Source organism: Glycomyces sp. MUSA5-2, from assembly GCF_037034145.1.
Taxonomy (GTDB): domain Bacteria; phylum Actinomycetota; class Actinomycetes; order Mycobacteriales; family Micromonosporaceae; genus Glycomyces; species Glycomyces artemisiae.
In genome coordinates this window covers 114,099-170,091 of record NZ_JBAGKG010000001.1, presented here as the reverse complement: position 1 = coordinate 170,091, position 55,993 = coordinate 114,099, and the positions used below count along the sequence as shown (strand labels likewise).

Genomic DNA, 55,993 nt, shown 5'->3' with positions numbered 1-55,993 from the left:
GTGGCATATCAGGCTGCATCGCGGGATTGTATTAAGTCGCGTCCCGCCGCGCGGAGCAGACCACTGAAGTCTGCGGCCTGAAGGTCGAAGATCGGGGAGGTATCGCCGAGCTTGCTGTCCCTCATTTGGAAGCCAGGGACCCTCAGCGTTCGATGGCGGGGCCGTGCTCGGGTGGGAGGGCCTGGACGAGGCGGGCGAAGTCGTTGCGGTCGGTGCCGGTGGGGCTGACGCGGTGGCGTTCGCCGTCGGGGAGTTCGCGGAAGACGCGGCGGCCGTCGAAGTAGACGCGTTCGCCTTCGGCGCCTGGGGTTCCCTTGCTGCCGGGGCCGATCGCGGCGAAGACCGTGAGCACGCCCGTGTCGGGCTGGAACAGGTACCGGGGGCGGAAGAACGAGCGCAGGCCGCCGCCGATGAGCGCCAGGCCCGTCAGGCCGATCGGTACGAGCACGGGGATGAACGGCGTGAACAGCGTGACCGCCGCGCACGCGAGGAGGACGAACCCGAGGACGGTCGTCAGCACGGACGCCTTGCGGGAGTAGCGGACTCGGATGAACCTGGAACCTTCGGCGGACGGCATCGCGTCTCCTGGGGGAAGGGGGCGGGGGCGTTTTCAGAATAGCGAGCGCGGGCCCGCCTCAGTGCCAGTTCTCCACAGCGAACACGAACCACACGGCGGCGGTGCCCGCGGTGAGCGAGGCGAGCGCCCCTGCCTCCATGGCCTCGTCGCGGTCGTAGCCGAGCAACTGCCGCTCGCCCGAGGGTACGGCGGTCAGGTAGCCGCACGCGTCGATCTGCCACGGCGACGCGAGCGGCCGCGTCTTGCGCTTCACCCCCGGCACCCGCTCCGGCTGCTCGCGCCGTGGCCCCGGCTCGACCTGCGGCCACTCCCTGACGAGGCTGCCGCGCTTGTAGACGGCCGTCTTCTGCGCGTACTGGAGCACCTTGTACCCCAGAGGAATCCACTCGGCGAGGCCGTATCCGCCGGGCTCCACCCGCTCGGTGAACGCGTACGTGGACCGGTCGCCGCCGAAGACGATGTACTGCACCGCGGCCTGCGTTGTGTCGAACGGGTCGAGGCGGGCGGTCTCCGCAGGCGGATAGGGGTAGTGGGCCATGCGCCGAGTCTGCCAGCCGCCGTCAACACCCCTGGGGTGGGAACTTCCTTCCCACGAAAAGCCTTCTCTGGAAGGGACCGCGGTGCGGCCGTAGCGTCGAGGCATGACCAGTGACAACACCACCGCCGACCACGGCACCGCCAATCTCGGGCACGCCACCGTCAACCGCATCGGCTACGGCGCGATGCAGCTCGCCGGGCCCGGCGTGTTCGGGCCGCCTGCTGATCCCGAGAACGCGAGGGCCGTGCTGCGGCACGCCGTCGCGTCCGGGGTCGACCACATCGACACCGCGCAGATCTACGGGCCCGACGTCGTCAACGACCTCATCCGCGAAGCGCTGCACCCGTACCCGGAGGGCCTGGTCCTCGCCACGAAGGTCGGCGGGGCCCGCGACGCGCAGGGCGGCTGGCTCCCGGCCGGGGAGCCGGTCTCGCTGAAAGCGCAGGTGGAGGAGAACCTGCGGTCGCTGCGCGTGGAGCGCCTCGACCTGGTGAACCTGCGCCGGTTCGAGCGCGACTTCCCCGACGCCGCGGAGCCCGCGCTCGCCGACCAGCTCGGGGCGCTGGTCGAGCTGCGCGAGGAGGGCAAGATCGACATGATCGGGATCTCCAACGCCCGCTTGGAGACCGTGCGCGAGGCGATCGACCTCGCGGGGGTCGTGTGCGTGCAGAACGCCTACAGCATCCTCGACCGCACCGACGACGCCATTGTGGACTTGGCGCGGGAGCGGGGCGTGGCGTTCGTGCCGTTCTTCCCGCTCGGCTCGGCGTTCCTCGCCGGGGGCGGGCCCGCGCGCATCGCCGCGGACGAGCACATCGGCGCCGTCGCCGCCAAGCACGGCGTGGCGCCCTCGCAGATCGCGCTCGCGTGGCTGCTCGCCCGGTACGAGCGGATGCTGCTCATCCCGGGGACGGCGTCGATCGCGCACCTCGAAGAGAACCTCGCGGTCGGCGCGATCGAGCTCGACGCCGAGGACCTGGCGCGGCTCGACAAGGTCCAGCCCTAGGAGGCCGGGACCGCCGTCTCGGCGACGAGGGCGCGCAGGGCATCGAGCTTCTCGGCGTCGGGGCCTCCCGGCGGCGCGGAGCAGACGATGATCCTGACGTTCGAGCCGGTGACCATGAGGGTGTCGCAGTCGATCGTGAGGTCGCCGACGACCGGGTGGTGGACCGTCTTCACCATCGCGCTGTGGGGCGCGGCGCTGCCCTCGTCCCACAGCGCGGCGAACCGCGGGCTGCGGGCCCGCACGGAGGCCACGAGCGTCTGGAACGCCGGGTCGTCGCCGAGGTCGCTCGCCGAGAGCCGCAGGTCCGCGACGAGCGCGCGCTCGAACACCTCGCCGCCGCCGTGCGGGGTCGCGATCAGGGACGACGCGCCTTCGATGAAGGTCCGCTCGACCAGGTTCGACCCGACGGCCTCGGCAGGGGACGGCAGGTCGAACAGGGCGCAGAGCAGGCGGTTCGCGTACAGCAGCGTCCAGTCCGCGGTGAAGACCGCGAGCGGCTGGCCGGTGATGCGCGAGACGATGCGCCGCGCGGCGTCGGGGACCTCGACGGACACGGTGCCCGGCCCGGGAGGCAGGTGGTTGGCGGCGCGGAACAGCAGCTCGGTCTCGCTGTCTGAGAGCCGCAGGGCCCGCGCGAGGGCGGTGACGACCTGCGCGGACGGGGTCCGGAAGCGGCCCTGTTCGAGCCTGACGATGTAGTCGGCGCTCACCCCCGCGAGCGCGGCGAGCTCTTCGCGGCGCAGGCCCTTGGCGCGGCGCCTGCCGCCCGCGGCCATCCCGGCGTCCTTCGGGTCCATGCGCTCCCGCCAGGTGCGGAGCAGGCTCCCGAGCGTCTGGATCTCAGAGGACGACATGCATCGATTCTAGGCCGCGCGCATCGGCGGTCAGTAGTTCTGCCATTCGGATTCGACGAGGTCGAGGATGACCGGGTGCATGAGGGTCGACGGGGGCATGTCCATGCGGTCGCGGTCGGGCTGGAACACCTGGGCGGCGTCGAGCAGTTCGGGGGTGAGGGACTGGAACGGTCCGACGGAGGTGTCCAGGCCCAGTTCGGGGGCGGCGCCGTCGGCCTGGACGAGGTGGAAGCCCCAGTCGCCGAAGGAGGGGACCGAGACCCAGTAGGGGGTCGGCTCGTACCCGGCGGATTCGAGGGTGGAGGCGATGGTCCAGTAGGTCTTGGGGGCGAAGTACGGGGAGCCGCCCTGGACGACCATGCGGCCGTCGTCGGCGAGGTGGTCGCCCGCGAGGCCGTAGAACTCGGTCGAGTAGAGCTTCGCGGTCTCGGTGGCGTCCGGGTCGGGCATGTCCACGACGATCGTGTCCCAGACCCCCGTCTGCTGGCGCAGCCAGGTGAACGCGTCCTCGTTGATCACCGTGACCTTCGGGTCGTCCAGCGAGTCTTCATTGAGCGCCACCAGGTCGCCGAAGTCCTGCGCCAGGTCGGTGACCGCGCCGTCGAGGTCCACGAGCGTGACGGTCTCGACGTCGTCGTACTTCAGGATCTCGCGCACGGCGAGGCCGTCGCCGCCGCCGAGGACGAGGACGTTCGCGTGCGGGCCGTTCATGGCCGGGTGGACGAGGGCCTCGTGGTACCGGTATTCGTCCACTGAGGAGAATTGCAGGTCACCGTTGAGGTACAGCCGCAGGTCCTGCTCGCCGAACGGCGACGCCGACTCGGTCATGACGATCTGCTGGTACTGCGAGTCCTCCGAGTACACGATCGGCGCCGCGTAGAGCGCCTGGCGCGCATCGGTCTCGAACTTGTCGGTGTACGCGAACGCGGCCACCAGGAGCAGGGCCGTCAGCCCCGCGACCAGGCCGAGGAGCTGCTTCGCCAGCTTCGACAGGTCGCCGCGGAACAGGACGAAGATCAGCAGCACGCCCGCGACGGCGTTCACCGCGCCCACGATGAGCGCGCCCTGGATCTGCCCGAAGAACGGCAGCAGCACGAACGGGAACGCGAGCCCGCCGATGAGCCCGCCCAGGTAGTCCGCCGCGTTCAGGTCCGCCACGGCGGCGCCCGCGGCCTGCTCGCGGATGCGTTGCAGCAGTTCCATGAGCAGCGGGATCTCCGCGCCGATCAGCAGCCCGATCGCCGCCGCGACCGCCACCAGCGGCAGCGAGTACAGGTCGGTCCACGCGAACGCCGCGTACAGCAGCATCACGCTGAACCCGCCCAGCAGAGCCAGCACCAGCTCCACCGCCGCGAACGCCAGCGCCGGCCACCGCCGCAGCGGCTTCGCCGCCAGAGCTCCCAGGCCCATCGCGAACACCATGATCGCCAGGACGATCGACGCCTGCTTCGCGGTGTTCCCGACCAGGTAGGCGCCCAAGGTGATGAGCGCCAGCTCGTACACGAGGCCGCACGCCGAGACCGCGAACGCGGTCGCGAGCAGCCCGAAGCGCGCCAGGCGGACCCGGCGCGCGCTCAGCGTCTTGTCGGCCGTCCGAGGGGTGCCGGACAGCGCCATTAACAACCCGCCATCAAGACGCCGCCATCACGACAGTGCCATCGCGATGACCCCGCCGAGCGCGAGGTGCATCGCCGCGTTCACGAACACCGCCGGGTGCAGCTCGTCCTCGGTGAGCGTCTCGCCGAGCTTCCCGGGCGTGAGCCAGTCGAGGATCAGGAACGCGATCGCCATGGCGCCCAAGCCGATCACGCCGTACACGAACGTGGAGACCACGCCGCGGAGCACGCCGCCCTCGGAAGCCCAGATCGCGCCGACGACGATCAGGCCCACGCCGATGACGTTGGAGGCCAGCAGGATCGCGGCGTTCTTGTTGCGCTCGGTCCAGATCTGCTCGCCGAGCTTCCCGGAGGTGAGCCAGTCGGTGACGAGGTAGCCGAGCACCATGAGCGCGATGCCCACGACGCTGTAGGCGACGGCGCCGACAAGGGGGCCGAGGACGTCGCGGCTGAGCTCTTCGATCATTGGAGGCCGTGCCTTTCAGGAGTGCTTCGGTACATGTGCGTTACTTGCCGGAACCGGGGCCGCCGCCGCGGAACGGCGACGGGGGCGAGGACGACCAGCCCCACAGGATGAACACCGACGAGTAGTGGTTGTACCCGGACCGGTAGTCGTGCAGCAGGATCTTCGAGCCGCCGCGGTACGGGGAGACGGCCACGATGTGCTTGGAGTACTGGAGGTAGTAGACGCCGCCCGACGAGCGCTCCTCGCGCGCCTCGGCGTCGTCGTCGATCTGGTCGGCGACCGTGGCGGGCGACAGGCTCGACGTGTACGCCTTGCCGCCGCCTTCGTCGAGGTTCGAGGCCCGGTCGTAGTGGTCGCGGATCGTGGCGGTGGGGTTGTTGAAGTTGGAGTTCATCAGGAACACCCCGCCGCAGCACAGCGCCAGCACGACGACGATCGCGGTCCAGTGCTTCCAGTTCAGGCCGCGGGAGGCGGGGGTGTGCGGCTGCTGTTCGGTCATCGGCGGTCCTCAGCGGTCTCTCGGGGTTCGGGGTCAGCTTACGGCGGCGACGCTGCTGACGGTGGTCACGACCTCGCCGTACTGCGGGTACGTGTGGACCGTGCGCCACGTCAGCGGCTCGGTCCCCACGACCTCCAGCGCGGTGAGCGCGTCGGGGTCGCCGCCGAACAGGCCCACGAGCAGGTCCGGTTCGGCGGTGCGCTGCACGGCCCGGTCGCGCAGGGCCCGCACGCGGGCGCGCAGCTGCGGGACGGTGAGGGTCTCGACGGTGCACTCGTAGCGGTGCCGCCAGGCGCCGACGCGCTGGCTGAACGTCTCGGGCAGGTCGGGGCCCAGGTTGGTCCGGTAGGCGAGGGTCTCGGCGAGGAGGCCGTCGGGGGTGGCGACGACCGCCTGGTGGCTGGCGCCGAGGAGGCGCAGCGACAGCCTCAGGGGCCCGGCGTCCCGGTCCATGCGGTCGAGGACCGGCATGGGCGGGGCGTCGGGGCGGAAGGTGAGCGAGGCGGCCGAGACGTCGGCGAACGGCACCTCGATGTGCGCTATCAGTGGGTGCTCCGGTGGATGGGGATCGGCGAGCGGACGGGCGTTACGCCTCGTCGCTCTGGTGGTAGATCGTGATCTGGTTGCGGTCCAGGGTGAGGCCCTTGGCGAGCTCCCACTTGGCGCCGTCGCCGAACGACTCGAACGAGAGCTTCTGCCCGTCGGGCCCGGCGTAGTCGTGGTACTTGACCGACCCGGTCGGCGCGAGCCCGGTGGTGGCCTCGGAGGTGTACCGCGCGGTGCCCTTCTCGTCGGACCGGTACGAGACGCCCTCGTGACTGAGTTCACGCGGCCCCGGCTTGAGGTCGGTGTCGGTGATCTCCTCCCACAGGACGACCTCCAGGTCGGGGTCGGCCTCCACCGACAGCCAGCGCTTCACGCCGGTCCCGGTGTCGAGGAAGTGCTCCGACCAGCGGTAGTCGCCCTCGGAGAGGCGCAGCGAGCCGCGGACGGCGAGGGTCTTGCCGTACAGCTCGACGAGGTCGGCGGCCTTGAGGCGGCGGGGGTCGCCGCGGAGGACGTCGGTGTCGGCGTCGGCGAACGGGTCGACCGGCCCGCGGGCGGCGACGGGTTCGTCCTTGCGGGTGTTCCTGCGCCAGAGCCACCATCCGAGGGCGGCCAGGGCGATGATGATGAGGACGACCCAGATCATGGTGCTGCCTTCGCGTTTCGGGGGGTGCTTCGGTGGCGGGATGGTTCCTTCGATCACTCTACCGTCGCGTCGGCAACACCGGTGTCACCCGTGCGCCATGTGGGGAACCTACGATCTAGCCTGGAAGCGGCTCACAACGATGTGGGTCTGACGTGATTCGGACTGGAGTGTCGAGACGTGTTGGCGTTCATCGGAGACGAAGAGTTCCGCGAAACCCTCCCCGACCGGGAGGAACTGCTGACCGAGGCGGCCCGACTGGCCGGATCCGACGAATCGCTCGCCCGGCTGGTCGAGCTGTACTGGAGCCTCGTCTCCGACGACGACCTCGTCGGCCGCTCCGCCCAGCAGCTGCTGGAGACCACCGCGCACCACCGCCGCATGGCCGAGGTCCGCGCGCCCGGGCAGGTGTGCCTGGAGATCGACTGCCCCGACGACGCCGAGGGCCCCGACGCGGCCTCCTCGACGCGCGTCGACCTCGTCTGCGACGACTCCCCGTTCCTGGTGGACTCGCTGACGGGCCTGTTCAACCGGCACGGCATCGACATCGCCGTGTTCGTGCACCCGATCGTCCCGGTCCGCCGCGACACCGACGGGAACCTCCAGGAGGCCCCCGCCGCGGGCGGGCACGCCGAGTCGTGGATGCACATCGAGGTCCAGCGGCTCTCCGACGCCGAGGACATCGAGCGGCTCGAAGCCGAGATCGAAGTGGTCCTCTCCGACGTCGCCGCGTGCGTCGCCGACTGGCAGGCCATGCGCGCCAAGGCACTCGACATCGCCGCCGATCTCGAAGGCGCCGCCTCCGGCGCTGCGGGCTCGAACCCGCTCCCCGTGCCGCCCAAGGACATCGACGACACCGTGGAGCTGCTGCGGTGGCTCGCGGACGACAAGTTCACGTTCCTGGGGTTCCGGCAGTACAAGCTCGCCGGCGCAGGCGACGACCAGGCCCTCGCCCCGCTCGCCGAGACCGGCCTGGGCCTGCTGCGCAAGGCCCCCGCCTCGCCGCGGCCGCTGTCGTCGTTCAACGCCGACGCGCGCGCCCAGATCGGCACGAAGCGGCTCCTGGTCATCACCAAGTCGAACGCCCGCTCCACCGTCCACCGCACGTCCTTCATGGACTACATCGGCGTGAAGACCTTCGACGCCGACGGCGTGCCCGACGGCGAGCTGCGCTTCCTCGGCCTGTTCACCTCCGCCGCGTACCTCTCGTCGGTGACCGACCTGCCCGTCGTCAAGCGGAAGGTCCAGGACGTGCTGGAGCGCTCGGGCGTGACCCTCTCCTCCCACTCCGGGAAGGACCTCGTCACCGCCCTGGAGACCTACCCGCGCGACGAGCTGTTCCAGGCCCGCACCGACGACCTGTACTCGACGTCGATGGGCGTGCTGCGCCTGGCCGGGCGCCGCCGCCTGCGCCTGTTCGCGCGCCGCGACGTCTACGGCCGCTTCTACTCCTGCCTCGTCTACCTGCCGCGCGACCGGTACAACACCGAGAACCGGCAGAAGATCGAGGCGATCCTGCGCCGCCGCCTCCACGGCAAGGCCGTCGACTACGACGCCCGCGTCACCGAGTCGGTGCTCGCGCGCCTCCACTTCGTCGTCCGCATCGACCCGTTCGCCGAGCACCCCCCGGTCGACGTCGAGTCGATCCAGGCCGAGCTCGCCGACGCCACCCGCTCCTGGGACGCCGACCTCGCCCTCCAGCTCGACCACCACGTCGGCGAGGGCCAGGCCCGCACCCTCTACAAGCAGTACGCGAACGCGTACCCGCCCGCGTACAAGGCCGAGCACTCGCCCATCGACGCCGCCAAGGACATCGCGAAGCTCGAACTGCTCCGCGAGGCCGGCGACATGGAGCTCCAGCTGTTCCGCCGCGGCGGCGACGACGCCGACGTCCACTTCAAGCTGTACGCCTTCGACCAGCCCGTCGGCCTGTCCGAGGCCCTCCCGGTGCTCCGCGACCTCGGCGTGCGCGTCGCCGAAGAGCGGCCGTACCACATCAAGCGCGCCGACGGCACCATCCACCTCCACGACTTCGGCCTGGAGCTGCCCGGCAACGCCGCCGAATCGGTGCCGCAGCTGCGCATCCGCTTCGAGAACGCGTTCCGCGCCGCCTGGGCCGGAGAAGCCGAGTCCGACCGGCTCAACGAGCTCGTCATCCACGCCGGGCTCACCTGGCGGCAGGTCGTGGTGCTGCGCGCGCTCGCGAAGTACCTGCGCCAGTGCGGGTTCGTGTTCTCGCAGGAGTTCATCGCCGCGACGCTCGGCGCGCACCCGGAGATCGCCGCGAACCTGGTGCGGCTCTTCGAGGCCCGCTTCGACCCGCGCGTGGGCGCCGACCGCGACGCCGCCGTCGCCCGCATCGACGAGGCGCTCGCCGAGGGCCTCGCCGGGGTCCCCTCGCTCGACGCCGACCGGATCCTGCGCGCGTTCCTGACGCTCATCCGCTCGACGCTGCGCACCTCGTACTTCCAGCGCGGCCACGCGGGACGCCCGAAGGAGTACGTGGCGTTCAAGTTCGACGCGCGCGCGATCGACTTCCTGCCCAAGCCGCGGCCGATGGTCGAGGTGTTCGTGTACTCCCCGAACTTCGAGGGCGTCCACATGCGGTACGGCAAAGTGGCGCGCGGCGGCCTGCGCTGGTCGGACCGGCGCGAGGACTTCCGCACCGAGATCCTCGGGCTCGTGAAGGCCCAGGAGGTCAAGAACACCGTCATCACGCCCGTGGGCGCCAAGGGCGGGTTCGTCCTCAAGAAGGAGTCGTTCCCCGACCGGGCCGCGTTCCAGGCCGAAGGCGTCGCCCGGTACCGCGAGTTCATCTCGGCGCTGCTCGACATCACCGACAACCGCGACGCCGACAACACGGTCGTGCCGCCGCCGAACGTCGTCCGCCACGACCCCGACGACCCGTACCTGGTCGTCGCCGCCGACAAGGGCACCGCGACGTTCTCCGACATCGCGAACTCCGTGGCCGCCGAGTACGGGTTCTGGCTCGGCGACGCGTTCGCCTCCGGCGGGTCCGTCGGCTACGACCACAAGAAGATGGGCATCACCGCAAGGGGCGCTTGGGAATCGGTCAAACGCCACTTCCGCGCCGAGGGCCTCGACACGCAGACGCAGGACTTCACCGTCGTCGGCATCGGCGACATGGCCGGGGACGTGTTCGGCAACGGGATGCTGCTCTCCGAGCACATCCGGCTCGTCGCCGCGTTCAACCACATGCACATCTTCATCGACCCCAACCCGGTCGCCGCCGCCTCGTACGCGGAGCGGCGCCGCCTGTTCGACCTGCCCCGCTCCACGTGGGCCGACTACGACAAGTCGCTCATCTCGGCGGGCGGCGGCGTGTGGGAGCGGGCCGCGAAGTCCATCCCCGTCTCCGACGAGGTGCGGGCCGCGCTCGGCATCGACGCCGACGTCAAGGACATGACCCCGCCCGAGCTCATCCGCGCGATCCTCACCGCGCCCGTCGACCTGCTGTGGAACGGCGGCATCGGCACCTACGTGAAGTCCTCCCTCCAGTCCGACGCGGACGCGGGGGACAAGTCGAACGACCCGGTGCGCGTCAACGGCGAGGACCTGCGCTGCCGCGTCGTCGGCGAAGGCGGGAACCTCGGGTTCACGCAGCTCGGGCGCATCGAGTACTCCCAGTCCGGCGGCCCCGAGGGCACCGGCGGGCGCATGAACACCGACTTCATCGACAACTCCGCGGGCGTCGACACCTCCGACCACGAGGTCAACATCAAGATCCTGCTCCGGTCCGCGACCTTGACGGGCCGGATCGACCCGGCGAGCCGCGACCGGCTGTTCATGGACATGTCCGACGCGGTCGCCGACGCCGTGCTCGCCGACAACTACGGCCAGAACATGGCCCTCGCCAACGCGATCCGCCTCAACCGGCGGCTCCTGCCCGTCCACTCCAGACTCATGAAGCACCTGGAGAAGACCGTCGGCCTCGACCGCGAGATCGAGGGCCTCCCCAGCGACAAGCAGCTCAAGGAGCGCGCCGCCGCCGGGTCCGGGCTCACCGAGCCCGAGCTCTCGGTCCTGCTGTCGTACGTGAAGATCTGGGCCAAGCGCGCCGTCCTCGACTCCGACCTGCCGACCGAGGACTGGACCGCGCCGGTCCTGCGCGAGTACTTCCCCGCGCCGCTGCGCGAGCGGTACGCCGACCTCATGGCCGAGCACCCGCTGCACCGCGAGATCGTCACCACCGCGGTCGTCGGCGAGGCCGTCAACCGCGGCGGCACCACGTTCTTCTTCCGCATCGCCGACGAGACCGGCGCCGACGTCGTCGACGTCCTCCGCGCGTACGTCATCATCCGCGACGCGTTCGGCCTGCCCGACCTGTGGCGCCGCATCGAAGCGCTCGACAACCAGGTCCCGCAGGAGGCCCAGGTCGCGGCCATGCTCGTCATCCGGCGGCTCCTCGACCGCGGCGTGCGCTGGCTCGTGCAGCACCGGCGCGGGCACCTCGACGTGACCGCCGAGACCGAGCGGCTCCGCCCCGGGCTCGCCGTGCTCCAGCCGCTGCTCCCGGTGCTGCTCACCGACTCCGAGGCCGTCGGGTTCGAGGAGTTCGTGGACCAGCTCGAAGACCAGGGGATGCCCGCCGAGATCGCGCGCGACGCCTCGGCGCCGATCTTCGGGTTCGGGCTCGTCGACGTCGTCGAGTGCGCGCGCCTGTTGGAGACGGACCTGGAGACGACCGCGAAGGTCTACTACGGGATCGCCGCGCGCGTGCACCTCGACGAGATCCTCAACCAGATCTCGGCGCTGCCGCGCACGAACCGGTGGCAGACCCTCGCCCGGTCGGCGCTGCGCTACGACCTGTACGGCGCCATGGCGGGCCTGACCGCGAGCGTCCTCCAGGCGAAGCCCGGGACCGACCCGGCCGAGGCCGTGGACTCGTGGGCCGAGCGCAACGCCGCCGCGATCGCGTCCGTGCACGAGGCCACCGAGGAGGCCGAGCGCTCCGACGAGAAGCTCGCGGTCCTGTCGGTGTCGCTCAGGCAGATCCGCGGCCTCGTGGAGACCGACGGCGATTGACCGCTCACACGCGCCGGTGGCGTGTGGGGACCCCGTGGATAATGTGGGCTCGGAGGAGAAGGAAGTACGAATGCCGAAGAGCCACACCCCCGGGGTGCCCAAACTGCTGCGCGTCCTCAACGACCAGGCCGCGCTGAAGCTGCTGCTGGAGGACGGGCCGCAGACCCGCGCCCAGCTCGCCGAGCGCACCTCCATGTCGAAGGTCACCGCCTCGCAGATGATGGAGCGCCTCCAGACCCGCGGCCTCGTCGAGGTCGTCGGCTCCAAATCGGGCGGGCGCGGGCCGAACGCCTCGCTGTACGCGGCCGTGCCCACGTTCACTTACGTTGTGGGCGTTGAGGTCGGGCCCGTGACGACGAAGGGCGCCTGCGCGGACTTCACGGGCCGCATCGTGGGGCGCGCGGAGATCGACGTGGAGGGGTCGACGGATCCGGTCGCGGTGGTGCGCCGGGTCGTGACCGACTCGGTCGCGGACGCGGGGATCGAGATGGGCAAGGTCGGGCGGATCACGCTCGGCACGCCCGGCGTCATCGACCCCGCGAGCGGCGACATCGGCTTCTCGTGGAACCTCCCGGCCTGGCACCGCGGCCTGCGGACGGCGCTGAACGAGGAGTTCGCGCCCGCCGTTGCGATCGAGAACGACGTGAACCTGGCGACGATCGCCGAGCAGCGCTCCGGTGGCGCGGGCGGCGCCTCGGACTTCGTGTACGCGTGGTTCGGCGGCGGTCTGGGTCTCGGCGTCATCTTGAACGGCGGGCTCTACCGCGGCGCCTCGGGCGCGGCGGGCGAGATCGGCTTCCTGCCTGTGCCGGGCGGCGACCTGCCCACGGGCGGCGTCGTGACCCGGCTGTCGAAGGGCTCGTACCAGCGGGTCATCGGCGGCGACGCGGTCCTCGACATCGGCGCGAAGCACGGCTTCGACGCGGCTGAGCCGGAAGACGTCCTGACGGCGGCGCTCGCGGCCGGGCCGGAGGGGGCGTCGTGCCTCGACGAGATCGCGCGCGGGATCGCGCTCGGCATCGTCGCGGTGTGCGTGCTGCTTGACCCGACGGTGGTCGTGCTCGGCGGCCCGGTCGGCTACGCGGGCGGCCTCGAACTCGCCGGAAGGGTTGCGGCCCAGACTTCCCAGCTTGCCCCGGTCACGCCGAGCGTCGTCGCCGGGACCGTGGTCGAGGAGCCGATCATGCGCGGCGCGATCCTCCACGGCCTGGATGCGGTGCGCGAGAGCCTCTTCGACTGAGTCGACCGAATCGCGGGCACCCGCAGAGCCGAGGACTCGCGAATCACGGGCCCCCGGTTCAAGACCCTGACATGCAGGTACGACAAACGCCGCCCACGATGCAATGCGTCGTGGGCGGCGTCTCATTGTGACGCTTGCTAAGCGGCGTCGCGGCGTTGGAAGGACCAGGTCGCGAGCGCGGCGAACAGCAGGACGATGCCGCCGAGGAGGGCCCCGGCGTCGCTCCAGGTGATGACCATGACGTCGGGGGTCATGTCGTTGAAACCGGTGTATCCGCCGACCAACTCGATCCGACCGGTGATCCACGCGCCCACCCACGTGTACAGCGACAGGCGTTCGGGGAAGTCCATCGACAGGTTCATCGACACCATGTTCACGATCAGCTCCCCGATGATCAGGTAGCCCGCGATGACGCCGCCCGCGATGGCCGTGTGCCGCCCGAGCATCGCCAGCGACGCGCCGAGGAGGGTCATGCCCAGGGCGAGCACGCCCGTGCGCAGCACCAGCTCCAGCGTGTCCTCCCACCACACGCCGTTGAGCGCGCCGACCTCGCCGCGCAGCGAGGCCACCAGCACCAGCAGGCCGAACGCGAGCGCCGCCAGGACGACCACCCCCGCCGCGCACGCCGTCAGCGCCGCGCCGAGCTTGGCGCCCCACAGCCGCATCCGGTTCGGGTGCCACACCATCAGGTTCGACATGCCGCCGCTCGACCACTCGGCGCCGATCGCCGACGACCCGAGGAGCATCATGACCAGGCCGGCCACGATCATGACGCCGACGATGATGAACGGCCCCTCATCTGCGAAGTTGAACGTGTACGTCCAGAGGAAGTCCTCGGCCCACCAGCCGCCCACGGCGTGCTCGCAGGCCTCTTTGTGGCTCATGCCCTGGTACTCCGGGTCGGTCTCGACCCAGCCGTACATCTCGTTGTCCTCGAAGTAGTTCTCGTCCTCGACGCAGTCCAGGTAGTCGGGGTTCTGCTCGTTCATCTCGTCGGCCTGCGCCTGCGCCTCCGCGAGGGCCGCCTCGTCGGGGCCCTCCGTCGAGATGGACGCCAGGATCACCGCGAGGCCCACCACGCCGGCGAGCAGGAGGATCCCGAACACCAGGGTCAGGCGCCGGCGCGCGATGCGCCGCAGCTCCGCTTTGAACAGGTTCACCGCTGCGCCTCCTCGGCTTCGGTTCCGGCTTGGGGCCCGGCATCGGGCGTCACCGCGACCGGCACCTCGATCGGCGCCGCCGTCTGCGGCACCTCCACGGACTGCCCGACCTGGACGGTCTGTCCCGGCTGCGGGGCGGTCCCCGTCAGCTCCAGGAACACCGACTCCAGGTTCTTCGTCTGCGTCACCAGCTCCGACAGGTAGATCCCCGCGTCGGCGAGCGTCCGCGTCACCCACGCCGCCTCCGGCGCGCCCGTCACGACCAGGCGGTCGCGCTCCACGACCGCGCCGACCTCCGGCTTCGCGTTCACCAGCGCATCAGCGGCCTCCGGCAGCGACGCCGCGTCCGGGAACCGCACGCTCAGCGACGCCCCCGAGTGGCCCGCGATGATCTCGGCCACCGAGCCGTCGACGATCCGGCGCCCGCGGGACACGATCGTCATCGAGTCGCACAGCTGCTGCACCTCCGACAGGAGGTGCGAGGACACCACGACCGTGACGCCCTGCTCGTGCGCGAGCCACTGGAGCAGCTCGCGCATGTGGTGGATGCCCGCCGGGTCCAGGCCGTTCGCGGGCTCGTCGAGGATCAGCAGCTCGGGCTGCTTCAGCAGCGCCTGCGCGACCGCGAGGCGCTGGCGCATGCCCAGCGAGTAGCCCTTGACGGCCGACTTCGCGGCGTCGCGCAGGCCGGTCTGCTCCAGGACCGCTTCGACGCGCTCCTTCGGGACCCCGGCGCTCTCGGCGAGGAGCTGGAGCGTCAGCCGCCCCGAGAAGTGCTTGAAGAACTGCGGGGACTCCACGACCGCGCCGATGCGCCCCACGACCTGCGGCAGGTGGTGCGGCACCTCCTGGCCGAAGATCCGCATGGTCCCGCCGTCGACGCGGATGAGGCCCAGGAGGGCCCGCAGCGTCGTCGTCTTCCCGGATCCGTTGGGGCCCAGGAAACCGTGCACCTGGCCCGCGGCGACCTCAAGGTCGAGGCCGTCCAACGCGTTGTGCGGCTGGCGGAAGCTCCGTCGATACGTCTTCCGCAGCCCCGATATCTCGATGATGGGGGGCATGAACTCGTTTCCAGTCGGGGGTCGGCGCCGCCGCGGGCGCGGCGGCGTGCAAGGCACGTACAAGAGACGCCGCCGGAGGCCGTGCCGTTGCACGGCCGCCGGAACGCCGCGGGTCCGCCCGGTCGATGTGAGGGCTCGCCCGTGTGTCCTACTCCCACCTCAAGGCCCGCCTGTGCCCGGCCGTCGGGGGCGCGTGGTTTCATTGACCCGTGGCTCAGTCTGAACGCGTCCTCGACCTGTCCGGCGTCACCGTGCGACGCGGCGGCAACCAGCTCCTCGACGGCGTCGACTGGCAAGTCGACGCCGACCAGCGGTGGGTCGTCCTCGGCCCCAACGGTGCGGGGAAGACGACGCTGCTCAACCTAGCGGCAGCCCGCAACCACCCCACCTCCGGCGTCGTCCAGATCCTCGGCGAGCGCCTCGGCCGCGTCGACGTGTTCGAGCTGCGCCCGCGCATCGGCCTCACCACGACGCAGGTCGCCGACGCGATCCCGCGCGACGAGAAGGCGTTCGACGTGGTCCGCACCGCCGCCTGGGGCATGATGGGCCGCTGGCGCGAGGAGTACGACCCGCAGGACGACGAGCGCGCCGCCTCGCTCATGCGCTGGCTCGGCGTCGCCCAGCTCAGCGACCGCCTGTTCGGGACGCTGTCGGAGGGCGAGCGCAAGCGCGTCCTCATCGCCCGTGCGCTCATGACCGACCCCGAGCTGCTCCTCCTCGACGAACCCGCCGCCGGACTCGACCTCGGCGCCCGTGAAGCGCTCGTCGCCACGCTCGCGGGACTCGCCCGCGACGAGGCCGCCCCCGCGCTCGTCCTCGTCACCCACCACGTCGAGGAGATCCCCCCGGGCTTCACCCACGCCCTGGTCCTCTCCAACGGCGGCGTCATTGCGGCGGGCCCGATCGCCGAGGCCCTCACCTCCGAGACCCTCTCCAAAGCCTTCGGTCTCCCCCTGACCCTCACCGCCAACGGCAACCGCTTCACCGCCACCGCCGCCTAATTCACGCCCTCACGGGAATCCGGCCGGTCTCGTCCTGTCGGACCCCCGTGCCAGGGTTTTGACCGGGGGCCCGCGGTTCGCCGGTCCTCGGCTCCGCCCCTGCCCGCCGACCGTTCTCACACGCGCAGCGTTCGCCGCCACGCACCCGGCTCGGCTACGCTGAGCCGGTGAGATTCCGGTGGTGGCGTGCGACGGTCCTGACGGCCGTCGCCGTTTTGGCGCTCGTGTACCTCGCCGGACTGACCCGCCTCGGCGAAGCCGAAGCGGAGCAGCTCCACGCGGTGCCCGTGCTCGCCGCCGACCCCACCGCCGAGCTCGCCGCCATGCGCACGAGCGCACCCGTCGGCGGCGACGACCCGCAGGCCGCGCTCGACGCCGCGCTCGCCGACCCCGCGACCGCCGCCGAGCTCGTCGCGGCCGTCCCCACCGCCGACTCCGGCGAACTCGGCGCCGCGCTCGCCGCCCTCTACGACGCGGGCGGCGGCCTCGACCCGCTCGAAGTGAACGACTTCTTCACCGGCCTCGGCGAGGAGCAGACCGCGTGGCTCGCGGTCCTCTACCCCTCCGCGATCGCCGAGATGCCCGGCGCGCCCTTCCACGCCCGCATGGCCGCCAACCAGATCGTCCTCGAAGCGACCACCGCCGCCTCCACCGCGTACGCCAGCCCCGACCGCCCCTGGACCGGCGACGCCGAGCGCCCGCCCCGCGAGGAGCTCCAGCGCCTCATCGGCTCCGGCCGCCAATTCCTCTACCTCGACCCGTACAACAACGCGGGCGACGGCTCCTGGATCGAGGTCGTCGGCGACCTCGACACCGCCGCGAACGTCGCGGTCCTCGTCCCCGGCGGCTCCGCGGTCCTCTCCAGCGAGAACTTCGACCTCTACTACCACCGCGCGAAGTCCTTCGTGGACGCCTCCGACGGGGAGCTCGCGATCGTCGTGTGGGCCGCCGCGTCCTGGCCCTCCGGGTGGGTCGAGGAGTCCTGGGCGTCCTGGTCGCAGGTCGCCGCCGAGAGCCTCGCGTCCTTCACGTTCGACCTGCGCAACCAGATCGGCGACCGCCCCCTGACCCTCATGGGCCACTCCTACGGCGGCGCCGTCATCGGCTACGCCGAGACCTACGACCTCGAAGCCGACCAGGTCCTCCACATCGCCTCCGCGGGCATGGGCAACGACGTGTACAGCCCCGAGGACTACACCGAGCCGTGCCGCACCCGCTACTCCATCACCGCGCCCGGCGACCCGATCTCCTACGTGCAGGGCATGCCGTACGTCCCGCTCCTGGGCCACGGCGCCGACCCCGACGACTTCCCCGGCGTGAAGACCCTCGCCACCGGCAGCCTCTCCGACGCCCCCGGCGCGGTCGACGACTACGGCCGGAGCCTCGCCGAGCAGGGCATCGCCGGGAAGACCATCGAAGGCGTCCACTCCCACTCCGAGGTCTTCTACCCCGAAGGAGACGCCTGGAACAACATCCTCCAGGTCCTCCTCGGCGGCGACCCGCAGCTCTCCGACGAGCAGCCCGTGCCGAACGACGCCTGCTCCTAGGGCGCCGGAGCGCGAGACGCGGAAACGGGCGCGGCCGCCGGCCGCGCCCGTTCCCCACTTCCGTCTTCTAGTCGCGTTCGAGCAGCAGCCCCAGGTGCTTCTTCACGACCGGCAGCACCTCGTCCACGGTCACGTCCCGGCCCAGCTCCCGCGAGAGGCTCGTGACGTCCGCGTCGGTGATCGCGCACGGCGCGATCCGGTCCCAGTAGCTCATGTCCGGGTTGCAGTTGAGCGCGAAGCCGTGCATCGTCGTCGCCCAGCGGACCCGCACGCCGATCGCGCAGATCTTCCGCTCCGGGCCGCGCTCGTCCTCCGGCAGCCACACGCCCGTGCGGTCCCGCAGGCGCCCGCGCGCCGACGACACGCCCATCTCGTGGCACACCGCCGAGATCATGTCCTCGACCCGGCGCACGTAGCCGACCACGTCGACCTTGTTGCGCATCTTCATGATCGGGTACCCGACGATCTGGCCCGGCCCGTGCCAGGTGATCTGGCCGCCGCGGTCGGTCGTGACCACGGGCGTCCCGTCCTGCGGCAGCGCCCACGTCTCGGTGCGCCGCCCCGCCGTGTACACGCTCGGGTGCTGGAGCAGCAGCACGGTGTCGCCGATCTCGTCGTCGATCCGCCGCTGCTGGAGCTCCTTCTGGTAGTCCCACGCCTCCTGGTAGTCCATGAGGCCGCGCTGCTCCACCGTGATGCCTTCAACGGTGCTGATCGTGCTGGTCCCGGCGGTGTCGACGCCGTCGGCTCCCACTGATGCGGTCATCATCCGACCCTAGTCCTCCGCGCGCCCCGGCGGCCAGCTTCAGCCGCGTGCGTCACGGTTGTTCCAGGCGTGCGTCGTGCCCGTTATGGGCAGGTCCTCGTTTATGATGCCGTTACTTAATTGCCGACTAGTTGCGGCCCACGGCCGCCCCGGTGACCCGGCGTGAGCTGTCACACTACTATTCCTAAGGTATTTAAAGCCCAATCCGCTCGCCCCGCGCCAGTCGAGGGTTCCACACGACCACAGGGATACGAATGGAAGCAACGCCGAAGGCTCCGATGGTCTCCATCGAAGGAGTGAACAAGCACTTCGGAAACCTCCACGCGCTCAAGGACATCGACCTGACCGTGGACGACGGCGAGGTCGTGGTCCTCATCGGACCCTCCGGTTCCGGCAAGTCCACGCTGTGCCGGACCATCAACCGCCTCGAAACCGTCGACGCCGGCTCGATCACCGTGAACGGCAAGCCCCTCCCCGCCGAGGGCCGCGCGCTCGCCAACCTGCGCGCCGACGTCGGCATGGTGTTCCAGCACTTCAACCTCTTCGCGCACCTCACGGTCCTCCAGAACATCACCCTCGGGCCGATCAAGGTGCGCCGCACGCCGAAGGCCAAGGCCGAGGAGCGCGCCCGCCAGCTCCTGGAGCGGGTGGGCCTGGCCGACAAGGCCGACTCCTTCCCCTCGCAGCTCTCCGGCGGCCAGCAGCAGCGCGTGGCCATCGCCCGCGGCCTGGCCATGGACCCCAAGCTCATGATGTTCGACGAGCCGACCTCCGCGCTCGACCCCGAGATGATCAACGAGGTCCTCGACGTCATGCAGGACCTCGCCCGCGAGGGCATGACCATGGTCGTGGTGACCCACGAGATGGGCTTCGCCCGCCGCGCCGCCAACCGCGTCGTGTTCATGGCCGACGGCCAGATCGTGGAGGTCGCGCCGCCCGACGAGTTCTTCGACGACCCGAAGACCGCTCGGGCGCAGGACTTCCTCGCCAAGGTCATGTCCCACTGAGCCGCACCCGAACACCACACTGTCAGCCCCACCCATAAGGAAGGAAACAGCCATGCGCGCATTCCGCAAGGCCGCCGCCGCGATTGCGGCCGCCGGCCTGCTGTCCCTGGCCGCCTGCTCCGGCGAGGCCAGCCAGGACGCCGAGGAGCAGGAGTCCCTGGAGGAGTCAGTCGGCTCGTACTCCCTGGAGCAGGCCGCGGAGATCCCCGCCGGCTACATCCAGGACATCCAGGACAAGGGCGTGCTCACCGTCGGCGTCAAGTTCGACCAGCCGCTCATCGGCCAGAAGAACACCGCCACCGGCAAGATCGAGGGCTTCGACGCAGAGATGGCGCGCCTCCTCGCCACCTACATCTTCGGCGAGGTCGTCGAAGAGGGCGACGACGCGAACCTGGTCTTCGTCGAGACCACCTCGCAGAACCGCGAGACGTACATCAACGACGGCACCGTCGACGCGGTCATCGCCTCGTACTCCATGTACCCCGACCGCCTGACCCAGTTCGAGTTCGCCGGCCCGTACTTCCAGACCGGCCAGAACGTCATGGTCGCCGCCGACAACACGGACATCAACTCGGTGGCCGACCTCGCCGGCAAGAACGTGTGCATCGCCGAGGGCTCCGGCTCGATCGCGAACCTGGAGGCCGAGAACCCCGACGCCGTCATCACGCCGCTCGCCGACTACGCCGCCTGCGCCGAGGCCCTGGAGAACGGCCAGACCGACGCCGTCAGCACCGACGAGACCATCCTCTACGGCTTCACCGTCGACAAGCCCGACGCCTTCCGCGTCCTCGACTCGTCGAACATCTTCACCGACGAGCCCTACGGTGTGGCCATGCCGCTCGGCGAGACCGACGCGCGCAGCTTCGTCAACGACATGATCGACGAGATCCTGGCCAACGGCGACTGGCAGAAGGCGTTCGACCTGACCTTCGGCGCCGCCGGCATGCCGGTCCCGGACCCGCTGCCGGCCCCGAACCGGTACTAGGTCCCTTCGCAACCGTTCGGTGAGGCGGCGGCGGCCGCGCAGTCGGCCGCCGCCGCCCGCCTTATGGAGGAGTCCGCTTGTTCGACAATTTCGACCTGATGATCGAGGCCCTCGGTGCCGGTATGTGGACCACCGTGTGGGTCACCCTCACCAGCTACGCCATCGCGCTCGTCATCGGCATGGTCCTCGTGGTCATGCACGTCAGCCCCGCCTTCCCCGCCCGCTGGGCCGCCAACGCCTACACGCAGCTGTTCCGCAACGTGCCGCTGCTCGCCGTCCTGTTCATCATGTACTTCGGCCTGCCCAAGGTCGGCATCGTGGCGGACAACTGGGTCTGGGCCCTGCTCGGCCTCGGCATGTACACCGGCGCGTTCGTCGGCGAGACCATGCGCTCGGGCATCAACTCGATCCCGCTCGGCCAGGCCGAGGCCGCCCGCTCGCTGGGGCTCACCTTCGGGCAGTCCCTGAGCTCGGTGATCCTGCCGCAGTCCGTGCGCGCGGTCATCCCGCCGCTCGGCTCGCTCCTGATCGCCCTGGTCAAGAACAGCGCGCTGGTGCTCGCCATCGGCGTCCCCGAACTCACCGCCCGGTCGCGGCGGCTCATCGAGGACACCCAGAGCCGCTTCGACCTCTGGGGGGTCATCATCTGCGTGACGGTCGGCTACCTGCTGATCGCCTTCGTCCTCAGCTACCTCGTGCGGATCGCTGAGAAGCGCACCGCTTTCGTCCGGTGAGAGGGGCCGAATCGTGAACAGCAAGAACGAGACCACCGTCCTGTTCGACGCGCTCGGCCCCAAGGGGCGGCGCAACGCGAACATCGCCGCGATCGCCTCGGCGGTCGTCATCCTCGGCGTGCTCGGCTGGGTCGCCTACGTGCTCTACGGCGAGGGCTTCTTCGAGTCCTCCCGCTGGGTCAACCCGCTCGACGCGCTCGTGGTGGAGACCACCTGGATCCCGGCGATCGTCAACACGCTCGTGGCGTTCGCCCTGGGCTCGCTGGTCGCCCTCGTGCTCGGTGTCTTCATCGGCTTCGGCCGGATCTCCCGGTTCCTGCCGACGCGCGCGGCCTCCACGGTCTACGTGCAGTTCTTCCGGTCGCTGCCGCTGGTGCTCCTGATCTGGGTCTCCTTCACCATCGACGGGCACTTCGGGTTCACCACCGACACGCTCGGATGGAGCGGCGAGGCCCGGCGCCTGACCTTCCTGGTCCTGGGCCTCGGCATCTACAACGCCGCGATCCTCGCCGAGATCCTCCGCGCCGGCGTCAACGCACTGCCCCCGGGCCAGGCGATGGCGGGCCAGGCGATCGGCCTGCGCCACGGGCAGGTGCAGCGCCTCATCGTGCTGCCCCAGGTGCTGCGGAACATGCTCCCGGCGGTCCTCGCGCAGCTGGTGATCCTCCTCAAGGACACCTCGCTGGGCTACGTGATCACCTACCCCGAGCTGCTGCACTCGGCGAACATCATCGGCCGCGACTACAGCAACTCCTTCCTCCAGGCGCTCATCATCGCGGCGCTCATCTACTTCGCGATGGCGTACGCGCTCTCGAAGATGGTGGTCTTCGCCGAGCGACGCATGCGCAAGAAGACCGCGGCCCCCAAGGCCGCCGCGCAGCTGGAATCGGTGGTCGCCGGCGGCACCGCCGGCACCGTCGTCTGACACCCCGTACGAACGACCTGAGAGGGCCCCGTCTGCTCCGGCAGGCGGGGCCCTTCCGTATGAGCGACAGTCGTTTTCGCGGCCTGCTAGGCTCCCTCTTGAAATCAACAACCATTTTCAATTGGTGGGGGACCGGAACGATGAAACTCGCCTTCGTCGGCAAGGGCGGCTCGGGCAAGACCACGATGGCCTCGCTGTTCGCGCGGCGCGCCGCCGCGCTGGGCCACCCGGTGATGGCCATTGACGCCGACATCAACCAGCACCTGGCCGCGGCGCTCGGACTCGACGCCGAGGCCGCCGCGATGGGCCCGGTGCTGGGGGAGCACCTGGCCGACATCAAGGACTACCTGCGCGGGACCAACCCGCTCGTGCCCTCGGCCGACCTCATGCTCAAGACCACGCCGCCGGGGCCCGGCTCGCGCCTGGTCACCGTGCGCGAGTCGAACCCGCTGTTCGACGAGCTGTTCACCGCGCACGACGGCATCCGCTTCGCCGCCACCGGCGGCTTCGTCGAGGACGACCTCGGCGTGTCCTGCTACCACTCGAAGGTCGGCGCGGTCGAGCTGCTGCTCAACCACCTCGTGGACCGCACCGACGAGTTCGTCGTGGTCGACATGGTCGCGGGCGCCGAGGCCTTCGCCTCGGGAATGTTCACCCGCTTCGACCACACGTTCCTGGTGTGCGAGCCGACGCTGCGCTCCGTGGGCGTCTACAAGCAGTACCTGGGCTACGCCGAGGACTACGATGTGCGGATCTCGGTGATCGGCAACAAGATCGACGATCGGGAAGATGTGGCGTTCCTGCGCGAGCACGTCGGGGACGCGCTCCTGGGCTGGTGCGCGCGCTCGAAGTACGTCAAGGCCGCCGAGCGCGGCAGTGTCGGCCCTGTCGCCGACCTCGAACCGGAGAACCTCGCCGTCGTGGACGCCGCGCGCGAGCGGGCCGCGGCCGCGGGCAAGGACTGGGCGAAGTTCACCCGCCAGGCCCACGAGTTCCACCGCAAGGCCGCCCTCGCCTGGGGCAACGACCGCGCCGGAGTGGACCTCGCCGACCAGATCGTCCCGGACTTCGTCCTCGGCGAGCACCTCCTGAACGCGCCCGTCCACTAGGGCCGCCCTTGGCCGCGCCCGGGCCCCTTCTGGACGCCCGGGGGCGCCGGACCCGTCTGCGTCGAGTACCCGACAGCGGAAGGGCACGTGCGACAGCACAATGAACCGATTCCGAACCGAGAGGAGTACGCATGTCCCTTGACGTCTCTGAAGACCTGCTCAGCAAGGCCGAAGCGGGGGAGGTGACCGACGCGGAGTTCCTGGACTGCATCAAGCAGTCCCTGCCGTTCGCGTGGGACCTCTTCGCGAAGGTCGCCGACGACCTGAAGAACGGGGTCGTCTCGTCCTCCGGGTCGACCCAGTTCGCGGACAACACCACGCCGCCGCCGGACGAGCAGGCCCGCGGCCAGCTCCTGCGGGCCCTCGCCTCGGACTCGATGCGGGCCGCGCTGGAGCGCCACCACGGCGTCAAGTTCGCCTTCCAGAACTGCCACCGCATCGCGGCGTTCCCGGTCTCCGAGGTCGACTCGGACACCTACCGCAAGTTCACCTCGCCGCGCGGGCAGCTGCTCAACCAGTCGCCCGAGCTGAAGGACTGCTAGCGGCGCACCGCCGACGACGTACCGCACCACCGAAGGGCCGCAAGGACAACGGCGTCCGGGCGGCCCTTCGGGCTACGCGGCCCCGCCCTCGGGTCCGTCCTCGGGCTGCGGGCCGTAGTGCCCGGGGCGCCGCGTGATGAGGAAGTCCCGCACCAGCTCCTCGCCCTGCTTCACCAGGGGCCGCAGGATCTTCAGCCGCGACAGCGCCACGACGCGGGCGGCCAGCGGCGCGGTGCGCCGCGCCAGCTCCTTCGACTTCTCCTGGCCGGGGGAGTTGTCGTACACCCAGTGCAGGACCACCACCATCTGGTGCAGCCACAGCATCTCGGGGAGAATGTCGGCCATGTCCTTGGGCACCTTGGTCTTCGAGCCCTCCAGGACCTCCCGGTAGAGCGCGATGTCCCGGTCGCGGCTCTCGCCGGAGTCCTCCGAGAACGGGCTCAGCGGGCTCGACGGGTCGGCCGCGTTGCGGAAGAACTGGCCCGCGAACGCGTGGTAGGGCCCGGCGATGTCGAGCCACGCCAAGAGCGCCGCCTCGATCCGCTCCGCGAGCGTCTCCTTGCCCTCCAGCATCGTCGGCGTCAGCTCGGCGTGCCGGTTCGTGGCCTGCTCGTAGAAGCCCTGGATCAGGTGCTCCTTGGACTTGAAGTAGTAGTACGCGTTCCCCACGGAAACCCCGGCCTCGGCCGCGATCGCCCGCATCGTCGTCTTGTCGTAGCCGCGCTCGGCGAACATGTCGAGGGCGGTGTCGATGATGCGCTGCCGCGTCCGCTCGCCCTTGCTGGAGGGGCGGGCGGACGCGTCGGCCTGATCGGGTTCGGAAGCAGAGGCGCTCACAAAGGCGATCCTACTTCTCGGTCAGCGGGTCATCGCTCCGGCGAGGTAGCCGTGGACTTCGTCGAGGTCGGCGTCGTCGATGCGGCCGCGGGGCTCGCTGAGAGCCACCGGGGGAAGCGAAAGGATCAGGGGGAAAGCCAAGTGGCCGCCTTTCACCGGGATGCTCGCGGCCATGTCAGGCGTGGCGAGCAGCGGGGCGACGAGCACTCGGTTCATGGCGGTGTTGAACAGGTCGGAGCTGAGGACCACGACCGGCCCCATCTGGTCGTTGTCGAGCCGGTCGCGGATCTCTCCCGGCCGCATCAGCCGTTGTCCCCGTAGATGACTCGGTCGACATCCGCCTGGTACTTCGCCATGTACTCGGGGTCGTAGTGGGGCCCGGTGCCGTCCGGGCCCGCGAACTTGGCGAGGCTGGCGGCGTACGCAGCCTTCTCAAGTGCGGGGCGCGCGAACGAGGCGAGGGTCGTCCCGTCCCGCTCGGCGGCGTCCTTCAACTGCTTGTACGCATGATCTGAGACATTCACCGTGATCGTTTTCATGAGTGCAACCATATCAGGAATCGTATGTTCCGGCCCCGAATCGCGCGGAGCGCGACACGCCCGTGCCTGTAGTCTTCTTTGCGTGACTGTTGCGGTGCGTGTGATCCCCTGCCTGGACGTGGACGCGGGGCGGGTCGTCAAGGGCGTCAACTTCGAGAACCTGCGCGACGCGGGCGACCCGGTCGAGCTGGCTGCCGCCTACGACGCGGCCGGGGCCGACGAGCTGACGTTCCTCGACGTGACCGCGTCCTCCGACGACCGCGGCACGATGATGGACGTCGTCGCGCGCACCGCCGAGCAGGTCTTCATCCCGCTCACCGTCGGCGGCGGGGTCCGCACCCCCGACGACGTCGACCGGCTCCTGCGCGCGGGCGCCGACAAGGTCGGCGTCAACACCGCGGCCATCGCCCGGCCCGAGGTCATCGCCGAGATCGCCGACCGCTTCGGGAACCAGGTGCTCGTGCTCTCGGCGGACGTCGCCTCCGGCGCGGACACGGATTCGGGCTGGGAGGTCACCACGCACGGCGGGCGGCGGCGCACCGGCATCGACGCGGTCGAGTGGTGCGCGCGGGCCGCGGGGCTCGGCGCGGGGGAGATCCTCCTCAACTCGATCGACGCCGACGGCACCAAGGCCGGGTTCGACCTGCCGCTCATCGCGGCCGTCCGCGCCGCGGTCGACGTGCCCCTCATCGCCTCCGGCGGCGCGGGCGCCGCCGCCCACTTCCCGCCCGCGGTCGCCGCGGGCGCCGACGCGGTCCTCGCCGCCTCGATCTTCCACTTCGGCGACGTCGCCATCGGCGAGGTCAAGCAGGAGCTGAAGGCCGCCGGGCACCCGGTGCGATAGGCCACGACTCCGGTAGGGGTTGGCGACTGTCGGACGCGCGAGGCATCATTGCCACCGGACGCTTGCCGCCCGGCTAGCGACCGCCTCGCAACACCACGCTGGCGCACCCACCTGACCGGAGACCCAATGACGCTGCCCACCGGCGCCGCCACCGCACCCGACGACCTAGCCGCCGGCGCGGACGAGCGCATCCTCGCCCGCGGCCTCAAGAACATCGGCGACATGATCCGGCTCGCCCCCAAGCCCTTCGCCGTCGGCGCGGCCGGGGCCATGATCAACACCGGCATGACCCTCCTGCTGTCCTACGTCGTGGGCTGGGTCGTCGCCGGGATCGCCGTCCCCGCCTACGAGAACGGCGAAGTCGCCCTCGGCACCGTCCTCCTCGGCGTCGCCGCGCTCCTCGGCACCTCCATCGTCCGCTTCTCCTCCATGTGCGCCAGGCGCATCGGCGCGGGCGTCATGCAGTTCGGCGTCCAGGCCATCTGGCGCCGCCAGATCACCCGCCGCTACCTCGCCCTCCCCGTCTCCTGGCACCAGAAGCACCCCACCGGCACGCTCCTGTCCAACGCGAACGCCGACGTCGAGGCCGCCACCCGCCCCCTCGCGCCCCTCCCCTTCGCGTGCGGCACCCTCTTCATGGTCGTCATCGCGATGATCGCGTTCTTCACCATCGACTGGGCCGTCGCGCTCGTCGCCCTCGGCATGTTCCCCGCCCTGTTCGCCCTCAACGCCGTCTTCGCCACCAAGATGGCCCCCCGCGCCAAGCGCGCCCAGGAGCTGCGCGCCGAAGTCTCCGCGGTCGGCCACGAGTCCTTCGACGGCGCCCTCGTCGTCAAGGCCATGGGTCGCGAAGCCGCCGAGACCGAGCGCTTCAGCGGCTCCGCCACCGAGCTGCGCGACGCCATGATCGGCGTCGGGCGCCTGCGCGCCGCCTTCGAGCCCGCCATCTCCGGGCTCCCCGAGATCGCCGTGCTCATCGCGCTCCTCGTCGGCCTCGCCCGCTTCGAAGCCGGCGCGATCGACCTCGAACAGCTCGTCACGGTCTCCTTCATGTTCTCCGTGCTCGCCTTCCCCGTCCGCGCCATCGGCTGGGTCCTCGGCGACCTCCCCGGGTCCGTCGTCGGCCGCGCCCGCGTCGACCACGTCCTCTCCGCCACCGGCGACATGGCCTACGGCGACAAGGAGCTCCCCGAGTCCGGCGCCCCCGCCCGGCTCGAACTCGACGCCGTCGCCTACGCCTACCCCGACGGCCACGAAGCGCTTCGCGAAGTCACCTTCACCGTCGAGCCCGGCACCACCGTCGCCCTCGTCGGCGCCACCGGCTCCGGCAAGTCCACCCTCGCCCACCTCGCCGCCCGCCTCGTCGACCCCACCCGCGGGACCGTCCGCGTCGACGGCGAGGACCTCCGCGGCCTCACCCACGCGAGCCTCGCCCGCACCACCGCGCTCGTCCAGCAGATCCCCTTCGTCTTCGACGACACGATCCGCGCCAACATCGGCCTCGGCCGCCCCGGCCTCGACACCGGGCCCGACGCCGACGAGCGCCTCTGGGCCGCCCTCGCCGCCGCCGGGGCCGAGAAGTTCATCGCGAACCTCGACGACGGCCTCGACACCGAGGTCGGCGAGCGCGGCACCAGCCTCTCCGGCGGCCAGCGCCAGCGCCTCACCCTCGCCCGCGCCCTCGCCGGCGAGCCGCGCCTGCTCGTCCTCGACGACGCCACCAGCGCCGTCGACCCGAAGGTCGAGTCGCAGATCCTCGCCGGGCTCAAGGACTCCGCCGAGGCCGTCAGCGTCCTCGTCGTCGCCTACCGGCGCGCGACCATCGCGCTCGCCGACGAGGTCGTCTTCCTCGAAGGCGGCCGCATCACCGCCCGCGGCCCGCACGCCGAGCTGCTGCGCACCCACCAGCCCTACGCCGACCTCGTCACCGCCTACGAGCGGGCCGAGGCCGAACGCGAATTCGATGAGGAGAGTGCGGCGTGACCGCCGAGGACCAGACCCAGACCGGCCCGTGGGAGACCGTCAAGCGCGGCCTCCAGCTCTCCCCCGAGCTGCGGCGCGGCATCGGCTTCACCGTGTTCCTCGCCGCCGTCACCGCGCTCGGGCGCCTCGTCGTGCCCGTGGGCGCGCAGAAGATCCTCGACGAGGGCCTCCTCGGCTCCGGCGGGCCCGACCTGCCGTACGTGTTCGCCGTCGCCGCCCTCGGCACCGCCGCGCTCCTGGTGACCACCGCCGCGAACTACGTCATGAACCGGCGCCTGTTCGTCGTCTCCGAGCACGCGCTCGCCGCCTTGCGGCGCAAGACGTTCCGGCACATCCACGACCTGTCGATGCTGCACCAGCAGTCCGAGCGCCGCGGCGCGCTCACCGCGCGGGTGACGACCGACATCGACCAGATCAGCCAGTTCCTCCAGCAGGGCGGCATGGTCCTGGTGACCTCGACGGCGCAGATCATCGTCGCCACCGTGGTCATGGTGTTCTACTCGTGGCAGCTCGCGATCGCCGTGTGGATCGTGTTCATCCCCGTCACGTGGCTCATCAAGTGGCTCCAGAAGCACCTCGCGTCGGCGTACACGAGCGTGCGGCGCTCGGTGTCGAAGATGCTGTCGGCCGTGGCCGAGTCGGTGGTCGGCGCGGGCACGGTGCGCGCGTACGGGGTCGGGGCGCGCACGAGCGAGCGCCTCGACGAGTCGATCGAGGAGCACCGGCGCGACCAGACCCGCGCGATCAGCCGCTCCGCCCTCTCCTTCGGCGCGGGCGAGCTCGTGTACCTCGGCGTCAACGCGGTCGTGGTGGTCCTCGGCGCGTTCCTCGTCGCGGGCGGGCAGATGACCGTCGGGGAGCTGACGGCGTTCCTGTTCCTGGTCGTGCTGTTCACGCAGCCGGTGGTCATCGGCACCGAGACGCTCAACGAGGCGCAGAACGCGGTCTCGGGCTGGCGGCGGGTCCTCGACATCATCGACACCGAGCCCGACGTGGCCGACCCGGTCGACGGCGTCGCGCTTCCCGAAGGGCCCCTCGGGGTCCGCTTCGAGGGCGTGCGGTTCGCGTACCCGGGCGGCGCGGAGGTCCTGCACGGCATCGACGTGGAGATCCGCGCGCATTCGAAGGTCGCGGTGGTCGGCGAGACCGGCTCGGGCAAGACCACGTTCGCGAAGCTCCTGACGCGGCTCATGGACCCGACCTCCGGGCGGGTCCTCCTCGGCGGCGCGGATCTGACGGGCGTCACGTTCGCGTCCCTGCGCGGCCGGGTGACGATGGTCCCGCAGGAGGGCTTCCTGTTCAACGGCACGCTCGCCCGCAACGTGCGCTTCGCCCGCCCCGAGCTCACCGACGCGGAGATCTACGTGGCGTTCGCCGAACTCGGGCTCACCGAGTGGGTCGAGACGCTCCCCGCGGGCCTCGACACCGAGCTGGGCGAGGGCGGCGCGAACCTCTCGGTGGGGGAGCGCCAGCTCGTGTCCCTGGTGCGCGCGTACGTGACCGACCCTGACCTGCTCGTCCTCGACGAGGCCACGAGCGCGGTCGACCCGGCGACGGAGCTGCGCCTCTCGGCGGCCCTCGACGCCGTCACCCGCGGCCGCACCACCGTCATCATCGCCCACCGCCTCTCGACCGCCGAGACCTCCGACGAGGTCCTCGTCTTCGACGCCGGAAACCTCGTCCAGCACGGCCCCCACGCCGAGCTCGCCGCCGAGGCCGGCTCGGTCTACGCGGGACTCCACGGCTCGTGGGTGGAGCAGACCCGCTCCAACTGACGCACGGCGCACTGCGGGCCCGCTCGGAAACCGAGCGGGCCCGCATTCATCTCAAGGGCGCCGTCGCGTCAGGCGGCGCGGCCGAGGCGGCCGCGCGGCATCCGCCAGTTCCGCGCGAGCGTGGACTCCCGCAGGTTCCGGGCCTCCCCGAAGTAGTCGCAGAACTTCATCACCAGCGGGTCCCACGCGAGCGGGTCCACGTACGCGGTGCCCGGCACCAGCAGCGATTCATCCACATGGGACCGCAGGATCTCGGCCTCGAAGGCCGAGCAGCCCTTCCCGAACGGGTGGACCGCGGTGATCCGGCATTCGAGCTGGATCGGGCACTCCGCGACCCGCGGCGCCCCGACCAGCTCGCCCGCCTGCGCGGTGAGCCCGGCCGCCCCGAACTTGTCGGCCTCGAACCGGTACCCCTTGGCGGCCTTCGCCTCCGGGACCGGGTCGGTCGCGGTCAGGTCCGCCAGCCGGTCCACCGCGTCCGCGAGTCCGCTCGGCACCAGGTTGATCGTGCACTCCCGCACCGCCCGCATGTTCCTTGCGGTCTGCGACCGGTCGCCCATCCCGAGCATCGCGGACTGCCCCAGCCACCACGCCGACGACATCGGCGCGACGTTCGGCCGCCCCTCCTCGTCCCGGGTGCCCAGGAGCACCACGGCGCTCCCGTAGTAGTGGACCTTCAACGGCGTGTTCACATGCATGCCCCAATGGAACCCGCCCCGACGGACCCCTGCTGGCCGGAAAACGACGCGGCGTCAGTCGACGGTGAGGACGATCTTGCCGGTCGTGCGGCCGGTCTGGAGCGACTCGTGGGCCTTGGCGACCTCCTCCAGGGAGTAGGTCTCGGAAACGGTGGGGCGGAGCTTGCCCTCGTTGACGAGGGCCGAGAGGGCGCGCATGCCGCTCCAGTCGGGTTCCACCAGGACGAAGCCGGTGTTGAGGCGGGCCCGCTCGGAGTCGGGCAGGTCGCCGGGGATCACGGACATGAGGTGGCCGCCGTCCTTGAGGACCGAGGCGGACTTCGCGGCGTACTCGCCGCCGATCGGGTCCACGACGATGTCGATGTCGGACAAGGTCTCGGCGAAATCGACCGCGCGATAGTCAATCGCTTCATCGATCCCGATCGAGCGCAGGAACCCGTGCTTCGCCTCGCTCGCCGTGCCGATCACGTACGCGCCGCGGGCCTTCGCGATCTGCACCGCGAGGTGGCCGACGCCGCCCGCGGCGGCGTGGACCAGGACGCGCTGGCCTTCGCGCACGCCCGCGTTGTCGACGAGCGCCTGGTACGCCGTGAGGCCCGTGAGCGGGACCGCCGCGGCCTCCACGTGCGTCAGCGACTCGGGCTTGAAGTCGAAGTGGCGGGCCGGGGCGGTCACGTACTGCCCGTAGCCGCCCGCCTGGTGCGGGAAGCGCGGCATCCCGTAGACCTCGTCGCCGGGCGCGTACAGCCGCACGCCCGCGCCGACGGCCTCCACGGTCCCGGAGACGTCCCATCCGAGGATGAACGGCGGCTTCAGGCCGGTGAGGCCGCCGGATTCGCGGGACTTCCAGTCGGTCGGGTTGACGCCCGCCGCATGGACTCGCACGAGGACCTCGGTGGGGCCCGGTTCGGGGCGCTCGACCTCGGCGAGGTGCAGCACCTCGGGTCCGCCCAGTTCGTCCTGGACCACCGCTCGCATTACCGCCATGTTCGGTTCCTCTCCATCGGTGTACGCGTCCCATTCTGTGCCGCAAGGCGATCGCCGGAAAGTGGCCCGAGGGCCATGATGTGAAACAATCGGGCCATGACAGCTGCGCACCGCGTCGCGGTCCTCGCGCTCGACCACGTGATGGCGTTCGAGCTCGGCGTCCCCGACCGGATCTTCAAGGCCGCGGTCCGCGACGACCTCACGCACCGCTACGACGTGCGGGTCTGCTCCCTCGACGGCGGCCCCGTCAGGGCCTCCGGCGGGTTCACGGTCACAGTGGACCACGGCCCGGAGGCGCTCGCGTGGGCCGACACGGTCGTGGTCGCCACGATCCAGCCCGACGGGCCCGTGTGCGACGTGCGCGAGCTCCCCGAGGGCCTCGCCGAGGCGTTCGCGACGATCCGGCCCGAGGCGCGCATCGTCTCGTTCTGCTCGGCGGCGTTCGTGCTCGCCGAGCTCGGCCTTCTCGACGGGAAGACCGCGACCACGCACTGGGTCCTCACCGACCGGTTGCAGCGCCGCTTCCCGAAGATCCGCGTCGACCCCGACGTGCTGTTCGTCGACGAAGGCCGCATCCTCACCTCCGCCGGGGCGGGCGCGGCCGTCGACCTGTGCCTGCACCTGGTGCGCCTCGACTACGGCGCGCGCGTGGCGAACGCGGTCGCCCGCCGCTGCGTGGTCCCGCCGTGGCGCGAGGGCGGGCAGGCGCAGTTCATCGAGCGGCCCGTCCCCGAGGAGCGGGACGCGGGCACGGCCGGGGCCCGGGCGTGGGCGCTCGCCCACCTGGACCGGCCCATCGGCATCGACGACCTCGCCGCGCAGGCCGCGATGAGCCGCCGCTCGTTCACGCGCCGGTTCCGCGACGAGACCGGCGAGAGCCCGCTGCACTGGCTCAACCGCCAGCGCGTCGAGCACGCCCGGCACCTCCTGGAGGCCACCGACCTGACGGTGGACCAGATCGCGCGGCGCTCGGGGCTGGGCACGGGCGTGTCGCTGCGCCAGCACCTGCGCGCCGTCCTCGGCGTCTCGCCCTCGGCCTACCGCCGCACGTTCCGGGAGAACGCCGCTACGGGATGAGCAGGAGCTTCGCGGTGGTCTTGCGGGCCTGGAGCAGCTCGTGCGCCTCGGGGGCCTCTTCGAGGCGGAAGGTCTCGCCGACGCGGACGAGAAGGTTGTCGTCCTCGATCATCTGGAAGACGTCGGCGGCGCGGGCGAGGTACTCCTCGTGGGTGCGCGTGAAGTCGCCGAGGGTCGGGCGGGTGAGGACGAGCGACCCGCCTTTGTGGAGACGCTGCGGGTCGACGGGCGGGACGGGGCCGCTGGCCTGGCCGAACAGGGCCATGACGCCGCGGGGCCGGAGCGCTTCGAGGCCCTCGTCGAAGGTGGTCTTGCCGACGCCGTCGTAGACGGCGGCGACGCCCTCGCCGCCGGTGAGCTCGCGGGCCTTGGCGCCGAAGCCCTCGTAGCGCAGCACGTGGTCGGTGCCGTTCTGGCGGGCCAGTTCGGCCTTCGCGTCGGTGGAGACGGTGCCGATGACCTTGCCGCCCTTGTACTTCACCATCTGCGTCAGGAGCAGGCCGACGCCGCCCGCGGCGGCGTGGACGATGACCGTGTCGCCCTCCTGCACGTCGTAGACGCTGTTGCACAGGTAGTGCGCGGTGAGGCCCTGGAGCATGACGGCCGCGGCGGTCTCGACCGCCACTTTCTCCGGGACGGGCACGAACTCGTTCGCGTCGGCGACGACGAGGTCGGCGTAGGACCCGGGGACGCTCTTCCAGGCGACCTCGTCGCCGACGGCGAAGCCGGTGACGCCCTCGCCGAGCGCGGCGACGTAGCCGCCGCCTTCGAGGCCCGGCGTGAACGGCAGCGGCAGCCCGTAGGCGCCGGTGCGGTGGTACACGTCGATGAAGTTGACGCCGGCCGCGGCGACCCTGACGGCGATCTGGCCGGGCCGCGGGCCCGGGTCCTCGCCGTCCAGGACCGTCATCACGCCCGGCCCGCCGGTCCGCTCGACCACGATCGCCTTCATGAGGTTTCCTTCCGCCGCAGGTTCTCCAATAACTTAGCGGCTCCCTGTCCTATTCCTCCGGTCCGGTCCGGCGTCCGCCGACCCCGTACTTCATGCGGGCGCGGCCCCACGGGTTCTTCGCGGCGGTGCGGGTGTCGACCTCCTCGCCGACGATGCGGCGGATCGCGTCGCGGAAGCCCTTCTGGCGCATGTGGTGGCGCAGGACGTTCGCGGCCGGGTCGGTCGTCAGCTCCTTCATGAGCGAGACGCACAGCGCGAGCATGACGATCGCGAACGGCAGCGCCACGATGATCGTCGCGTTCTTGAGCCCCTCCAGGCCGCCCGAGAGGAGCAGCACGGCCGCGACCGCGCCGATCGTGGAGCCCCAGAACACGACGAGCGGCTTCTTCGGCGCGAGCGAGCCGCGGCTCGACAGCGACCCGAGGACGAGCGACGCCGAGTCGGCGCCGGTCACGAAGTAGATCGCGACGAGGACCATCGACAGGCCCGACATGAGGCTGTACAGCGGCAGGGAGTCGAGGAGCGCGAACAGCGCGTACTCCTCGCCCTTGCCGAGCGAGTCGCTGTAGTCGGTCCCGTTGCCCTGCTTCCACAGCGCGGTGCCGCCGAGGATCGCGAACCACACCGTCGAGGCGGTCGAGGGGATGAGCAGCACCCCGACGATGAACTGGCGGATCGTGCGGCCCCGCGAGATGCGCGCGATGAAGGTGCCGACGAACGGCGCCCACGACAGCCACCACGCCCAGTAGAAGATCGTCCACGCGGCCATCCAGTCCGCGCCGCCGAACGCGCCGGTGACGCTGGAGAGGTTCGTCAGGCTCGCCAGGTACCCGCCGACCGCGTTCGGCCACGCGTCGAGGATGAACAGGGTCGGGCCCGCGAAGAACACGAACACGATGAGGAACAGCGCCATGACCATGTTCGTCGTCGACAGCCACTTGACGCCGCGGTGCACGCCCGAGAACGCCGAGGCGACGAACGCCGCCGTCAGCGCCACGATCACGATGATCTCCAGGAACTTCGAGTCCTCCACGCCCGCGACGATCCCCAGCCCCACCGCGACCTGGAGCGCGCCCAGGCCCAGGCTCGCGGCGGTCCCGAACACGGTCGCGAACACCGCGAGGAGGTCCACGGTGCGGCCCACTGCCGGGCCCCACCGCCTGCCGCCCGTCAGCGGCTCGAACGCGTCGCTCATGTTGTTGCCGCGGCCCTTGCGGAACGTCGAGTAGCCCAGCGCCAGCCCGGCCACGGCGTAGATCGCCCACGGGTGCAGGCCCCAGTGGAAGAACGAGTAGACCAGCGCGCCCTCTTGGAGCTGGTCGGTGTAGAACGGGTTGTCGGGGTTGAGCTGGAGCGGCGGCGGCGGGTCCACGTAGTGCGACAGCGGCTCGGCCACGCCGTAGAACATGAGGCCGATGCCCATCCCGGCGGCGAACATCATGGAGATCCACGGGAGCGTCCCGAACTCGGGCTCCTCGTCGGAGGACGCCGCGAGCTTGATGTTCCCGTACCGGCTCGCCGCGATGTAGATCGCCAGCACCACGAAGATGTTCGCGGCGATGATGAACAGCCACCCGAAGTTCGAGATGACCCAGTTCAGCGCCGCCGTCGAGCCGTCCTCGAACTGCTTCGGGAAGACCGCGCCGACCACGATCACCGCGAGCGTCACGATCGCGCCCGTCCAGAACACCGGCTTGTCCACCGGGAGCGTCGCCTGCCGCTCCTCGTCCTCGATCGGGCGCTCCGGCGGCGGCGCCTCCTCCGGCTCGACGTGCTCGGGATCGGTCGGCGTGTCGCTCGCGGACATGGCGCGCTCCTCTCGGATCGGACGGGGACTCAAGCCACCATAAGGGACCAATCAGTCCGATCCGGCCGAATCGCCTGCGCCGGGGGTTCAGTCCCGCCGGTACACCAGCAGCGCCACCGACCCGAGCGGCCGCGCCTCCACCAGTCGCAGCGGCCGCGCCGGGGACTGCGGGAAATGCGCCGGGTACGTGAACCGCGCCGCCCCCCGCTCGCCGAGCAGGAACGGCGCCACCGCCACGTGCAGCTCGTCCACCACGTCCGCCGACAGGAACGCCGTGTGCACCGTCCCTCCGCCCTCCACCAGCAGCCGCGCCACCCCGCGCGAGGCGAGGTCCGCGAGCGCCGCGCGCAGGTCCACCTCCCGGTCCCCGGTCGCCACCGCCTCGGCCGCCTCCGGGCCCACCGCGAACACCGCGGCCCCCGCCGCCGACGTGTACACCACCACCGGGTCCCCGGCCGCGAACAGCCGCGCCCCCGGGTCCAGCTCCCCCGAAGGCGAGAACACGACCCGCAGCGGCGACTCCCGCCGCCCCGCCGCGGCCCGCGCCGCCCGCCGCTGCGGCGAGCGCACCAGCAGCCGCGGGTCGTCCGCGCGCACCGTCCCGGCCCCGACCGCGATCGCGTCCACCTCCGCGCGCACCGCGTCGACCCGGTCGAAGTCCTCGGCGTTCGACAGGATGAGCCGCTCGGGCGAGTCGTCGTCGAGGAACCCGTCGAGGCTCACGGCGGCCGAAAGGATGACATACGGGCGCTCCATGCCCCCGAGAATCCCACGATTCACTCCCCGACGGGCCCGGGTGGCACCGCGCGCCGCGGTGCGATCACAATCGATAACCGTGGAAGGTCGAGAAGCGGCCCTGGAGGGCCTGGCGTTCAACGCCGAGGGGCTCGTGCCCGCGATCGCGCAGCAGCACGACACGGGCGAAGTCCTCATGCTCGCGTGGATGGACGCGGAGGCGCTGCGGCGCACCCTCGCCACCGGCAAGGCCACGTACTGGTCGCGCAGCCGCGGCGAGTACTGGGTCAAGGGCGAGACCTCCGGGCACCACCAGGCGGTCCTCTCCGTCGCCGCCGACTGCGACGGCGACACGGTCCTCCTCCAGGTCGACCAGACCGGCCCGGCCTGCCACACCGGCACCCGCACCTGCTTCACCGGGAGGGAGATCGCATGAGCGACGCGCCCGAGACCCCCGAGGCCGAGACCCCTGACGCGCCCGACCGCGCCGCCGAGCGCACCCGCGTGATCCTCGCCGGCATCGTCGCCGCCGCCCTCGGGGCCCTCGCCGCCTCCCGCGGCTGGACCTCCACCGCCGACACCGGGCACGCCGGGATCACCGCCACCACCGTCCAGTCCGGGACCGATCTCGCCTCGTGGGCGCTGCCGTGCGCGCTCGCGGGCGGCGCCGCGTTCCTCGCGATGCTCGCCACCGGGAACCGCGCCCGCCGCGTCCTCGGCGCCGTCGCCGCGCTCGCCGGGCTCGCCGCCGCGCTCGGCGGCATCCTGCACCTGACGTCCGGCGCGTGGCCGATCACGCTCGCCGCCGCGGCCCTGGCCCTCGCCGCCGCGGGCGCGTGGACCACCGCCCGGGCGGGCGGCTGGCCCGCGACCGACCGGTACGAGACCGCCGGGGACGGCTCCGGAGACCAGGCCATAGCAGAGGACCCCGTGTCGCTGTGGAACGCCCTCGACTCGGGCCGGGACCCCTCGTCGCCTAATATCACGGCATCGGCGCCGCAGAAAGGACCGCGTAGATGAACGTGCTGGAGCAGATCATCACCGAAGTCCGCGCCGATCTCGAACGGCGCGAGGCCGAGACCCCCATCGAGGCGATCCGCGAGCGCGCCGAGGCCGCGCGGGCCCCGCTCGACGGGTACGCGGCCCTCAAGACCGGCGGCGTGAGCGTCATCGCCGAAGTGAAGCGGGCCTCGCCCTCGAAGGGCGCGCTCGCCGACATCCCCGACCCGGCCGTCCTGGCCGCCGAGTACGCCGCGGGCGGCGCCTCGGTCATCTCCGTGCTCACCGAGCAGTCCTACTTCAAGGGCAGCCTCGACGACCTCGACGCGGTGCGCGCGAAGGTCCAGATCCCGGTGCTGCGCAAGGACTTCGTGGTCTCCCCCTACCAGGTCCTGGAGGCCCGCGCGCACGGCGCGGACCTGGTCCTGCTCATCGTGGCCGCACTCGACCAGGACACGCTCGTGTCCCTGCACGAGCGGATCACCGGGCTCGGCATGACCGCGCTCGTCGAGGTCCACACCGAGTACGAGGCCGACCGGGCGATGCGCGCGGGCGCCAAAGTCATTGGCGTGAACGCGCGCGACCTGACTACGCTCGAAGTGGACCGCTCGGTGTTCGAGCGGATCGCGCCGGGCCTGCCCCGGGACGTCGTGAAGGTCGCCGAGTCCGGCGTCCGCGGCACCCGGGACCTCATCCGCTACGCGAGCGCCGGCGCCGACGCCGTGCTCGTCGGCGAGGGGGTCGTCAAGCAGAAGAGCCCGCGCGACGCCGTCCGCGAGCTGGTCACCGCCGGCTCGCACCCGGCGACGCCCAGACCCATCTAGTAAGCGAAGGGGAGAACCTTGCCCAATCCAGATCCCGGCGGCCACTGGGGCGAATTCGGCGGGCGGTTCGTCCCCGAAGCGCTCATCGCCGCGCTCGACGAGCTCGAAGCGGCCCACGCCTCCGCGATGGCCGACCCCGCGTTCCTCGCGGAACTCGACAGGCTCGGCCGCGAGTACGGCAACCTGCCGTCCCCGCTGTACCTCGCCGAGCGGCTCTCCGAAGAGGCGGGCGTGGAGGTCTGGCTCAAGCGCGAGGACCTCAACCACACCGGCGCGCACAAGATCCGCAACGTGCTCGGCCAGGCGCTCCTGACCAAGCGCATGGGCAAGACCCGGATCATCGCCGAGACCGGCGCGGGCCAGCACGGCGTCGCCTCCGCGACCGCCGCCGCCTACTTCGGCCTCGAATGCACCGTGTACATGGGGGAGGAGGACACCCGCCGCCAGGCCCTGAACGTGGCCCGGATGCGGCTCCTCGGCGCGGAGGTCGTGCCCGTCACGACCGGGTCGCGGACCCTCAAGGACGCCATGAACGAGGCCCTGCGCGAATGGGTCGCCACCGTCGACGGCACCCACTACCTGATCGGCTCGGTCGGCGGCCCGCACCCGTTCCCGATGCTCGTGCGCGACTACTGCCGCGGCATCGGCGACGAGGCCCGCGCCCAGTTCCTGGAGCGCACCGGGGCCCTTCCCGACGTCGTCGCCGCGTGCGTCGGCGGCGGCTCGAACGCGATGGGGATCTTCACCGCGTTCCTCGACGACGATGTGAAGCTGTACGGCTTCGAGGCCGGCGGCGACGGCTACGACACCGGCCGCCACGCCGCGACGATCACCGCCGGGCAGATCGGCGTCCTCCACGGCGCCCGCACGTTCGTCCTCCAGAACGAGGACGGCCAGACCATCGAGTCGCACTCGATCTCCGCGGGCCTCGACTACCCGGGCGTCGGCCCCGAGCACGCGCACCTGGCCGCCACGGGCCGCGCGCACTACGAGCCCGTCGACGACGCCGAGGCCATGGCCGCCTTGGAGAAGCTCGCCCGCACCGAGGGCATCATCTGCGCGATCGAGTCCGCGCACGGCCTCGCCGGGGCGCTGCGCCTCGCGAAGGGCCTGGAGCCGGGCGCCCGCGTCCTGGTGAACCTCTCGGGCCGCGGCGACAAGGACATGGGCAACGTCGTCGAGTACTACGGCTACGACGGTGCCTCTCAAGAGCAGGGAGCACAGTAGATGCGCGCCGCCGAAGCGTTCGCGAAGTCGAAGGCCGAGGGCCGCGCCGCGCTCGTCGGCTACCTCCCGGCCGGGTTCCCGACCCTCGCCGACTCCATCAAGGCCGTCGAGATCATGATCGACCACGGCGCCGACATCATCGAGCTGGGCCTGCCCTACTCCGACCCGGTCATGGACGGCCCCGCGATCCAGCGGGCCGCCGACCAGGCGCTCGCGCAGGGCTTCCGCACCAGGCAGGTCTTCGAGGTCACCGAGGCCGTCTCCGGGCGCGTCCCGATCCTCGTCATGACCTACTGGAACCTCGTGGAGCGCTACGGGGTCGACCGGTTCGCGCGCGACTTCAAGGCCGCGGGCGGGGCCGGGCTCATCACGCCCGACCTCATCCCCGACGAGGCCCAGGAGTGGATCGCCGCGTCCGACGAGCACGACCTCGACCGGGTCTTCCTCGTCGCGCCCTCCTCCACCGAGGAGCGCATCGCGTCCACGGTGGAGGCCTGCCGCGGCTTCGTGTACGCGCAGTCGGTCATGGGCGTCACCGGCGCCCGCGCCGCGACCTCCGCTGCCGCACCGGAGCTGGTGCGCCGCACCCGCGCCCACACCGACCTGCCGATCGGCGTGGGCCTCGGGGTCCGCTCGGGCGACCAGGCCGCCGAGATCGCGTCCTACGGGGACGCCGTCATCGTCGGCTCCGCGATCGTCAACTGCTACCTCGACGCCGACGACATCCCCGCAGGCCACCAGCGCCTCGCGGACCTCACCGCGGACCTCGCCGAAGGCGTCCGCCGCTAGACCCGACCGGCCCCGCAGGCACCCGCCTGCGGGGCCGCTCTATGCCCGCGTCCGGCTCCGCCGCCCTCACCCGTTAGGTTTATGCCCGTGGACCTTGCTTCTATCCCGAGCCCGTCCGAGTCGGTCTGGCACCTCGGCCCCGTCCCCATCCGGGCCTACGCGCTCTGCCTCATCGCGGGCATCGTCGTCGCCTGCTGGATCGCCGAGGCGCGCATGCGCCGCCGCGGCGCCCCCGAGTGGGCCGTCCTCGACCTCGCCGTGTGGGCGGTGCCGTTCGGCATCGTCGGCGGCCGCCTCTACCACGTCTTCACCAGCCCCGACGCCTACTTCGGGCCCGAAGGCGACCCGTGGAAGATCCTCGCGGTCTGGGAGGGCGGCCTCGGCATCCCCGGCGCGATCCTCCTCGGCGGCGTCGGCGTGTGGCTCGGCTGCCGCCAGCTCAAGCTCCCGTTCACCATGGTCGCCGACGCCATCATCGTCGGCATCCCCGTCGCCCAGGCGATCGGCCGCCTCGGCAACTGGTTCAACCAGGAGCTGTACGGCAGGCCCCTCGACGCCTGGTGGGCCGTGCAGATCGACCTGAGCCACCGCGTCGACGGGTACGAGAACTACTCGACGTTCCACCCCACGTTCCTCTACGAACTCCTCTGGAACCTCGGCGTGGCCCTCGTCGTGTGGCTCGCCGACCGCCGCTTCAAGTTCGGCGCCGGGCGCGCCGTCGCCCTCTACGTCGCCCTCTACGGCATCGGCCGCTTCTGGATCGAGGGCCTGCGCATCGACCCCGCCGAAGCCATGTTCGGGCTGCGCCTGAACCAGTGGATGAGCATCATCGTGGTCGTCGCCGCCGTCGCCTACCTGCTCATCGCCCGCGGCACCCGCCAGGTCTTCGTCTACGAAGGCGCCGAGCGCATCGCCGTCGCCTGGAACTCCGAGGCCGCGAAGGAGGCCGGGTACGTCGACGGCGCCCTCCCCAAGGGCGTCCTGCTCGCCCCGCCCGCCGGCGCCGACGACGCCGGGACCCCCGAAGCCGACGAAACCGAGGACACTCGACCCGAGGAGGACGGCGTCGCCGACGAGCCGTCCGACGAACCCCAGGCCGAAGCGGGCAAGACCCGCGACGACGGCTGACCGACACCGCTTCCCCCCGGGCAGGTCCAGATGCACAACCGTAGAGCCGTAGTCGTCGGCGCCGGCGTCGCCGGGCTCGCCAGCGCGATCGTGCTGTCGAAGCTCGGCTGGCGGGTGGCGCTGCTGGAGCGGCGCGAGCGCCTCAAGGGCGACGACCTCGGGATGATCCTGTGGGCCTCGGGCGTGCGTGCCCTGCGCGCGCTCGGGGTCGACGCGACCCTCGACGCCGCCGGGACCCCCGTGGACCGCTTCGAGATCCGCAACGAGGACCGCCTGTCCTCGTCGTTCGCCGGGGCCATGCTCGGCGCCGACGACGGCACCCCGTCCGTCATGGTCCACAACGCGATGCTCTACGAGGCGCTCGTGTCGCGCCTCGGCGACTCCGTCGAGGTCCACCCCGCGGTCCAGGTCGACCGGATCGACATGGTCGACCCCGCCGCGGGGGACAAGGCCCGCCGCTGGGACGCCGACCTCGTCGTCGCCGCCGACGGCATCGACTCCCCGACCCGCCCCCTCATCGCCCCCGGGTCGCCCACAGTGGACGCCGGAGTGGTGGTCTTCCGCGGCACCATCCCCGCCCATCGGGCTCCCGAGCGGGGCGCCGAGGCCGTCGAGATCTACGGCCCCGACCGCCGCCGCTTCGGCTACGGCGACCTCGGCCACGCCGGGGCCTGCTGGTGGGCCACGGTCCCCGGCGGGATGCGCCCGGAGTCCCCGCAGATCCAGCACGAGCTGATCAACCGGTGGTTCGCCGACTGGCCCTCGCCGGTCGGCAAGTACATCGCCGCCACCCGGCCCTCGGAGCTGACGCAGCAGTCCGTCCGCTACGTCTGGCCCGTGCCGTCCCGGCTCCACCAGAGCGCCGGGAACGGCGGCCTCGTCCTCATGGGCGACGCCGCGCACGGCGTCGCGCCCGTCCTCGCCCAGGGCGGCAGCCTCGCCCTCGAAGACGCCGTGACCCTCGGCTGGGCGCTGCGCCGCACCCCCGAGTCGATCCCCGACGCGCTCGCCTCCTACGACCGGGCCCGCCTGCCGCGCATCAAGCGCGTCGCGCGGCTCTCCCGCCGGGTCCACACGATCGCCTCGGGCGGGCGCGGCGTCACCCGCGGGCTCCTGCGCGCCGTCCCCGACTCGTGGGTGCAGAGCCAGGCCGCGTCCCTCGCCGACTGGCAGCCGCCCCGCTGAGCCGATAGGTTGGTGCCCATGGAGATCCGCGACGCCCGCCCCGAAGACTGGCCCGCCGTGTGGGCCTTCGCCCGGCCCGTGATCGAGTCCGGCGAGCACTTCGTGTGGGAGCCGGGCACCCCCGAGGACCGCCTGCGCGCCTACTGGATCGAGAAGGAGCCGCCCGCGAGCGCGCTCGTCGCCGAAGTGGACGGCCGCGTCGCCGGGATCGCCGAGATCCACCCGAACCAGCCCGGCCGCGGCGCGCACATCGCCAACGCGGGCTTCATGGTCGACCCGGCAGTGCGCGGCCGGGGCCTCGGCCGCGCCCTCGGCGAGGCCGCCCTGGCCCGCGCGAAGGCCGACGGGTTCGCCGCGATGCAGTTCAACGCCGTCGTCGCCACGAACACCGCCGCCGTCGAGCTGTGGCACTCCCTCGGGTTCCGCACGCTCGCGCTGCTGCCCGCGACGTTCCGGCACCCGTCGAAGGGCCTGGTCGACATGCACCTCATGTTCCGCGAGCTGTGACCGTCGCGGCCTCCGAGTAGCATCGCTCTCACCATGAACGAACTGCGCGAGTCGATTCGCTCCCTGGGAATCGCCGACCCCGAGACCGCGGTCGCCGTCCACGCCCTCACCGGGGCCGACCCCGTCCTGCTCCAGTCCCCGGCGCCGCTCCCGCAGCGCTTCGAGCAGGTCGACGGCTGGCTCATGCAGGGCTTCCTCTCGCCCGACACGCCGCACTTCGCGGCCGTCGACGGCGCCCCCGCCGCCGCGCTCGGGGAGGCCCCCGACGAGGCCGAGGACGCCGTCCTCTCACTCGTCGTGGTCCGCCCCCGCACCCTGTACGACCTGCGGACCGGCACCCGGCTGAGCGAGGCCGACCTGACCGCGCTCCTGCCGCGCCTCGAAGCGGCCGGGCTCATCGCCCCCGCCGCGAACCCCCTCGAACCGGACAATCCCTTCTGGACGTTCACGGACCGCTTGGCGCGCTTCCACTACGCGGTCCTTCGCCCGCACCTGGACCGGTGGCGCCGGGGCCGCATCGCGGAGCCGCTGTGGCGCCGCAACCGCGCCCGCTTCGACCGGTACGTCGGCCGCCCCGAGTTCCTGAACCTCACCCGCGAATGGGCCCGCGAGGTCACCGGCGCCGCGACGGCGACGCGCATCACCGTCCCCGACCCGCGGTTCCGCCAGATGCGGACCCTGGAGCTCGTCACCTGGGACGAGAAGGGCGAGGCGCTCGCGCTCGGGACCGTCCGGTGGCGGTTCCGCATGGTCGAACGCCAGCTCAAGCGCCTGCGCTACGTCAAGCGGCTCCTCGGCGACCCGCCCGTGCACCTGTACTGCGTGGCCTCGCGCTTCGAACCGGTCATCGCCGGGGACGAGGACCCGGGGCTGAGCGTCGTCACGTCCCCGGCGCTCCTCGCGACCGCCGGTGACGAGGTGTCCGAATCTGCACCTGACGGTGACTTACACCCCATTTCCCGGCTGGTGGGCGCGGAAACGCGGCGGGTAGGCTGAAGCAATTCTTCCCCGTACCCGGAATCATGAGGAGTGACGATGGCGGCAAGCGTGGACGCGGTAGTGGCGGGAGCCGGTGGGTTCATCGGCGGGCACCTGGTGGCGAGCCTCCTCGCCGAGGGCAAGACCGTCCGGGCCGTCGACGTGAAGCCCCTCGACGAGTGGTACCAGGTCCACGGCGAGACCGAGAACCTCCAGCGCGACCTCGCCGACCTCGCGAACTGCCGCGAGGCCGTCGGCGACGGCGCCGCCGAGGTCTACAACCTCGCGTGCAACATGGGCGGCATGGGCTTCATCGAGAACAACAAGGCCCTGTGCATGCTCTCGGTCCTGCCCTCGACGCACATGCTCATGGCGTCCAAGGACGCCGAGGTCGGGCGCTTCTTCTACTCCTCCTCCGCGTGCGTGTACGCCGGGTACAAGCAGACCGAGGCGAACATCGCGCCCCTGAAGGAGGAGGACGCCTACCCCGCGGACGCCGAGGACGGCTACGGCTGGGAGAAGCTGTTCTCCGAGCGCATGTGCCGCCACTTCCGCGAGGACTTCGGCCTCCAGACCCGCATCGCCCGCTACCACAACATCTACGGCCCCGAGGGCACGTGGGACGGCGGCCGCGAGAAGGCCCCCGCCGCGACCTGCCGGAAGATCGCCGTCGCGGCGCTCACCGGGCAGAAGGAAGTGGAGATCTGGGGCGACGGCGAGCAGACCCGCTCGTTCACGTACATCGACGACTGCGTCCACGGCACGAAGATGTTCACCCGCGGCGACGTCACCGAGCCGCTCAACCTCGGCTCCTCCGAGCTGACCACGATCAACAACCTGTACTACCTGGTCGCCGACATCGCCGGGATCGACATCGAGCTCAAGCACATCGACGGCCCCCTGGGCGTGCGCGGCCGCAACTCGGACAACACGCTCATCCAGAAGTACTACGGCTGGGAGCCCTCGATCTCCCTGCGCGAGGGCATGGCGAAGACCTACGCGTGGGTCTACGACCAGGTCAAGGCCAAGCTCGCCGCGTAATGGCAGCTGAGAAGGCACAGCCGAGGCTCCGCCGCGTCGACGTCCTCGGCGTCGGCGTCTCCACCGTCGACCAGGCCATGGCCCTCGACGAGGTCACCCGCTGGGTCGACGAGGGCGAGCGCCACTACGTGTGCGTCACCGGCGTCCACGGCGTCATGGAGTCCCAGCGGGACCCCGAGCTCCTCGCCATCCACAACGCCTCCGGGCTGACCACGCCCGACGGCATGCCGATGGTGTGGGCCGGGCACAAGGCCGGGGCCGACTGGATGGACCGCGTCTACGGGCCGGACCTGATGCTCAACGTCCTCGCCCGCGCCGCCGAGCGCGGCTGGTCCTCGTTCCTCTACGGCGGCAAGGACGGCGTCCCCGAGCTCCTCGCCGAGAAGCTCGCCGAGCGCATCCCCGGCGTCAAGTTCGCCGGGATGTACTCGCCGCCGTTCCGCCCCCTCACCGAGGAGGAGGACGAGGCGATCGTCAAGCGCATCAACGACTCCGGCGCCCAGCTCGTGTGGGTGGGCCTGTCCACCCCGAAGCAGGAGCGCTGGATGGCCGCCCACCGCGACCGCCTCAACGCCCCCGCCCTCTTCGGCGTCGGCGCCGCCTTCGACTTCCACGCCGGCCTCGTCCCGCAGGCCCCTCCGTGGATGCAGCGCAACGGCCTCGAATGGTTCTACCGGCTCACCAAGGAGCCGAAGCGCCTGTGGCGCAGGTACTTCCAGAACAACCCGGCCTACCTGCGCCAGATCCGCAAGCGCCCGCCGTTCCTGCGCGACTAGACGACACCTGATCGCCGTCCGGCCCGTCGAGGGCCGGGCGGCGATGTCGTATGGCGGCCATGTCGTACCCCCGTGTCAGGGTTTTGACCGGGGCCCAACGCACTCGGCGCCATGAGAGCTGCCCGCATTCAGGACGCCGCCGACACTGTCGTACCCCCGAGGCAGGGTTGAAACCGGGGGGCCCAGCGATGTCCGAATTGCCGGGACCCTCCGTTCACATTTCTCACCCGCCTGCTCGCCTGACCCTCCCGCACGGTCGGCGCTAGGCTGTGCCGCATGGTCGACAACATGCCGAAAGAGAGCGCCAAGGCGCCCCGCCACCCCCGCATCGCCGTCGTGTGGTCCGTCCTGTCGGCCGAGATCGAGCGCTTCGCCGCCGGGACCGGCGCGACCATGCGCATCCTCGACGTCGGCGGCGGCTCCGGCGGCTTCGCCGTGCCGCTCGCCGAGCTCGGCCACGACGTCACCGTCGTCGAGCCCAGCGCCAACGCCCTCGCCTCCCTGCGCCAGCGGGCCGCCGACGCGGGCGTCACCGACCGGCTCATCGCCGTCCAGGCCGACGCCGACGAGCTCCCCGACGTCGCCGAGCCCGCCTCCGCCGACCTCGTCCTGTGCCACAACGTCCTGGAGATGGTCGACTACCCCGACACCGCGCTCGACGCCCTCGCGAAGGTCTGCGCCCCCGGCGGCGCCGTCTCCGTACTCGTCGCCAACCGCATCGCCGCCGTCCTCGGCAAGGCCCTCTCCGGCCAGTTCGGGACCGCCCTCGACCTCCTCACCGACGTCGACGGCGTCGCCGAGGGCCGCGACACCCTCAAGCGCCGCTTCGAGACCGCCACGCTCACCGCGCTCGTCGGCGGCTCCGGGCTCGTCACCGAGCAGGTCCACGGTGTCGGCGTCGTCGGCGACCTCGTCCAGGTCCCCGAGAACGCCACCGGCGAGGCCCTGCGCGAGTTCGAGCTCGCCACCGCCGCCCGCGTCCCCTTCCGCGACATGGCCACCCGCATCCACCTGCTCGCCCGCAAGCCCATGCGCTGACCGGAGCCGCCGGGTCCTGCGCCTACGCTCAGCGACGTAGAGGCGATTACGCCGCCGGGACCACGCCGCCGCGGCACCGGGACCGTAGCCTTGAGCCTGTGACCACCACCAACGCGACCCGGCCCCGCCTCCCGGCCCCCGTCTTCGACATCGGCCTGGCGGTCCTCCTCGCGCTCCTCGCCTCCGGCGGGACCGTCGGCGCCAACGACGGCCACCGGCCCGAGCCCGTCGCGTTCGCGCTCATCTGGGCCATGGCCGCGTTCCTCGCGGTCCGCCGCCTCTCGCCCGAGGCCGCCCTCGCGGGCACCGTCGCGGGCCTCTCGGTCTACCTGTACCTCGACCTGCCGCAGGGTCCGGTGTTCATGCTCCCGGCCATCGCCGTGTTCTTCTACGCGTTCACCAGGTCCGTACGCGCCCTCTCGATCGCGCTCGGCGTCCTCTACGTCTACACGGTCGCCTTCCACCAGGCCGTCGAACCCGGCCGCAGCCTGTGGTTCATCGCCACCATCGCGCTCCTGTGGCTCGCGATCCCTGCCGTCGGCGGCCGCATCGCCCGCGAGGCCCGCCGCGCCCGGGCCCGCGAGCGCGAGGCCGAACGCGAGCGCTACCGCGCCGACGAGCGCGTCGAGATGGCCCGCGAGATCCACGACGTCGTCGGCCACTCCCTCGCCGTCGTCTCCATGAACGCCGGGGTCGCCCTCCACACCGCCGAGAAGCACGCGGGCACCCCCGAAGGCGTCGTCGAGAACCTCCGCGCCATCCGCGAGGCCTCCAACCTCGCCCTCCAGGACCTCCGCGCGACCCTCGCGCCCCTGCGCCGCGGCCAGGCTCCCGAACTGCGGCCCACCGGCGCGATCAGCGACATCGCCGCGCTCGTCGACGGCGTGCGCAAAGGCGGCCTGCCCGTCGAGTACCAGCTCACCGGCGACCCCGCCGCCGTCCCCGTGAACGTCGCCGCCACCGCCTACCGCGTCGTCCAGGAGTCCCTCACCAACGTCATCCGCCACTCCGGCGCGACGAAAGCCGTTGTCCAGATCGCCTGCGACCCCGAGGCCCTGCGCGTCCACATCCTCGACGACGGCCGCGGCGGCCCCCTCCACCCCGACCGGATGGGCCAGGGCGTCACCGGCATGATGGAGCGCGTCCAGGCCGGCGGCGGCGCGTTCACCGCCGCGCCGCGGCCGAGCGGCGGCTTCGCCGTGAAAGCCCACATCCCTTACGACCGTAAGGAAGCGCGATGATCGAACTCGTGATCGCCGACGACCAGAGCCTCATCAGGATGGCCCTGCGCAACCTCTACAAGGACGAGGACGACATCCACGTCGCCGCCGAGGCCGAGGACGGCCGCGAAGCCTGGGAGGTCATCCGCCGCATCAAGCCCGACGTCGCCCTCCTCGACATCCGCATGCCCGGCCTCGACGGCCTCGAAGTACTGCGCCGCATCGGGAAGGACCCGTCGCTGTCCGGCACCCGCGTCGTCATGATCACGACCTTCGAGATCGACGAGTACATCTTCGAGGCCCTCGCGGGCGGCGCCGCCGGGTTCATCATGAAGGACGCCCCGCCCGAGGACCTCCTGCGCGCCGTGCGCCTCGCCGCCGCCGGGGACTCCCTCCTCAGCCCCGACGTCACCCGCAAGGTGATCGACGCCTACGCCGAGCGCGGCACCGGCGGCGCCCGCCCCCACCCCAACCTCGGCGACCTCACCGAACGCGAGCAGGAGATCCTCCGCTGGGTCGCCACCGGCCTGCCCAACGACGAGATCGGCGAGCGCCTGTTCATCAGCCCCGCCACCGTCCGCACCCACGTGGGCAAGCTCCTCGCGAAGCTCGGCGCCCGCGACCGCGCCGGCCTCGTCGCCATCGCCTACCGCTCGGGCCTCGACATCCCCGAGACCTAGGGCCTGTCCTAGACGGTCCCCGCCCGTTCTCGTCCGCTCGCGCCGCCATTCCGGTATACCGGACCCGCTTGTGGCCGAAACGACACGAAACCGGCTAGCCTCTTGCCATGCCTTCGAGCCCGTACCTGGCGGACACCCGACCCGCCTACGGCACCGGCACCCTCGCCGATGTCATGCCCACCGCCCTTGCGGCCCTTGGGGTTCCGCAGCCAGCGGGCAGCGCCGCGGCCCTCCTGCGCGGCGGCGGCACCGGCGGCAGGGGCGGCGAACTCGACGGCATCCGCCGCATCGCCGTCCTCCTCCTTGACGGCTTCGGCTACCACCTCCTCGGCCAGGCCGCCCAGGCCAGCGCCACCGTCGGCGCCGTCCACCACGGCGAACTCGGCACCCTCACCCCCATCACCGCGACCGTCCCCTCCTCGACCCCCATCAGCCTCGCGTCCCTCGCCTGCGGCCTGCCGCCCGGTGAGCACGGCATCATCGGGTTCACCGTCCGCGTCCCCGACACCGGCGACCTGGTCACCCACATCCGCTGGGACGGCTCCAGCCCCGACCCCGAGGCCTGGCAGCCGGGCCCGACCGTATTCGAGCGCGCCAGCGCCGACGGCGTGGCCTGCACGATCGTCTCCAACGGCGCGTTCCGCGACACCGGCCTGACTCGCGCGATCTACCGCGGCGCCGACTGGCTCCCGGCGATCAGCCCCCGCGAGGTCGCCGAGGGAACGGTGGCCGCGCTGGCGCGCGCCGACCGGAGCCTCGTCTACGCCTACTTGCCGGACGTCGACACGGCCGGGCACTTCCACGGCATCGGCTCCCCGGACTGGCTCGAAGCGGTCGCCGAGGTCAGCGAGGCGATCGACGGCATCCTCACGGGCCTGCCGCGGGACGCGGCCCTGTTCGTGACGGCCGACCACGGCATGGTCAACGTGACCGACCGCCTCCACGTCGACCAGCGGCCCGACCTGCTCCAAGGCGTCGACGTCATCGGCGGCGACGGTCGCATGCGGTACCTGTACGCGCTGCCGGGCGCGGTCGAGGACGTGCGCGCCGCGTGGGCCGCCGCGGTGGGGGACCGCGCGGAGCTCATCGACCGCGACGAGGCCGTCGACCGCGGCTGGTTCGGCCCGAAGGTCACCGACGCGGCCCGAGAGCGCATCGGCGACCTGGTCGTGGCCTGCAAGGGCACGTTCGCGGTCGTCGGCGTCGAGGGCGAGCCGCCGCACGTCGCGCGCCTCATCGGCCAGCACGGCGGTCTCACCGCAGCGGAGATGGCCGTCCCGCTGTGGACCTACCGGGCCTGAGCGGACCGGAACTGTCGGTCCCGGTCGCTAGGCTTCGGTGGTGGCCAGCGACCTCACCCGTTTCATCGGCCCCGACCTGTCCGACGAGGGTTTGGGGATCATGCACGTCGACATGGACGCGTTTTTCGCGTCGGTGGAGGTCGCGCGCGACCCGTCGCTGCGCGGGAAGCCGGTGATCGTCGGCGGGCTCGGCCCGCGCGGGGTCGTCGCCGCCGCGTCGTACGAGGCCCGCAAGTTCGGGGTGCATTCGGCGCTGCCGATGGCGATCGCGCGCCGCCGCTGCCCGCACGGGGTGTTCATGACGCCCACGACCTCGTACGGGGAGGTGTCGCGGCAGATCATGGCGGTCTTCCGCGAGTACACGCCCCATGTGCAGCCGATCTCGGTCGACGAGGCGTTCCTCGACGTCGCCGGGGCCCGCCGCCTCATCGGCTCGCCCGTCCAGATCGCCCGCGCGATCCGCGAGCGCGTCCGCGCCGAGCACGGGATCACCTGCACCGTCGGGATCGCCTCCACGAAGTTCCTGTCGAAGCTCGCCTCGGAAGCGGTCAAACCGGACGGCCTCGGCGTCGTCCCGGTCGAGACGGAGCTGGAGTTCCTGCACCGGCTGCCGATCCGCGCTGTGTGGGGGATCGGCGAGAAGACCGCCGAGAAGCTCCAGCGCCTCGGCATGCGCACGGTGGGGGACCTGGCGCGACTCGACGTCGACAGTCTCGCCTCGTCCGTGGGCACGGCCAGCGCCGAACACCTGTACGCGCTTTCCCGGAACATCGACCCGCGGCCCGTGAGCCCCGAGCGCATCGAGAAGTCCATCAGCAACGAGACCACGTTCGGGCACGACGCGCCCGACGGCGCCGTGTGGGGGCCGGTGCTGCTGGAGCTGTCGCGGAAGGTCGCGTCGCGGGCGCGGGCGGCGGGCTGGGCCGGACGCGGGGTGACCGTGAAGATCCGGTTCGGGGACTTCCGCACCATCACGCGCTCGCGCATGCTCGCGGCGCCCACGGACGTGGGCCGGGAGATCTACGAGGCGGCCCGCGAGATGGCCGACGCGGCCGCGACGGCGCCGGTGCGGCTCATCGGCGTGAAGCTCGACCACCTTGTGGAGTCCGCCGCGGTCGGCCGCCAAGTGGCGCTCGGCGAGCCCGAACATGGTTGGCGCGACATCGAAACGGTGATGGACAAGGCGCGGGAGAAGTTCGGGAAGGGGGCCGTCGGGTCCGCGGGAAGGCTGGCGCGGCGTGACTCGCGTGTAGACACCCGCGACGCTGGGAACCCTGGCAGGTGAGCGCCGCCGCACCGGGGGTCCCCGCCTGGGGTTCCGAGGCCAGAACGCACCGATTCAAGGACGAACTGCCTTCCGCCTCGGGCGAAAGCCTCGTAGACTTGGACTATCAAGCACCGGGGCCTCGACAGGCTCCGTCGAGACTAGTGCAGGAGGAGTGTCGTGCCGCTCTCCGACCACGAGCAACGTCTGTTCGAGCAAATCGAGCAGTCCTTGTCTGAAGACCCGCAGTTCGCCAATGCGGTGCGCGCCCACGACCCGGCGCACGTGACCCGGCGCAGGCTCATCCTGGCCGGGGTCGTCACGGTCATCGGCATCGCCGCCGTCATCGGCACGGTGATCGCCGGCGGGAACGTCGCCAAGTGGGGCGCCCCGATCGGTGCGGTCCTCATGTTCGGCGGCCTCATCCTGGGCCTGTGGGCCCAGCGCCGCGGCACCAACGTGAAGCTCAAGGCCGTCGACGGCAAGGGCACCACGCGTTCGACCGGCGGCTCCAAGAACGCCAAGCCCGGCGGCTTCACCTCCCGCATGGAGGAGCGCTGGCGCCGCCGCCGCGACAACGGCGACATCTTCTGACCTGCATCCGATAAGCGCACGCGAGCGACGGGCCGCGCCTCAATGGCGGGCCCGTCTTCGCGTGCCCGGCCGGAGGCACGGCGATGCGCGGCGGTGCCGAACCGCCCCCGGTTTCAAGCGTGGCTTACAGGTATGACATTCGGTGAGGCGCGAGGGGCGCGAAGCGCGTTCGGCGGCAGCAAGCGGAACGGCCCGACGGGAGATCCCGTCGGGCCGTTCCGATGTTCGGCGGCAGCGCTGCGGCTAGCGGCCGCGGAGCATCGCGCGGCGGGCCGCACGGCCCTGGTTGACGCTGGTCGGGATGGGGCCCTTGGGGATGGCCATGCCGATGCCGAGGGCGTCGAGGCGCTTGGCGATGTGGTTGGCGTCCTTGGAGTCGATGTTCTTCGGGAGCTTCATGAGGCGCTTGCGGACCTCGGTCACCGAGAAGTCGTCGCCCGCGGCCTCGCCGACGAGGAACGTGTACACCGGCGTGGAGCCGACGACCCGCGAGATGCGCTTCTTCTCCTGGCCGAGGAGCTTGCGGGTCTTCGGCCCGCCCTCGCCCAGGAGCACCACGCCGGCCTTGCCGACCGCGCGGTGCACCATCTGGGTCTCCGAGAGGGCCGCGACGCCGGGCGTCACGGTCCAGCCGCGGATGCCGTCGATGAGCGCGTACGCCGCGCCCGGCTTGCCCACGGCCTCCGCGTTGACGACCTTGCTCGTGCGCATGTTCAGCACGATCAGGCCCGCCAGGAGCGCCACGAACAGGGCCGAGATGTACCACAGCAGCGAGAACCGCGCGAACACGACCAGCGCGGTCACGATGACGAACGGCAGCAGGATCGCGGCGGCCTCCAACGGCAGGAACAGCTTGTCCCGCTGGTTGGTGAACTTGATCGCCATCCCGATCGTCTTCAGGCGCGACCCGAACGTCTCTTTTTCCTGCTGCTTTGCCATGGACTCGATTCTACCGGCGTGTTACGCGAGCACTTCGCTGTGGGCTTCACTGCGAGCTTCGATCGCCTGTCGGTACAGGCGCCCGGCCCGGTACGAGGACCGCACCAGCGGGCCGCTCATGACGCCCGCGAAGCCGATCTCCTCGGCCTCGGCCGACAGCTCCACGAACTCCTCGGGCTTGACCCAGCGGTCCACCGGGTGGTGGCGCTTCGTCGGGCGCAGGTACTGCGTGATCGTGATGAGCTCGCACCCGGCCGCGTGCAGGTCCTTCAGGGCCTGCGAGATCTCCTCGCGGGTCTCGCCCATGCCGAGGATCAGGTTCGACTTCGTGACCAGGCCGGCCGCGCGGGCCTGCGTGATCACGTCGAGCGACCGCTCGTAGCGGAACGCGGGACGGATGCGCTTGAAGATCCGCGGCACGGTCTCCACGTTGTGCGCGAGCACCTCCGGACGCGAGGAGAACACCTCCGCGAGCTGGTCGGGCTCGGCGTTGAAGTCGGGGATGAGCAGCTCGACGCCGCACCCGGGGATCGCCGCGTGGATCTGGCGGACGGTCTCGGCGTAGAGCCACGCCCCGCCGTCGTCCAGGTCGTCGCGGGCCACGCCCGTGACCGTGGCGTACTTCAGGCCCATCGTCTTGACCGACTCGGCGACCTTCATCGGCTCCAGGCGGTCGAGCGGGCCGGGCTTGCCGGTGTCGATCTGGCAGAAGTCGCAGCGCCGCGTGCACTGGGAGCCGCCGATGAGGAACGTCGCCTCGCGGTCCTCCCAGCACTCGTAGATGTTGGGGCACCCGGCCTCCTGGCACACCGTGTGCAGCCCCTCGCTCTTGACGAGGCCCCGCAGCTCGGTGTACTCGGGTCCGGTCTTGGCCTTGACCTTGATCCAGGAGGGTTTCTTCTCGATCGGGGTCTGGGCGTTGCGCACTTCGAGGCGCAGCATCCGGCGTCCTTCAGGCTGTACGGAAGTCACCGCCCCAGCCTACGCCGCGACACCGCGCACCGGCAGGTGTCGCTCGGCACAGCGGCCCGCCGCGTCAAACGTAGGATGACGTCGCCGCTGGTGTAATCGACGCGGCACCGCCGGGGCGCACACCATGAGGGGACAGCAGTGGAACTCATTCACCAGGGCAAGGTCCGCGACGTCTACGCCGACCGCGGCGACCTGATCCTCGTCGCCTCCAACCGCGTCTCCGTCTACGACGTCATCCTCCCCACCGAGATCCCCGGCAAGGGCGCCCTCCTCACCGCCCTGAGCCTGTGGTGGTTCGAGCGCCTCGCCGACATCGTCCCCAACCACGTGGTCTCCGCCGACGACGTGCCCGCCGAGTTCGCCGGGCGCGCCGTCCGCGTCAAGCGCCTCGACATGGTCAAGGTCGAAGCGGTCGTCCGCGGCTACCTCACCGGGTCCGTCCTCAACGACTACCGCGCGACCGGCACCGTCAACGGCGTCGCCCTCCCCGCGGGCCTCGAAGACGGCTCGAAGCTCCCCGAGCCCGTCTACACCCCGACCACCAAGGCCGACGTCGGCGAGCACGATGCGCCCGAGACGTACGAGCAGACCGCCGCCCGCCTCGGCCCCGACCTCGCCGCCCGCGTCCGCGACCTCACCCTCGACGTGTACCGCCGCGGCGCCGAGATCGCCCTCGGCAAGGGCATCATCATCGCCGACACGAAACTGGAGTTCGGCCTCGACGAGGACGGCGTCCTGACCCTCGCCGACGAGGTCCTCACCTCCGACTCCTCCCGCTTCTGGGACGCGAAGGGCTGGAAGCCCGGCCAGACGCAGCCGTCCTTCGACAAGCAGTTCGTGCGCGACTGGGCCCGGTCCACCGGCTGGAAGCCCGACGACGCCGAGGCCCCCGAGATCCCCGCCGACATCGTCGAGGCCACCCGCGCGCGGTACATCGAGGCGTACGAGCTGCTCACCGGCCGGCGCTGGCAGTGACACGAACGTGAGAGGGGCGGGCGCCCACTAGCGCCCGCCCCCTTTTCCCTACGACCTGAACAAACCCTCGCCGACGAAGCCGCCGTCAGACGCGCCCGGCGGCACCGCGTACACGCCCGAGCCCTCCGCGGTGATGAACTCCGTGAGCCGGTCCCCGGCCGCCATCTTCTCCTGCGCGTCGATGAACACCTGCGGGTCGGCCTGGAACGACACGAACAGCAGGCCCGCGTCGTACGGGTGCTCGGCGTGCATGTGGCCGTCGAGGTGCCCGTCGTCGGCCGCGTCGGAGCTGACGTCGCCCTGGGTCAGGAACCCGTAGTCGTAGTTGAAGCCGCGCCGCACCATCGCCGCGTCGTGGACGACCGCCACATGCGCATCGGCCGGGACCGCGGGCAGGCCCGAGGCGTCCAGGACCTCGAAGTCCGGGTGGTCGAACTCGCCGCCGCCGCTCAGCGGCGCCCCCGAGTCCCGGTCCCGCCCGAACGTCAGGTTCTGGTCCTCCGCCGACAGCGCCGACCAGTCCGGCAGGCGCATCCGGATCTTGCGGAACACCTGGTACGTGCCGCCCTCGAACCACGACGGCTCCGAATCGACCGCCCACACCCGCTCGTCGAAGAGCGCGCCGCCCGCCTCCGGGTTCGCGCTGCCGTCCTTGAACCCCATGAGGTTCCGCGGCGTGCCGCCCGACGGCGCCGACGAGAACCCCTGCTGCACCCACAGGAGCGTCCCCAGGCCGACCGCGCGCTTGCGCAGCTCCAGGAACGCGCCCGACACCACCTGCTGGTCGTCGCCGCAGATCTGGAGCAGCAGGTCCCCGCCCGACCACGCCGGATTCAGCTTGTCGCCGTCGAACTCGGGCAGCTCCGCGAGCTTCGAGGGCCGCGCCGCCTCCAGGCCCGCTTTCGCGAACGCCGCCGGGCCGATCCCGAACGTCACCGTCAAACGCGCCGGATCCAGGCCAGCGGCGACCGCCTCCGCGTCGAACTGGTCCGGGCCGTCGACCGCGGCCTTCGGCGGGGCCTCGCCCGCCGCCAGCGCCGCGGCCGTCGCCGACCAGTCCCGAAGCAGCGCTTCGAGGTTCGCCGCGACCGCGGCCGCATCGAGCGCCTCGCCCGAGGCGAGGTCCGTCGCGGCCAGATCGAACGCCGCGAACAGCGCGTGCGCCTGCGCCGGGGTCGCGATCCCCGCCTGCCGCTCCCCGAAGAACGGCTCCACGGCCGATGCCTCGTGCTCGTGCCCGGCCTCGCCGTCGTCGTGGCTCCCGGACCCGAGCGCCTTCCCGACGCCCGCGCCGACCGCGGCCGCGAGGGTCGCCGTCGCCAGGGCCGTCCGCCGCGTCACCGACGGCTCGTCGTCGCCGTCCGCGGGCGGACGCTCGGCCCGCTTCCACAGCCCGACCGCGACATCCGCGATCACGAAGACCGCCAACGAGATCCCCAGCAGCGGGAAGAACC

Annotated in this window: 56 protein-coding genes (2 of these 56 only partly in view); 33 read left to right on the top strand and 23 right to left on the bottom strand. The window is 71.5% G+C overall.

The window, feature by feature from the left end; translation table 11 throughout:
* From WA640_RS00835 to WA640_RS00825, 3 genes are all read right to left on the bottom strand, one after another.
* Positions 1 to 19, bottom strand: the 5' end (the start) of a protein-coding gene (locus WA640_RS00835; RefSeq protein WP_335985644.1) for a hypothetical protein. It extends 404 nt beyond the left edge of the window; the window shows 19 of its 423 coding nt (coding positions 1-19); it begins with the start codon at positions 17 to 19; its stop codon lies off the left edge, out of view.
* 123 nt (positions 20 to 142) lie between these two features.
* On the bottom strand, positions 143 to 577 hold the full coding sequence (locus WA640_RS00830; protein WP_335985643.1) for a hypothetical protein: 435 nt from the start codon (positions 575 to 577) through the stop codon (positions 143 to 145).
* Between the two features lie 58 nt (positions 578 to 635).
* Positions 636 to 1,115 carry a hypothetical protein gene (locus WA640_RS00825; protein ID WP_335985642.1) on the bottom strand — a complete coding sequence of 160 codons (480 nt, stop codon included), beginning with the start codon at positions 1,113 to 1,115 and terminating at the stop codon, positions 636 to 638.
* A 103-nt stretch (positions 1,116 to 1,218) separates the two neighbouring features.
* On the opposite strand from WA640_RS00825, the gene WA640_RS00820 reads away from it, so the two are divergent.
* Complete coding sequence (locus WA640_RS00820; RefSeq protein ID WP_335985641.1) at positions 1,219 to 2,121, top strand: oxidoreductase; 903 nt, start codon at positions 1,219 to 1,221, stop codon at positions 2,119 to 2,121.
* Here WA640_RS00820 and WA640_RS00815 read toward each other — a convergent pair.
* From WA640_RS00815 to WA640_RS00790, 6 genes are read right to left on the bottom strand one after another with little or no spacing between them, the layout of a single operon-like run.
* Positions 2,118 to 2,975 (bottom strand): helix-turn-helix domain-containing protein, encoded by an 858-nt coding sequence (locus WA640_RS00815; protein ID WP_335985640.1) that lies wholly within the window; start codon positions 2,973 to 2,975, stop codon positions 2,118 to 2,120. The genes WA640_RS00820 and WA640_RS00815 overlap by 4 nt on opposite strands.
* 30 nt (positions 2,976 to 3,005) lie before the next feature.
* On the bottom strand, positions 3,006 to 4,592 hold the full coding sequence (locus WA640_RS00810; protein ID WP_335985639.1) for a polyamine aminopropyltransferase: 1,587 nt from the start codon (positions 4,590 to 4,592) through the stop codon (positions 3,006 to 3,008).
* Positions 4,593 to 4,619: 27 nt separating this feature from the next.
* Positions 4,620 to 5,057 carry a DUF350 domain-containing protein gene (locus tag WA640_RS00805; protein WP_335985638.1) on the bottom strand — a complete coding sequence of 146 codons (438 nt, stop codon included), beginning with the start codon at positions 5,055 to 5,057 and terminating at the stop codon, positions 4,620 to 4,622.
* A 40-nt stretch (positions 5,058 to 5,097) separates the two neighbouring features.
* Positions 5,098 to 5,556, bottom strand: a complete 459-nt coding sequence (locus WA640_RS00800) for a DUF4247 domain-containing protein (RefSeq protein WP_335985637.1) — start codon at positions 5,554 to 5,556, stop codon at positions 5,098 to 5,100.
* A 33-nt stretch (positions 5,557 to 5,589) separates the two neighbouring features.
* On the bottom strand, positions 5,590 to 6,084 hold the full coding sequence (locus tag WA640_RS00795; protein ID WP_181245612.1) for a DUF2617 family protein: 495 nt from the start codon (positions 6,082 to 6,084) through the stop codon (positions 5,590 to 5,592).
* A gap of 58 nt (positions 6,085 to 6,142) precedes the next feature.
* A complete protein-coding gene (locus tag WA640_RS00790) occupies positions 6,143 to 6,748 on the bottom strand; it encodes a DUF4178 domain-containing protein (protein ID WP_106362294.1) in 606 nt (201 codons plus the stop codon).
* 177 nt (positions 6,749 to 6,925) lie between these two features.
* On the opposite strand from WA640_RS00790, the gene WA640_RS00785 reads away from it, so the two are divergent.
* Both WA640_RS00785 and WA640_RS00780 read left to right on the top strand, forming a co-directional pair.
* The gene (locus WA640_RS00785) at positions 6,926 to 11,791 is read left to right on the top strand and encodes an NAD-glutamate dehydrogenase (protein WP_335985635.1); all 4,866 of its coding nucleotides are present in this window, start codon (positions 6,926 to 6,928) and stop codon (positions 11,789 to 11,791) included.
* Between the two features lie 70 nt (positions 11,792 to 11,861).
* Complete coding sequence (locus WA640_RS00780) at positions 11,862 to 13,031, top strand: ROK family transcriptional regulator (RefSeq protein ID WP_106362296.1); 1,170 nt, start codon at positions 11,862 to 11,864, stop codon at positions 13,029 to 13,031.
* Between the two features lie 137 nt (positions 13,032 to 13,168).
* Here WA640_RS00780 and WA640_RS00775 read toward each other — a convergent pair whose 3' ends face one another.
* A complete protein-coding gene (locus WA640_RS00775; RefSeq protein WP_335985634.1) occupies positions 13,169 to 14,191 on the bottom strand; it encodes an ABC transporter permease subunit in 1,023 nt (340 codons plus the stop codon).
* The gene (locus WA640_RS00770) at positions 14,188 to 15,252 is read right to left on the bottom strand and encodes an ABC transporter ATP-binding protein (protein WP_335985633.1); all 1,065 of its coding nucleotides are present in this window, start codon (positions 15,250 to 15,252) and stop codon (positions 14,188 to 14,190) included. Before WA640_RS00770 ends, WA640_RS00775 begins: the two co-directional genes overlap by 4 nt.
* A 209-nt stretch (positions 15,253 to 15,461) precedes the next feature.
* Between WA640_RS00770 and WA640_RS00765 the strand changes: the two genes are divergently transcribed.
* On the top strand, positions 15,462 to 16,253 hold the full coding sequence (locus WA640_RS00765) for an ABC transporter ATP-binding protein (RefSeq protein WP_106362299.1): 792 nt from the start codon (positions 15,462 to 15,464) through the stop codon (positions 16,251 to 16,253).
* Positions 16,254 to 16,420: 167 nt separating this feature from the next.
* Positions 16,421 to 17,800 (top strand): alpha/beta hydrolase, encoded by a 1,380-nt coding sequence (locus WA640_RS00760; RefSeq protein WP_335985632.1) that lies wholly within the window; start codon positions 16,421 to 16,423, stop codon positions 17,798 to 17,800.
* Between the two features lie 67 nt (positions 17,801 to 17,867).
* On the opposite strand, the gene lipB is transcribed toward WA640_RS00760, so the two are convergent.
* Positions 17,868 to 18,566, bottom strand: a complete 699-nt coding sequence (lipB, locus tag WA640_RS00755) for a lipoyl(octanoyl) transferase LipB (protein WP_335985631.1) — start codon at positions 18,564 to 18,566, stop codon at positions 17,868 to 17,870.
* A gap of 254 nt (positions 18,567 to 18,820) precedes the next feature.
* On the opposite strand from lipB, the gene WA640_RS00750 reads away from it, so the two are divergent.
* The 6 genes from WA640_RS00750 to WA640_RS00725 all read left to right on the top strand — a co-directional run bounded on the left by WA640_RS00750 (position 18,821) and on the right by WA640_RS00725 (position 23,868).
* Entirely contained in the window at positions 18,821 to 19,573 is a 753-nt protein-coding gene (locus tag WA640_RS00750; RefSeq protein WP_335985630.1) for an amino acid ABC transporter ATP-binding protein, read from the top strand.
* A 52-nt stretch (positions 19,574 to 19,625) separates the two neighbouring features.
* The gene (locus tag WA640_RS00745; RefSeq protein ID WP_106362302.1) at positions 19,626 to 20,558 is read left to right on the top strand and encodes a glutamate ABC transporter substrate-binding protein; all 933 of its coding nucleotides are present in this window, start codon (positions 19,626 to 19,628) and stop codon (positions 20,556 to 20,558) included.
* A 77-nt stretch (positions 20,559 to 20,635) separates the two neighbouring features.
* Complete coding sequence (locus WA640_RS00740; protein ID WP_335985629.1) at positions 20,636 to 21,292, top strand: amino acid ABC transporter permease; 657 nt, start codon at positions 20,636 to 20,638, stop codon at positions 21,290 to 21,292.
* Positions 21,293 to 21,305: 13 nt separating this feature from the next.
* Positions 21,306 to 22,217: an amino acid ABC transporter permease gene (locus WA640_RS00735; RefSeq protein ID WP_335985628.1), complete on the top strand. Its 912-nt coding sequence runs from the start codon at positions 21,306 to 21,308 to the stop codon at positions 22,215 to 22,217.
* Positions 22,218 to 22,357: 140 nt separating this feature from the next.
* Entirely contained in the window at positions 22,358 to 23,326 is a 969-nt protein-coding gene (locus WA640_RS00730) for an ATP-binding protein (protein WP_335985627.1), read from the top strand.
* Between the two features lie 131 nt (positions 23,327 to 23,457).
* Positions 23,458 to 23,868 carry an SCO5389 family protein gene (locus tag WA640_RS00725; protein ID WP_106362306.1) on the top strand — a complete coding sequence of 137 codons (411 nt, stop codon included), beginning with the start codon at positions 23,458 to 23,460 and terminating at the stop codon, positions 23,866 to 23,868.
* A gap of 72 nt (positions 23,869 to 23,940) precedes the next feature.
* On the opposite strand, the gene WA640_RS00720 is transcribed toward WA640_RS00725, so the two are convergent.
* From WA640_RS00720 to WA640_RS00710, 3 genes are read right to left on the bottom strand one after another with little or no spacing between them, the layout of a single operon-like run.
* Positions 23,941 to 24,705, bottom strand: coding sequence for a TetR/AcrR family transcriptional regulator (locus WA640_RS00720; RefSeq protein WP_335985626.1), 765 nt, complete (start codon positions 24,703 to 24,705; stop codon positions 23,941 to 23,943).
* Positions 24,706 to 24,726: 21 nt separating this feature from the next.
* Positions 24,727 to 25,008 (bottom strand): hypothetical protein, encoded by a 282-nt coding sequence (locus WA640_RS00715; protein ID WP_335985625.1) that lies wholly within the window; start codon positions 25,006 to 25,008, stop codon positions 24,727 to 24,729.
* A complete protein-coding gene (locus WA640_RS00710; RefSeq protein ID WP_335985624.1) occupies positions 25,008 to 25,244 on the bottom strand; it encodes a hypothetical protein in 237 nt (78 codons plus the stop codon). Before WA640_RS00710 ends, WA640_RS00715 begins: the two co-directional genes overlap by 1 nt.
* 82 nt (positions 25,245 to 25,326) lie before the next feature.
* Here WA640_RS00710 and hisF point away from each other — a divergent pair, with 82 nt between their 5' ends.
* The 3 genes from hisF (at position 25,327) to WA640_RS00695 (ending at position 29,846) form a co-directional block, all read left to right on the top strand.
* On the top strand, positions 25,327 to 26,088 hold the full coding sequence (hisF, locus tag WA640_RS00705; protein ID WP_335985623.1) for an imidazole glycerol phosphate synthase subunit HisF: 762 nt from the start codon (positions 25,327 to 25,329) through the stop codon (positions 26,086 to 26,088).
* Between the two features lie 189 nt (positions 26,089 to 26,277).
* Positions 26,278 to 28,071: an ABC transporter ATP-binding protein gene (locus WA640_RS00700; protein ID WP_442904670.1), complete on the top strand. Its 1,794-nt coding sequence runs from the start codon at positions 26,278 to 26,280 to the stop codon at positions 28,069 to 28,071.
* Positions 28,068 to 29,846, top strand: coding sequence for an ABC transporter ATP-binding protein (locus WA640_RS00695; protein WP_335985621.1), 1,779 nt, complete (start codon positions 28,068 to 28,070; stop codon positions 29,844 to 29,846). The genes WA640_RS00700 and WA640_RS00695 overlap by 4 nt, the downstream gene beginning before the upstream one ends.
* Before the next feature lie 68 nt (positions 29,847 to 29,914).
* Here WA640_RS00695 and WA640_RS00690 read toward each other — a convergent pair whose 3' ends face one another.
* On the bottom strand, positions 29,915 to 30,544 hold the full coding sequence (locus WA640_RS00690; RefSeq protein ID WP_335985620.1) for a flavin reductase family protein: 630 nt from the start codon (positions 30,542 to 30,544) through the stop codon (positions 29,915 to 29,917).
* A 54-nt stretch (positions 30,545 to 30,598) separates the two neighbouring features.
* A complete protein-coding gene (locus WA640_RS00685) occupies positions 30,599 to 31,522 on the bottom strand; it encodes an NADP-dependent oxidoreductase (protein ID WP_442904669.1) in 924 nt (307 codons plus the stop codon).
* 105 nt (positions 31,523 to 31,627) lie between these two features.
* Between WA640_RS00685 and WA640_RS00680 the strand changes: the two genes are divergently transcribed.
* Positions 31,628 to 32,608, top strand: a complete 981-nt coding sequence (locus WA640_RS00680; RefSeq protein WP_335985617.1) for a GlxA family transcriptional regulator — start codon at positions 31,628 to 31,630, stop codon at positions 32,606 to 32,608.
* Here the strand turns inward: WA640_RS00680 and WA640_RS00675 are convergent.
* The 3 genes from WA640_RS00675 to WA640_RS00665 form a co-directional block, all read right to left on the bottom strand.
* Positions 32,598 to 33,560, bottom strand: a complete 963-nt coding sequence (locus WA640_RS00675) for a quinone oxidoreductase family protein (protein WP_335985616.1) — start codon at positions 33,558 to 33,560, stop codon at positions 32,598 to 32,600. The genes WA640_RS00680 and WA640_RS00675 overlap by 11 nt on opposite strands.
* Positions 33,561 to 33,609: 49 nt before the next feature.
* Positions 33,610 to 35,367: a BCCT family transporter gene (locus tag WA640_RS00670; RefSeq protein WP_335985615.1), complete on the bottom strand. Its 1,758-nt coding sequence runs from the start codon at positions 35,365 to 35,367 to the stop codon at positions 33,610 to 33,612.
* Positions 35,368 to 35,454: 87 nt separating this feature from the next.
* Complete coding sequence (locus WA640_RS00665) at positions 35,455 to 36,123, bottom strand: RibD family protein (RefSeq protein WP_335985614.1); 669 nt, start codon at positions 36,121 to 36,123, stop codon at positions 35,455 to 35,457.
* On the opposite strand from WA640_RS00665, the gene hisI reads away from it, so the two are divergent.
* The 17 genes from hisI to WA640_RS00580 all read left to right on the top strand — a co-directional run bounded on the left by hisI (position 36,122) and on the right by WA640_RS00580 (position 51,653).
* Positions 36,122 to 36,538 (top strand): phosphoribosyl-AMP cyclohydrolase, encoded by a 417-nt coding sequence (gene hisI, locus WA640_RS00660; RefSeq protein WP_106362317.1) that lies wholly within the window; start codon positions 36,122 to 36,124, stop codon positions 36,536 to 36,538. The genes WA640_RS00665 and hisI overlap by 2 nt on opposite strands.
* Complete coding sequence (locus WA640_RS00655; RefSeq protein WP_335985613.1) at positions 36,535 to 37,122, top strand: Trp biosynthesis-associated membrane protein; 588 nt, start codon at positions 36,535 to 36,537, stop codon at positions 37,120 to 37,122. The genes hisI and WA640_RS00655 overlap by 4 nt, the downstream gene beginning before the upstream one ends.
* Positions 37,119 to 37,925: an indole-3-glycerol phosphate synthase TrpC gene (gene trpC, locus WA640_RS00650; protein ID WP_106362319.1), complete on the top strand. Its 807-nt coding sequence runs from the start codon at positions 37,119 to 37,121 to the stop codon at positions 37,923 to 37,925. The genes WA640_RS00655 and trpC overlap by 4 nt, the downstream gene beginning before the upstream one ends.
* A gap of 18 nt (positions 37,926 to 37,943) precedes the next feature.
* A complete protein-coding gene (trpB, locus tag WA640_RS00645; protein WP_335985612.1) occupies positions 37,944 to 39,152 on the top strand; it encodes a tryptophan synthase subunit beta in 1,209 nt (402 codons plus the stop codon).
* Positions 39,153 to 39,941, top strand: a complete 789-nt coding sequence (trpA, locus tag WA640_RS00640) for a tryptophan synthase subunit alpha (RefSeq protein WP_106362321.1) — start codon at positions 39,153 to 39,155, stop codon at positions 39,939 to 39,941. It begins immediately after the preceding gene.
* A gap of 81 nt (positions 39,942 to 40,022) precedes the next feature.
* Positions 40,023 to 41,069, top strand: a complete 1,047-nt coding sequence (lgt, locus tag WA640_RS00635; RefSeq protein ID WP_442904645.1) for a prolipoprotein diacylglyceryl transferase — start codon at positions 40,023 to 40,025, stop codon at positions 41,067 to 41,069.
* A gap of 30 nt (positions 41,070 to 41,099) precedes the next feature.
* Positions 41,100 to 42,254, top strand: coding sequence for an FAD-dependent oxidoreductase (locus WA640_RS00630; RefSeq protein WP_335985610.1), 1,155 nt, complete (start codon positions 41,100 to 41,102; stop codon positions 42,252 to 42,254).
* An 18-nt stretch (positions 42,255 to 42,272) separates the two neighbouring features.
* On the top strand, positions 42,273 to 42,761 hold the full coding sequence (locus WA640_RS00625; protein ID WP_335985609.1) for a GNAT family N-acetyltransferase: 489 nt from the start codon (positions 42,273 to 42,275) through the stop codon (positions 42,759 to 42,761).
* 33 nt (positions 42,762 to 42,794) lie between these two features.
* Positions 42,795 to 43,757 carry a hypothetical protein gene (locus tag WA640_RS00620; RefSeq protein ID WP_335985608.1) on the top strand — a complete coding sequence of 321 codons (963 nt, stop codon included), beginning with the start codon at positions 42,795 to 42,797 and terminating at the stop codon, positions 43,755 to 43,757.
* Positions 43,758 to 43,796: 39 nt separating this feature from the next.
* Positions 43,797 to 44,780, top strand: a complete 984-nt coding sequence (locus tag WA640_RS00615; RefSeq protein ID WP_335985607.1) for an NAD-dependent epimerase/dehydratase family protein — start codon at positions 43,797 to 43,799, stop codon at positions 44,778 to 44,780.
* Positions 44,780 to 45,556, top strand: coding sequence for a WecB/TagA/CpsF family glycosyltransferase (locus WA640_RS00610; protein WP_106362327.1), 777 nt, complete (start codon positions 44,780 to 44,782; stop codon positions 45,554 to 45,556). The genes WA640_RS00615 and WA640_RS00610 overlap by 1 nt, the downstream gene beginning before the upstream one ends.
* A gap of 276 nt (positions 45,557 to 45,832) precedes the next feature.
* Positions 45,833 to 46,594, top strand: coding sequence for a class I SAM-dependent methyltransferase (locus tag WA640_RS00605; protein ID WP_335985606.1), 762 nt, complete (start codon positions 45,833 to 45,835; stop codon positions 46,592 to 46,594).
* 98 nt (positions 46,595 to 46,692) lie between these two features.
* Positions 46,693 to 47,835 carry a sensor histidine kinase gene (locus WA640_RS00600; protein WP_335985605.1) on the top strand — a complete coding sequence of 381 codons (1,143 nt, stop codon included), beginning with the start codon at positions 46,693 to 46,695 and terminating at the stop codon, positions 47,833 to 47,835.
* Positions 47,832 to 48,494: a response regulator gene (locus tag WA640_RS00595; protein ID WP_106362329.1), complete on the top strand. Its 663-nt coding sequence runs from the start codon at positions 47,832 to 47,834 to the stop codon at positions 48,492 to 48,494. Before WA640_RS00600 ends, WA640_RS00595 begins: the two co-directional genes overlap by 4 nt.
* A gap of 107 nt (positions 48,495 to 48,601) precedes the next feature.
* Positions 48,602 to 49,795: an alkaline phosphatase family protein gene (locus WA640_RS00590; RefSeq protein ID WP_335985604.1), complete on the top strand. Its 1,194-nt coding sequence runs from the start codon at positions 48,602 to 48,604 to the stop codon at positions 49,793 to 49,795.
* A gap of 100 nt (positions 49,796 to 49,895) precedes the next feature.
* Positions 49,896 to 51,080 (top strand): DNA polymerase IV, encoded by a 1,185-nt coding sequence (gene dinB / locus WA640_RS00585; protein ID WP_442904668.1) that lies wholly within the window; start codon positions 49,896 to 49,898, stop codon positions 51,078 to 51,080.
* 159 nt (positions 51,081 to 51,239) lie between these two features.
* Positions 51,240 to 51,653: a DUF3040 domain-containing protein gene (locus WA640_RS00580; RefSeq protein ID WP_106362331.1), complete on the top strand. Its 414-nt coding sequence runs from the start codon at positions 51,240 to 51,242 to the stop codon at positions 51,651 to 51,653.
* 243 nt (positions 51,654 to 51,896) lie between these two features.
* On the opposite strand, the gene WA640_RS00575 is transcribed toward WA640_RS00580, so the two are convergent.
* Together WA640_RS00575 and lipA are read right to left on the bottom strand one after the other, a co-directional pair.
* Positions 51,897 to 52,592, bottom strand: coding sequence for a DUF4191 family protein (locus tag WA640_RS00575; RefSeq protein WP_106362332.1), 696 nt, complete (start codon positions 52,590 to 52,592; stop codon positions 51,897 to 51,899).
* A 21-nt stretch (positions 52,593 to 52,613) separates the two neighbouring features.
* Positions 52,614 to 53,534, bottom strand: coding sequence for a lipoyl synthase (gene lipA / locus WA640_RS00570; RefSeq protein WP_442904667.1), 921 nt, complete (start codon positions 53,532 to 53,534; stop codon positions 52,614 to 52,616).
* Between the two features lie 168 nt (positions 53,535 to 53,702).
* Here lipA and WA640_RS00565 point away from each other — a divergent pair, with 168 nt between their 5' ends.
* Positions 53,703 to 54,539, top strand: a complete 837-nt coding sequence (locus tag WA640_RS00565; RefSeq protein WP_335985601.1) for a phosphoribosylaminoimidazolesuccinocarboxamide synthase — start codon at positions 53,703 to 53,705, stop codon at positions 54,537 to 54,539.
* A 48-nt stretch (positions 54,540 to 54,587) separates the two neighbouring features.
* Here the strand turns inward: WA640_RS00565 and WA640_RS00560 are convergent, their stop codons facing one another.
* Positions 54,588 to 55,993, bottom strand: the 3' portion of a protein-coding gene (locus WA640_RS00560) for a Dyp-type peroxidase (protein WP_335985600.1). Its footprint extends 1,258 nt past the window's final position; the window shows 1,406 of its 2,664 coding nt (coding positions 1,259-2,664); the start codon falls outside the window, past its right edge; the stop codon is at positions 54,588 to 54,590.

Excerpts from the sequence above, each read along its gene's own strand:
- WA640_RS00830 (WP_335985643.1), bottom strand. The coding sequence starts at position 577 with ATGCCGTCCGCCGAAGGTTCCAGGTTCATCCGAGTCCGCTACTCCCGC.
- WA640_RS00825 (WP_335985642.1), bottom strand. The coding sequence starts at position 1,115 with ATGGCCCACTACCCCTATCCGCCTGCGGAGACCGCCCGCCTCGACCCG.
- lipB (WP_335985631.1), bottom strand. The coding sequence starts at position 18,566 with ATGACCGCATCAGTGGGAGCCGACGGCGTCGACACCGCCGGGACCAGC.
- WA640_RS00790 (WP_106362294.1), bottom strand. The coding sequence starts at position 6,748 with ATGATCTGGGTCGTCCTCATCATCATCGCCCTGGCCGCCCTCGGATGG.
- trpA (WP_106362321.1), top strand. The coding sequence starts at position 39,153 with ATGCGCGCCGCCGAAGCGTTCGCGAAGTCGAAGGCCGAGGGCCGCGCC.
- WA640_RS00590 (WP_335985604.1), top strand. The coding sequence starts at position 48,602 with ATGCCTTCGAGCCCGTACCTGGCGGACACCCGACCCGCCTACGGCACC.
- WA640_RS00610 (WP_106362327.1), top strand. The coding sequence starts at position 44,780 with ATGGCAGCTGAGAAGGCACAGCCGAGGCTCCGCCGCGTCGACGTCCTC.
- WA640_RS00805 (WP_335985638.1), bottom strand. The coding sequence starts at position 5,057 with ATGATCGAAGAGCTCAGCCGCGACGTCCTCGGCCCCCTTGTCGGCGCC.
- WA640_RS00615 (WP_335985607.1), top strand. The coding sequence starts at position 43,797 with ATGGCGGCAAGCGTGGACGCGGTAGTGGCGGGAGCCGGTGGGTTCATC.
- WA640_RS00630 (WP_335985610.1), top strand. The coding sequence starts at position 41,100 with ATGCACAACCGTAGAGCCGTAGTCGTCGGCGCCGGCGTCGCCGGGCTC.
- WA640_RS00690 (WP_335985620.1), bottom strand. The coding sequence starts at position 30,544 with ATGCATGTGAACACGCCGTTGAAGGTCCACTACTACGGGAGCGCCGTG.
- WA640_RS00685 (WP_442904669.1), bottom strand. The coding sequence starts at position 31,522 with ATGCGAGCGGTGGTCCAGGACGAACTGGGCGGACCCGAGGTGCTGCAC.
- WA640_RS00665 (WP_335985614.1), bottom strand. The coding sequence starts at position 36,123 with ATGGAGCGCCCGTATGTCATCCTTTCGGCCGCCGTGAGCCTCGACGGG.
- lipA (WP_442904667.1), bottom strand. The coding sequence starts at position 53,534 with ATGCTGCGCCTCGAAGTGCGCAACGCCCAGACCCCGATCGAGAAGAAA.
- WA640_RS00710 (WP_335985624.1), bottom strand. The coding sequence starts at position 25,244 with ATGAAAACGATCACGGTGAATGTCTCAGATCATGCGTACAAGCAGTTG.
- WA640_RS00730 (WP_335985627.1), top strand. The coding sequence starts at position 22,358 with ATGAAACTCGCCTTCGTCGGCAAGGGCGGCTCGGGCAAGACCACGATG.
- WA640_RS00800 (WP_335985637.1), bottom strand. The coding sequence starts at position 5,556 with ATGACCGAACAGCAGCCGCACACCCCCGCCTCCCGCGGCCTGAACTGG.
- WA640_RS00595 (WP_106362329.1), top strand. The coding sequence starts at position 47,832 with ATGATCGAACTCGTGATCGCCGACGACCAGAGCCTCATCAGGATGGCC.
- WA640_RS00820 (WP_335985641.1), top strand. The coding sequence starts at position 1,219 with ATGACCAGTGACAACACCACCGCCGACCACGGCACCGCCAATCTCGGG.
- hisI (WP_106362317.1), top strand. The coding sequence starts at position 36,122 with ATGCCCCCGAGAATCCCACGATTCACTCCCCGACGGGCCCGGGTGGCA.
- WA640_RS00675 (WP_335985616.1), bottom strand. The coding sequence starts at position 33,560 with ATGAAGGCGATCGTGGTCGAGCGGACCGGCGGGCCGGGCGTGATGACG.
- WA640_RS00715 (WP_335985625.1), bottom strand. The coding sequence starts at position 25,008 with ATGCGGCCGGGAGAGATCCGCGACCGGCTCGACAACGACCAGATGGGG.
- trpC (WP_106362319.1), top strand. The coding sequence starts at position 37,119 with ATGAACGTGCTGGAGCAGATCATCACCGAAGTCCGCGCCGATCTCGAA.
- WA640_RS00750 (WP_335985630.1), top strand. The coding sequence starts at position 18,821 with ATGGAAGCAACGCCGAAGGCTCCGATGGTCTCCATCGAAGGAGTGAAC.
- WA640_RS00770 (WP_335985633.1), bottom strand. The coding sequence starts at position 15,252 with ATGCCCCCCATCATCGAGATATCGGGGCTGCGGAAGACGTATCGACGG.
- WA640_RS00605 (WP_335985606.1), top strand. The coding sequence starts at position 45,833 with ATGGTCGACAACATGCCGAAAGAGAGCGCCAAGGCGCCCCGCCACCCC.
- WA640_RS00780 (WP_106362296.1), top strand. The coding sequence starts at position 11,862 with ATGCCGAAGAGCCACACCCCCGGGGTGCCCAAACTGCTGCGCGTCCTC.
- WA640_RS00620 (WP_335985608.1), top strand. The coding sequence starts at position 42,795 with ATGAACGAACTGCGCGAGTCGATTCGCTCCCTGGGAATCGCCGACCCC.
- WA640_RS00655 (WP_335985613.1), top strand. The coding sequence starts at position 36,535 with ATGAGCGACGCGCCCGAGACCCCCGAGGCCGAGACCCCTGACGCGCCC.
- WA640_RS00745 (WP_106362302.1), top strand. The coding sequence starts at position 19,626 with ATGCGCGCATTCCGCAAGGCCGCCGCCGCGATTGCGGCCGCCGGCCTG.
- WA640_RS00680 (WP_335985617.1), top strand. The coding sequence starts at position 31,628 with ATGACAGCTGCGCACCGCGTCGCGGTCCTCGCGCTCGACCACGTGATG.
- WA640_RS00725 (WP_106362306.1), top strand. The coding sequence starts at position 23,458 with ATGTCCCTTGACGTCTCTGAAGACCTGCTCAGCAAGGCCGAAGCGGGG.
- dinB (WP_442904668.1), top strand. The coding sequence starts at position 49,896 with ATGCACGTCGACATGGACGCGTTTTTCGCGTCGGTGGAGGTCGCGCGC.
- WA640_RS00810 (WP_335985639.1), bottom strand. The coding sequence starts at position 4,592 with ATGGCGCTGTCCGGCACCCCTCGGACGGCCGACAAGACGCTGAGCGCG.
- WA640_RS00575 (WP_106362332.1), bottom strand. The coding sequence starts at position 52,592 with ATGGCAAAGCAGCAGGAAAAAGAGACGTTCGGGTCGCGCCTGAAGACG.
- lgt (WP_442904645.1), top strand. The coding sequence starts at position 40,023 with ATGCCCGTGGACCTTGCTTCTATCCCGAGCCCGTCCGAGTCGGTCTGG.
- WA640_RS00625 (WP_335985609.1), top strand. The coding sequence starts at position 42,273 with ATGGAGATCCGCGACGCCCGCCCCGAAGACTGGCCCGCCGTGTGGGCC.
- WA640_RS00815 (WP_335985640.1), bottom strand. The coding sequence starts at position 2,975 with ATGTCGTCCTCTGAGATCCAGACGCTCGGGAGCCTGCTCCGCACCTGG.
- WA640_RS00670 (WP_335985615.1), bottom strand. The coding sequence starts at position 35,367 with ATGTCCGCGAGCGACACGCCGACCGATCCCGAGCACGTCGAGCCGGAG.